At 43.7% G+C, this 57,671-nt stretch carries 54 protein-coding genes, 2 pseudogenes and 1 riboswitch (1 of these 57 only partly in view); of the genes and pseudogenes, 15 read left to right on the plus strand and 41 right to left on the minus strand.

Going from position 1 to position 57,671, the window contains the following annotated elements; translation table 11 throughout:
- Nucleotides 1-701: 701 nt before the first annotated feature.
- The 5 genes from SALPA_RS32510 to SALPA_RS32530 all read right to left on the minus strand — a co-directional run bounded on the left by SALPA_RS32510 (nucleotide 702) and on the right by SALPA_RS32530 (nucleotide 6,237).
- Entirely contained in the window at nucleotides 702-857 is a 156-nt protein-coding gene (locus SALPA_RS32510) for a hypothetical protein (RefSeq protein WP_169535135.1), read from the minus strand.
- A gap of 487 nt (nucleotides 858-1,344) precedes the next feature.
- Complete coding sequence (locus SALPA_RS32515) at nucleotides 1,345-1,677, minus strand: hypothetical protein (protein ID WP_145088280.1); 333 nt, start codon at nucleotides 1,675-1,677, stop codon at nucleotides 1,345-1,347.
- A 241-nt stretch (nucleotides 1,678-1,918) separates the two neighbouring features.
- Nucleotides 1,919-3,448 (minus strand): ATP-binding protein, encoded by a 1,530-nt coding sequence (locus SALPA_RS32520; RefSeq protein ID WP_145088282.1) that lies wholly within the window; start codon nucleotides 3,446-3,448, stop codon nucleotides 1,919-1,921.
- A gap of 88 nt (nucleotides 3,449-3,536) precedes the next feature.
- Nucleotides 3,537-4,490 (minus strand): TIGR01212 family radical SAM protein, encoded by a 954-nt coding sequence (locus SALPA_RS32525; RefSeq protein ID WP_145089722.1) that lies wholly within the window; start codon nucleotides 4,488-4,490, stop codon nucleotides 3,537-3,539.
- Entirely contained in the window at nucleotides 4,474-6,237 is a 1,764-nt protein-coding gene (locus tag SALPA_RS32530; RefSeq protein ID WP_186450826.1) for a B12-binding domain-containing radical SAM protein, read from the minus strand. Before SALPA_RS32530 ends, SALPA_RS32525 begins: the two co-directional genes overlap by 17 nt.
- A 183-nt stretch (nucleotides 6,238-6,420) precedes the next feature.
- Here SALPA_RS32530 and SALPA_RS32535 point away from each other — a divergent pair, with 183 nt between their 5' ends.
- The 6 genes and pseudogenes from SALPA_RS32535 (at nucleotide 6,421) to ligD (SALPA_RS32560) (ending at nucleotide 12,445) form a co-directional block, all read left to right on the plus strand.
- Nucleotides 6,421-7,203 (plus strand): N-acetylmuramoyl-L-alanine amidase, encoded by a 783-nt coding sequence (locus tag SALPA_RS32535; RefSeq protein ID WP_145088286.1) that lies wholly within the window; start codon nucleotides 6,421-6,423, stop codon nucleotides 7,201-7,203.
- A gap of 466 nt (nucleotides 7,204-7,669) precedes the next feature.
- Nucleotides 7,670-9,118: pseudogene (pepF, locus tag SALPA_RS32540) on the plus strand (oligoendopeptidase F).
- 128 nt (nucleotides 9,119-9,246) lie between these two features.
- Nucleotides 9,247-9,543: a zinc-ribbon domain containing protein gene (locus SALPA_RS32545; protein WP_145088288.1), complete on the plus strand. Its 297-nt coding sequence runs from the start codon at nucleotides 9,247-9,249 to the stop codon at nucleotides 9,541-9,543.
- A 119-nt stretch (nucleotides 9,544-9,662) separates the two neighbouring features.
- Nucleotides 9,663-10,649: a non-homologous end-joining DNA ligase gene (gene ligD, locus SALPA_RS32550; protein ID WP_145088290.1), complete on the plus strand. Its 987-nt coding sequence runs from the start codon at nucleotides 9,663-9,665 to the stop codon at nucleotides 10,647-10,649.
- Between the two features lie 19 nt (nucleotides 10,650-10,668).
- Nucleotides 10,669-11,532, plus strand: coding sequence for a Ku protein (locus SALPA_RS32555; RefSeq protein ID WP_145088292.1), 864 nt, complete (start codon nucleotides 10,669-10,671; stop codon nucleotides 11,530-11,532).
- Nucleotides 11,522-12,445: a non-homologous end-joining DNA ligase gene (gene ligD / locus SALPA_RS32560; RefSeq protein WP_145088294.1), complete on the plus strand. Its 924-nt coding sequence runs from the start codon at nucleotides 11,522-11,524 to the stop codon at nucleotides 12,443-12,445. Before SALPA_RS32555 ends, ligD (SALPA_RS32560) begins: the two co-directional genes overlap by 11 nt.
- 52 nt (nucleotides 12,446-12,497) lie before the next feature.
- Here the strand turns inward: ligD (SALPA_RS32560) and pckA are convergent, their stop codons facing one another.
- From pckA to SALPA_RS32585, 5 genes are all read right to left on the minus strand, one after another.
- Entirely contained in the window at nucleotides 12,498-14,033 is a 1,536-nt protein-coding gene (gene pckA / locus SALPA_RS32565; protein ID WP_145088296.1) for a phosphoenolpyruvate carboxykinase (ATP), read from the minus strand.
- Nucleotides 14,034-14,062: 29 nt separating this feature from the next.
- On the minus strand, nucleotides 14,063-15,562 hold the full coding sequence (gene thrC, locus SALPA_RS32570; protein ID WP_145088298.1) for a threonine synthase: 1,500 nt from the start codon (nucleotides 15,560-15,562) through the stop codon (nucleotides 14,063-14,065).
- 35 nt (nucleotides 15,563-15,597) lie between these two features.
- Nucleotides 15,598-16,272 carry a B3/4 domain-containing protein gene (locus tag SALPA_RS32575; protein ID WP_145088300.1) on the minus strand — a complete coding sequence of 225 codons (675 nt, stop codon included), beginning with the start codon at nucleotides 16,270-16,272 and terminating at the stop codon, nucleotides 15,598-15,600.
- A gap of 33 nt (nucleotides 16,273-16,305) precedes the next feature.
- Entirely contained in the window at nucleotides 16,306-16,785 is a 480-nt protein-coding gene (ybaK, locus tag SALPA_RS32580) for a Cys-tRNA(Pro) deacylase (RefSeq protein WP_145088302.1), read from the minus strand.
- 294 nt (nucleotides 16,786-17,079) lie between these two features.
- Nucleotides 17,080-17,337: a hypothetical protein gene (locus tag SALPA_RS32585; protein WP_094605181.1), complete on the minus strand. Its 258-nt coding sequence runs from the start codon at nucleotides 17,335-17,337 to the stop codon at nucleotides 17,080-17,082.
- A gap of 196 nt (nucleotides 17,338-17,533) precedes the next feature.
- Here SALPA_RS32585 and SALPA_RS32590 point away from each other — a divergent pair, with 196 nt between their 5' ends.
- Both SALPA_RS32590 and nadE read left to right on the plus strand, forming a co-directional pair.
- Nucleotides 17,534-18,607 (plus strand): HD-GYP domain-containing protein, encoded by a 1,074-nt coding sequence (locus SALPA_RS32590; protein WP_145088304.1) that lies wholly within the window; start codon nucleotides 17,534-17,536, stop codon nucleotides 18,605-18,607.
- 161 nt (nucleotides 18,608-18,768) lie between these two features.
- The gene (gene nadE, locus SALPA_RS32595; protein ID WP_145088306.1) at nucleotides 18,769-20,661 is read left to right on the plus strand and encodes an NAD(+) synthase; all 1,893 of its coding nucleotides are present in this window, start codon (nucleotides 18,769-18,771) and stop codon (nucleotides 20,659-20,661) included.
- Nucleotides 20,662-20,845: 184 nt separating this feature from the next.
- On the opposite strand, the gene SALPA_RS32600 is transcribed toward nadE, so the two are convergent.
- The 3 genes from SALPA_RS32600 to SALPA_RS32610 form a co-directional block, all read right to left on the minus strand.
- Nucleotides 20,846-21,208: a zinc ribbon domain-containing protein gene (locus SALPA_RS32600; RefSeq protein WP_145088308.1), complete on the minus strand. Its 363-nt coding sequence runs from the start codon at nucleotides 21,206-21,208 to the stop codon at nucleotides 20,846-20,848.
- 19 nt (nucleotides 21,209-21,227) lie between these two features.
- The gene (locus SALPA_RS32605; RefSeq protein ID WP_145088310.1) at nucleotides 21,228-22,775 is read right to left on the minus strand and encodes a hypothetical protein; all 1,548 of its coding nucleotides are present in this window, start codon (nucleotides 22,773-22,775) and stop codon (nucleotides 21,228-21,230) included.
- Nucleotides 22,776-22,855: 80 nt separating this feature from the next.
- Nucleotides 22,856-24,175: an SH3 domain-containing protein gene (locus tag SALPA_RS32610; protein ID WP_145088312.1), complete on the minus strand. Its 1,320-nt coding sequence runs from the start codon at nucleotides 24,173-24,175 to the stop codon at nucleotides 22,856-22,858.
- A 149-nt stretch (nucleotides 24,176-24,324) separates the two neighbouring features.
- Between SALPA_RS32610 and SALPA_RS32615 the strand changes: the two genes are divergently transcribed.
- The 3 genes from SALPA_RS32615 (at nucleotide 24,325) to SALPA_RS32625 (ending at nucleotide 27,280) form a co-directional block, all read left to right on the plus strand.
- Nucleotides 24,325-26,025, plus strand: coding sequence for a sensor histidine kinase (locus tag SALPA_RS32615; protein ID WP_145088314.1), 1,701 nt, complete (start codon nucleotides 24,325-24,327; stop codon nucleotides 26,023-26,025).
- Complete coding sequence (locus SALPA_RS32620; RefSeq protein WP_145088316.1) at nucleotides 26,012-26,788, plus strand: LytTR family DNA-binding domain-containing protein; 777 nt, start codon at nucleotides 26,012-26,014, stop codon at nucleotides 26,786-26,788. Before SALPA_RS32615 ends, SALPA_RS32620 begins: the two co-directional genes overlap by 14 nt.
- 294 nt (nucleotides 26,789-27,082) lie before the next feature.
- Nucleotides 27,083-27,280, plus strand: a complete 198-nt coding sequence (locus SALPA_RS32625; protein WP_145088318.1) for a hypothetical protein — start codon at nucleotides 27,083-27,085, stop codon at nucleotides 27,278-27,280.
- 56 nt (nucleotides 27,281-27,336) lie between these two features.
- Here SALPA_RS32625 and SALPA_RS32630 read toward each other — a convergent pair whose 3' ends face one another.
- From SALPA_RS32630 to mscL, 6 genes are all read right to left on the minus strand, one after another.
- Complete coding sequence (locus SALPA_RS32630) at nucleotides 27,337-28,461, minus strand: ABC transporter permease (RefSeq protein WP_145088320.1); 1,125 nt, start codon at nucleotides 28,459-28,461, stop codon at nucleotides 27,337-27,339.
- Nucleotides 28,458-29,363, minus strand: a complete 906-nt coding sequence (locus SALPA_RS32635) for an ABC transporter ATP-binding protein (protein ID WP_145088322.1) — start codon at nucleotides 29,361-29,363, stop codon at nucleotides 28,458-28,460. Before SALPA_RS32635 ends, SALPA_RS32630 begins: the two co-directional genes overlap by 4 nt.
- A complete protein-coding gene (locus SALPA_RS32640; RefSeq protein WP_145088324.1) occupies nucleotides 29,363-30,265 on the minus strand; it encodes an ABC transporter ATP-binding protein in 903 nt (300 codons plus the stop codon). Before SALPA_RS32640 ends, SALPA_RS32635 begins: the two co-directional genes overlap by 1 nt.
- Nucleotides 30,262-31,236, minus strand: coding sequence for an HlyD family secretion protein (locus SALPA_RS32645; RefSeq protein WP_255450694.1), 975 nt, complete (start codon nucleotides 31,234-31,236; stop codon nucleotides 30,262-30,264). The genes SALPA_RS32640 and SALPA_RS32645 overlap by 4 nt, the downstream gene beginning before the upstream one ends.
- Entirely contained in the window at nucleotides 31,226-31,828 is a 603-nt protein-coding gene (locus SALPA_RS32650; RefSeq protein ID WP_186450828.1) for a TetR/AcrR family transcriptional regulator, read from the minus strand. The genes SALPA_RS32645 and SALPA_RS32650 overlap by 11 nt, the downstream gene beginning before the upstream one ends.
- Nucleotides 31,829-32,007: 179 nt before the next feature.
- Nucleotides 32,008-32,448: a large-conductance mechanosensitive channel protein MscL gene (gene mscL / locus SALPA_RS32655; protein WP_145088328.1), complete on the minus strand. Its 441-nt coding sequence runs from the start codon at nucleotides 32,446-32,448 to the stop codon at nucleotides 32,008-32,010.
- A 155-nt stretch (nucleotides 32,449-32,603) separates the two neighbouring features.
- Here mscL and SALPA_RS32660 point away from each other — a divergent pair, with 155 nt between their 5' ends.
- Nucleotides 32,604-33,752 (plus strand): efflux RND transporter periplasmic adaptor subunit, encoded by a 1,149-nt coding sequence (locus SALPA_RS32660; protein WP_186450829.1) that lies wholly within the window; start codon nucleotides 32,604-32,606, stop codon nucleotides 33,750-33,752.
- Nucleotides 33,753-33,953: 201 nt separating this feature from the next.
- Here the strand turns inward: SALPA_RS32660 and hydG are convergent, their stop codons facing one another.
- The 6 genes from hydG to SALPA_RS32690 all read right to left on the minus strand — a co-directional run bounded on the left by hydG (nucleotide 33,954) and on the right by SALPA_RS32690 (nucleotide 42,096).
- Entirely contained in the window at nucleotides 33,954-35,372 is a 1,419-nt protein-coding gene (hydG, locus tag SALPA_RS32665; protein ID WP_145088332.1) for a [FeFe] hydrogenase H-cluster radical SAM maturase HydG, read from the minus strand.
- A gap of 17 nt (nucleotides 35,373-35,389) precedes the next feature.
- Complete coding sequence (locus tag SALPA_RS32670; protein ID WP_145088334.1) at nucleotides 35,390-35,656, minus strand: TM1266 family iron-only hydrogenase system putative regulator; 267 nt, start codon at nucleotides 35,654-35,656, stop codon at nucleotides 35,390-35,392.
- 409 nt (nucleotides 35,657-36,065) lie between these two features.
- On the minus strand, nucleotides 36,066-37,841 hold the full coding sequence (locus SALPA_RS32675) for a carbon starvation protein A (RefSeq protein ID WP_145088336.1): 1,776 nt from the start codon (nucleotides 37,839-37,841) through the stop codon (nucleotides 36,066-36,068).
- A gap of 137 nt (nucleotides 37,842-37,978) precedes the next feature.
- Nucleotides 37,979-39,982: a molybdopterin-dependent oxidoreductase gene (locus tag SALPA_RS32680; protein ID WP_145088338.1), complete on the minus strand. Its 2,004-nt coding sequence runs from the start codon at nucleotides 39,980-39,982 to the stop codon at nucleotides 37,979-37,981.
- 40 nt (nucleotides 39,983-40,022) lie between these two features.
- Nucleotides 40,023-41,423, minus strand: a complete 1,401-nt coding sequence (locus SALPA_RS32685; RefSeq protein ID WP_145088340.1) for a cell wall metabolism sensor histidine kinase WalK — start codon at nucleotides 41,421-41,423, stop codon at nucleotides 40,023-40,025.
- Nucleotides 41,407-42,096 carry a response regulator transcription factor gene (locus SALPA_RS32690; protein ID WP_145088342.1) on the minus strand — a complete coding sequence of 230 codons (690 nt, stop codon included), beginning with the start codon at nucleotides 42,094-42,096 and terminating at the stop codon, nucleotides 41,407-41,409. Before SALPA_RS32690 ends, SALPA_RS32685 begins: the two co-directional genes overlap by 17 nt.
- A 154-nt stretch (nucleotides 42,097-42,250) precedes the next feature.
- Between SALPA_RS32690 and SALPA_RS32695 the strand changes: the two genes are divergently transcribed.
- Nucleotides 42,251-42,649 (plus strand): hypothetical protein, encoded by a 399-nt coding sequence (locus SALPA_RS32695; RefSeq protein WP_145088344.1) that lies wholly within the window; start codon nucleotides 42,251-42,253, stop codon nucleotides 42,647-42,649.
- A 116-nt stretch (nucleotides 42,650-42,765) separates the two neighbouring features.
- On the opposite strand, the gene SALPA_RS32700 is transcribed toward SALPA_RS32695, so the two are convergent.
- From SALPA_RS32700 to SALPA_RS32720, 5 genes and pseudogenes are all read right to left on the minus strand, one after another.
- On the minus strand, nucleotides 42,766-43,722 hold the full coding sequence (locus SALPA_RS32700; protein WP_255450695.1) for a DUF1848 domain-containing protein: 957 nt from the start codon (nucleotides 43,720-43,722) through the stop codon (nucleotides 42,766-42,768).
- Nucleotides 43,719-44,360, minus strand: a complete 642-nt coding sequence (locus tag SALPA_RS32705; RefSeq protein WP_145088348.1) for a glucosaminidase domain-containing protein — start codon at nucleotides 44,358-44,360, stop codon at nucleotides 43,719-43,721. The genes SALPA_RS32700 and SALPA_RS32705 overlap by 4 nt, the downstream gene beginning before the upstream one ends.
- 344 nt (nucleotides 44,361-44,704) lie before the next feature.
- On the minus strand, nucleotides 44,705-44,956 hold the full coding sequence (locus SALPA_RS32710; RefSeq protein WP_145088350.1) for a hypothetical protein: 252 nt from the start codon (nucleotides 44,954-44,956) through the stop codon (nucleotides 44,705-44,707).
- A 108-nt stretch (nucleotides 44,957-45,064) separates the two neighbouring features.
- Nucleotides 45,065-45,418 carry an arsenate reductase family protein gene (locus SALPA_RS32715; protein WP_145088352.1) on the minus strand — a complete coding sequence of 118 codons (354 nt, stop codon included), beginning with the start codon at nucleotides 45,416-45,418 and terminating at the stop codon, nucleotides 45,065-45,067.
- Between the two features lie 35 nt (nucleotides 45,419-45,453).
- Nucleotides 45,454-45,852 (minus strand): annotated as a pseudogene (locus tag SALPA_RS32720) (M23 family metallopeptidase); the annotation flags it as partial.
- Between the two features lie 744 nt (nucleotides 45,853-46,596).
- Here SALPA_RS32720 and SALPA_RS32725 point away from each other — a divergent pair.
- Nucleotides 46,597-47,013, plus strand: a complete 417-nt coding sequence (locus SALPA_RS32725; RefSeq protein WP_222427783.1) for a MarR family winged helix-turn-helix transcriptional regulator — start codon at nucleotides 46,597-46,599, stop codon at nucleotides 47,011-47,013.
- Nucleotides 47,014-47,281: 268 nt separating this feature from the next.
- On the opposite strand, the gene SALPA_RS32730 is transcribed toward SALPA_RS32725, so the two are convergent.
- The 11 genes from SALPA_RS32730 to SALPA_RS32780 all read right to left on the minus strand — a co-directional run bounded on the left by SALPA_RS32730 (nucleotide 47,282) and on the right by SALPA_RS32780 (nucleotide 55,924).
- Entirely contained in the window at nucleotides 47,282-49,324 is a 2,043-nt protein-coding gene (locus tag SALPA_RS32730) for a (Fe-S)-binding protein (RefSeq protein ID WP_145088358.1), read from the minus strand.
- A 39-nt stretch (nucleotides 49,325-49,363) separates the two neighbouring features.
- Nucleotides 49,364-49,573: a hypothetical protein gene (locus tag SALPA_RS32735; RefSeq protein ID WP_145088360.1), complete on the minus strand. Its 210-nt coding sequence runs from the start codon at nucleotides 49,571-49,573 to the stop codon at nucleotides 49,364-49,366.
- Nucleotides 49,557-50,330 carry a hypothetical protein gene (locus SALPA_RS32740; protein ID WP_145088362.1) on the minus strand — a complete coding sequence of 258 codons (774 nt, stop codon included), beginning with the start codon at nucleotides 50,328-50,330 and terminating at the stop codon, nucleotides 49,557-49,559. Before SALPA_RS32740 ends, SALPA_RS32735 begins: the two co-directional genes overlap by 17 nt.
- 28 nt (nucleotides 50,331-50,358) lie before the next feature.
- Nucleotides 50,359-51,165 carry an Ig-like domain-containing protein gene (locus SALPA_RS32745; protein ID WP_145088364.1) on the minus strand — a complete coding sequence of 269 codons (807 nt, stop codon included), beginning with the start codon at nucleotides 51,163-51,165 and terminating at the stop codon, nucleotides 50,359-50,361.
- 112 nt (nucleotides 51,166-51,277) lie between these two features.
- Entirely contained in the window at nucleotides 51,278-51,838 is a 561-nt protein-coding gene (locus SALPA_RS32750) for an Ig-like domain-containing protein (protein WP_145088366.1), read from the minus strand.
- 34 nt (nucleotides 51,839-51,872) lie between these two features.
- Nucleotides 51,873-52,658, minus strand: a complete 786-nt coding sequence (locus tag SALPA_RS32755; protein ID WP_145088368.1) for an energy-coupling factor transporter transmembrane protein EcfT — start codon at nucleotides 52,656-52,658, stop codon at nucleotides 51,873-51,875.
- A 24-nt stretch (nucleotides 52,659-52,682) separates the two neighbouring features.
- Entirely contained in the window at nucleotides 52,683-53,531 is an 849-nt protein-coding gene (locus SALPA_RS32760) for an energy-coupling factor transporter ATPase (protein ID WP_145088370.1), read from the minus strand.
- Nucleotides 53,513-54,355: an energy-coupling factor transporter ATPase gene (locus SALPA_RS32765; protein ID WP_222427784.1), complete on the minus strand. Its 843-nt coding sequence runs from the start codon at nucleotides 54,353-54,355 to the stop codon at nucleotides 53,513-53,515. Before SALPA_RS32765 ends, SALPA_RS32760 begins: the two co-directional genes overlap by 19 nt.
- 320 nt (nucleotides 54,356-54,675) lie before the next feature.
- Nucleotides 54,676-55,248: an ECF transporter S component gene (locus SALPA_RS32770; RefSeq protein ID WP_145088374.1), complete on the minus strand. Its 573-nt coding sequence runs from the start codon at nucleotides 55,246-55,248 to the stop codon at nucleotides 54,676-54,678.
- Nucleotides 55,249-55,267: 19 nt separating this feature from the next.
- Nucleotides 55,268-55,672 (minus strand): hypothetical protein, encoded by a 405-nt coding sequence (locus tag SALPA_RS32775; protein ID WP_145088376.1) that lies wholly within the window; start codon nucleotides 55,670-55,672, stop codon nucleotides 55,268-55,270.
- 51 nt (nucleotides 55,673-55,723) lie between these two features.
- Nucleotides 55,724-55,924, minus strand: a complete 201-nt coding sequence (locus tag SALPA_RS32780) for a helix-turn-helix domain-containing protein (RefSeq protein ID WP_145088378.1) — start codon at nucleotides 55,922-55,924, stop codon at nucleotides 55,724-55,726.
- A 747-nt stretch (nucleotides 55,925-56,671) separates the two neighbouring features.
- Nucleotides 56,672-56,795: riboswitch (molybdenum cofactor riboswitch) on the plus strand.
- Nucleotides 56,796-57,002: 207 nt separating this feature from the next.
- Here SALPA_RS32780 and SALPA_RS32785 point away from each other — a divergent pair.
- A protein-coding gene (locus SALPA_RS32785; RefSeq protein WP_145088380.1) for a ShlB/FhaC/HecB family hemolysin secretion/activation protein crosses the window boundary here: on the plus strand, nucleotides 57,003-57,671 show its beginning. It continues 1,068 nt past the right edge of the window; only the first 669 of its 1,737 coding nucleotides appear in the window; the start codon lies at nucleotides 57,003-57,005; its stop codon lies off the right edge, out of view.

The following is a 57,671-nucleotide window of genomic DNA, read 5'->3' on the forward strand; positions in this document are numbered from 1 at the left end:
TAACTCCCCGTTCGACTTGCATGTGTTAGGCACGCCGCCAGCGTTCGTCCTGAGCCAGGATCAAACTCTCCAATAAAGTTTGCCGTCTATGAGCTTACAAACTTAAATACCATTGATTGTCTTAATTAAAGTAGACAAACTACATTAATAGACGCACCAGGCACAAGTTCAAAGTCACAGAGTGACTACATTATATGAAGCCATTTGTTGGCTCTATAAATCTAATTAAGAAATTGTTTTTGGTTTAGTATGTCGCAATCGACATACAACCGCACATCTGGCTTTTTTGATGCATTACTTACATTGTTCAGTTTTCAGGGAACGACGCATATGGATGTGCTAGTGTCACGGACGTACCATGGACGGTACGCTTTGTCCGGGACCGTACTGTAGCATCCCCATGTGTGGCAACAGCTTTTATATATTATCACATCATATTTGACATGTCAATATACATTTTTTGTAGTTTTTGTCGTTGCTTGGCGCAATCGACTTTTTATATATTAACACGCACATTACTGAGTGTCAATATTCCATTTTGTCTTTTTGTTGCCCCATTACCTATAAAAAAAAATGACTCACTTATAGTATCATGATGAGTATATTTCTCATAAGATAACGCCGACAGAAGCCTTAGTCGTTCTATCCCGGGAAAAGTTAACCTTTCCCACTGAAAAAGAAAAACATCGTATAAACGATGTTTAGCAATAGCATTCTATATATTCTTCTGACAACATATCCAGTTTCATGCGCATTTCACTGATTGTCCCTGCGGTGAAATTAAATTCCTGCAAGTCGTCACTATGAAGCAAAGATGAAAGTTTATCGATCTGCTCTAATAATTGAAGCTTTTTCATTTATAATACTACACTCTCCCTTAATTTTTAAACTGCAATACCTATACTACCAACTCTAGCTATATTTGTAAATAGTTTTAACTAATCACAGAAGAGTAAGTTTATTTTTCCTACTTTCCATCCTACCCTTCACTACTCATTATTACTGGACTCGCCTTTTGGCATTCTTCTTAAAACTACCCATGTATTACAAAACCATTATAACAGCTACCGCAAATAAGCCATTCCTGCTGGGATAGTATAATGCCCCCAGCACACGCCAGGGGCTAAATTATACATATACGGCGATCTTTGCACAAAAATAACGCTGCATAAACCGTATAAATCCCGCCGTTCCAGTTTTTTTATCTTATTTCGTGAGTCAAGACTCCCGCCTCTACAGGCGACGTTAATTCAGGTGGAATAAACTCTCCACCTGAATCCCCAATGTTTCAGCTTTGCTAAAACGAGTTCACTAACGCAATGAATCTTTATCGTGCTTTACACATCACACAACTTTTACTGGAAGAATCAGGATAATGGATTCTAACCTAATTGCTACATCTCCCGCTGTAAGTTGTGCAATAGTTAATGGGAAATCCTCTGGAAGTATAGCGTTCGAAACATCCATAATAAGAAATTGTTCTCTTTCGCGGACATTAGCATCTACATGAACCTTTCCTGGAATAATTACTGTGTTTGTATCATCTTTTCTTTCTAAATGTTCAAGCGCTATAATTCTTTCTATTGTTCCAATTAAAGCTAATGGTGTTTCGCCAACATTTACTAAAACAGTGGCAGCTCCTAAAATAATATCACCGTTATCGGTTTTGTTGCTCAAGATTTTCACTCCTTTTCAAAATTTTGGTTTTACATTATATATTATTCAGATGTTATTGCAAAGGTGATATGTAAATAAAAGCCCACCCTCAACATGTGAGAGTGGGCTCCGCATATTTACTACCTGTAACATCGTTTATCTTATCCGCGAGTCAAGACTCCCGCCTCTACAGGCGGCGTTAATTCAGGTGGAGTAGACTCTCCACCTGAATCCCCAATGTTTCAGCTATGCTGAAACGAGTTCACTCTCTTGTTGCTGGATTATTAAACTTCACAAAAAAGGTTGTTCCATTTACACCTGTTTTTACTTTTATTTTAGCTTTGTGCCGTTCTGCAATTCTATAGCAGACTGGTAAGCCGAGGCCGGTCCCATTATCCTTAGTTGTTAAAAAGGGAGTTCCTAACTTATCTAAAATATCTTTTGAAATTCCGTGCCCCGAATCTTGAACTGACAAAAATACGTTTCCTTCATCTAACCCTGTTTTGATAACTATTGTACCATTAGATAACAGTGCTTCTTCTGCATTTCGCACCAAATTCATTAAAAGCTGTCGCATTTCCTTCTTGTCCAACTCTAACTCAGGAATATCACCTAGTTCGATTCTAAGTTCATTTCCCCGGTGAAGTGCTTCAGCTTGTAATAGCGGTAATAATGTGTTTATGATTTCGTTCAGATTAGCGCGTTGAAAATCAACAACCTTGTTTTTGGCAAGCGATAAAAACTCGGTGATAATTAAATTGGCTCTGTCTAGTTCCTCAATCATTGTATTAAACTGTTCCTTGTGTTCAGCGTATTTTTCCTTCATTCCAAACATTTGCAAATAACCGCGTACTGTTGTAAGCGGGTTGCGAATTTCATGTCCAATACTGGCAGCCATCTCGCCAACAATGTTAAGTCTATCAAGACGCCCAATTTCATTTTCCAGTATCTTTTTTTCTGTAATGTTACGCCCAGAAAGGGTAATTCTTTCATTATCCAGCTTGATTATCCTGCCTTCATATACTTCGATAGTATTCGGTTCTTTTACATTAGAAATATAAAATGAGTCTAATTCTATAGGCTCTCCTGTTTCGACTACACAACAACACATCTTAAACAAGCCGGATTCTACAGAATTCGGATACAGTTCGTGCATGCTCCTTCCAATATGCTCTTCCTTAGTAATATTACGATCCCGGCAGCCTGATTCATTAATATACTCAGAGCGAAATTCAACGATCTGGCCTTTTTCATCACACTCGACCAGAAAAACTGCAAAACATTCTAGCATATTTTCAAGGTATTTTAGGTAACGATTTTGGGTCGCTTTTAGTTTTTCTTCTTCCAATAATCTACGCGCGGTAATATCTTCGCATACAGCTAAAGCACCAACAATAACTCCATTTTCGTCGCGTATGGGACGGGCACTCCATAAGCCAAATTTGCGAACTCCATCATTCCATACAAATTCCAGCTCTTCGCTCTTAATCTCTTCTCCAAGCCATGTTGCGCGTTGAATAGGCATTTCTTCCGGCAATAGTTCCCGCCCATCACGCAATAATTTTAAATATGTGACATTTAATGCCGAATGCGAAAGAATACTCCAATTATCAATTCGCAGAAAACTGGCTGCCTTGGGATTATGCCTAATCTCTTTGCAGGAGATATCTGTAGTAATTGAAAGTCCAATAGGCATCATATCAAAGAAGCGATAACTAGATTCGTCTCCCGCGAAAGTCTTATTGACGAATATTTTAAATTCTGGAGAATTCAGGATTTCAAAATTTGACATTATTTACCTCTTTAATGAGAAATTTATTATTTATTCGACCTCCTTTATGGAAATCCCTTCAAAAACTACCATCTATTATAAAATTGCATTATACGAACTTTCTTACTGCTGAACCATTTAGATAGTTGCAGTACTTGCCCTGCCAAGTGTCCTGTAACCGTAATTGTTCTTCAATTGCCTCCCGGATCTTCCACCAGCCAGTCTGCCAATTTGTAAACAGCGTATTTGTCTCCGGTGCACGGCCAATAAGACGTTGAATAACAATATTTGGATGAAGATATTCCAGGAACGAAACCACTCTTTCAACATATTCTTCTTTACTAATCAGAGTAATTTCACCCTGCTGATACCATTTTGCCATCACCGTATTTTTTACAATATACAAAGCATGCAGCTTGACCTGTTCAACACCTAATGCCGAAACAATTTTTGCACTTTCTATTGTATCTGTCATGTTGTCCCAGGGGAGATTGAGGATAAGATGTGCGCAAACATCCATCGACCAACGTTTAATGCGCAGTGCAGCATCAATAAACTCAGCAAGGGTATGACCACGGTTTATCTTAATCAAGCTGTGATAGTTAACAGTCTGTAACCCCAGTTCAATACTAATATCAACGCCGCGTTCTTCCCTGATAGTTGCCAGCATCTCCAAATAACTGTCATTAATACAATCAGGCCTTGTTGCTATTGCAATAGCAACAATGTCTTCCTGACAAGCTTCCAGAACATGCCGTTTTAGCTCTTCTACCGGTAAATAAGTATTGCTAAAGTTTTGAAAATAAGGTATGAATTTTTTTGCTTTATACTTAGGAGCAATATGAGCTTTGTTGGCGATCAATTGATCACTGACAGTTAGTGATGCCGGCAGATTTTCGTAACCGGCGCCAATTTCGCCGCAAAACACACACCCCTGCTGTCCGCATTGCCCATCGCGATTGGGACAGGTCACTGGTAGACTCACAGGAAGTTTGTACACTTTTTCGCCATACCTTTGGTGCAGGTAGGCAGAATATGTATTATATCTAGTTCCAGAAATCATCATAATTAATCACCTGATAAGACGGTTTTGTATTCTGATACGAGAAAAGTACGGCCACCTCGCGTTTTTCCAAACCTGCAGCCCCTTGCAAATACGCCGGAATATCCGCATTAAACACTTCTATATGATAAGTCTTCTTAATCTCGCGCCAGGTAGTAAATGTAAAGTTAGGCAAATACCTGCGAACACGGTCACAATCCCGCCAAAAGGCCGTCTTATTCTCGGCCCATTTGTCATTGGCGGCTTGATTAACTTGGTTCCAAGGTAAAAATTCAGGACGTACGGCTCCATGTTCGCTCATAAGGGCGTCAAACTTCAGAAGTTCCTGATGTTCATGCATAACCTGCGGATAAAAGGCAGTGCCAAATTCAGCCATATAGTTATACAAGTTCTTGGTGCTGTGGGCAACAAGCTGATAACCACGCTGCTCCCAATAATCGGCCAATTTGCTATAGAAAGCAAATGCACCACCACCAGCAAGTGCAATAAGCCAGGGCACGCTATATGGAAAGCGTCCGCTATTATACACCTGCTCAAACACCTCTTCCAAAATCTTGAGGTGCCTGATTGTAGCATAGTCCATATAGTTGTTTGCCAATACTTCATAAGGCGCAGTCTCCATGAATACATAACCATGGCTGGCAGCACTCATCCTTATGCCTGAACCTTTAAGCAGTTTGAGGAAGCCGATCTGCAGCATATCAGGCTGGAGGCGATAAACATCATCAAATGACTTGGCAAATAGCGTACCATTTTCATAAGGCAAGCCAACAATTAAATCCAGATGCAAATGAATATTGCCGTAATCCCTGACTTGACTGACATAGTTCACGATTTGTGGCCAATTGTTGTGCCGTTTGCTGGCAGTTAATGTTTGCTCATTGGTGGATTGAATACCTATCTCAAACTGAAACCGCCCTGGTGGTACCTGCCGCAAAAAGTCTACTACTTCCTGATCCCAAATATCAGCGGCAATTTCAAAATGAAAATTGGTCCGGCAAGTTTGCTCCGCTAAAAACTTTAATATAGGAAAGTAATGTTCTTTGCGGGCATTGAAAGTACGATCGACAAATTTAACCTGCTTTACATCATGCTCAATGAAAAATTGCAGATCGTGCATTACTCTCTCCAGACTTAGAAACCGCACACCGGCAGTAGCACTTGACAGGCAGTACTGGCAAGCAAAGGGACAGCCTCGCGAGCTTTCATAATACAATATTTTATCTTTAAGGGCTCCCATATCCTCATGGGTATAAGGAAAAGGAATGTCATCAAGCCGGGCTACCTGCTGGGGCTGACTCATAACTAGTTCTCCCTGGTTCCGATATGCCACCCCCGGAATATTCGTCATAGTCTGCCCGGCAGCCAGCATTGTCAGCAAGACCGCCAAACTTTGCTCGCCTTCCCCTAACACAATATAGTCAACTGCCGCATGCTCTTTCAATATGTCTTCAGGCTGATACGATACCTCCGGACCGCCCAGGACAACGATTGCCTTAGGCTGCACTTTTTTTATAAGTGCAGCAAGCTGCAGAGTTGCTTCTATATTCCAAATATAACAGGCTAGACCAATCACAGTAGCCTGACAGTTATACAGGTCACTCAATATCTCAAGCAAACCATTGTTCACTGTATATTCACGAATAGCTACAGTACGTCCCTGGGCTTTACAAAAAGACGCTAAATAGCGTAGCGCCAGGGATGAATGAATATATTTAGCATTTAATGTTGACAGTACAACTTTCACAAGCATTCTCCCCATCCATAATCTCCCTGCAAGTATAGTAGTTTCGGACTAGCTTGTCAAATACCCTTAGCGTGTCCAGACAGCGATTCACCATTAAAACCTGCTCTGCATAAACTAAAATAAGATAAACAGCTAACCATTACCTTAAAGCCCACCTATACTAGTGTGAGGATGGTGAAAACAATGCGGATTATGATTGATGGGCGTTATCTGCCTGGCAGCGCCCGCGTCAACCGTGATTTATTAATAACGCTCCGCAATATAGCAAAAGCTTTACAATTCGGAATCCGCTATGATGCGCAACGGGAATTAGTTATGATAAACTCTAAAGATCCCTCGATACCGCCGCTGCCATGTGACAATGATACAGATGAACGGACTGAGGATGAAAATGCCCGCCTTGCCGGTAAAGTTATTTGCCTGGACCCCGGTCATGGCGGCAGTGATACAGGGGCGCTTGGTCCAACTGGCACTATGGAAAAAGATAATACCTTAGCTATTGCCTTGCTGCTTAAGGAAAAGCTTGAAAAAAGCGGGGCTACTGTTGTCATGACCAGAGACTCTGATACCGAGGTTGCTTCTGCAGAGGCAACCGACCAAGAAGAACTTAGCGCCCGCGTTGAGGTCGCCAACCAAGCAGAGGCAGATTTATTTATTAGTATCCATAACGATGCCTTTACCAGTAATACGGCAGCAGGCACTACAACCTTCCACTATGGCAACAAAGACTCCTCAAGACTTGCTAGTCTCATACAACAAAGCCTGGTAGAACGTTTAGCTACTAAAAACAGGGGCGCCCGCTTTGCGAGTTTTTATGTGTTACGTTACACCGATATGCCATCAATACTAATCGAAGTCGCCTTCATTTCCAATATAGTAGAAGAAATGCTATTATCCAGCGTAGATGGCCGGGATAATGCGGCCGAAAGCATTTGTACCGGTATATTAAAATACTTCAAAGTATAACACCACGCTTAGAAAAAAACTTTATTGGATTTCATATATACCAGAAAATATCACCATACTATGCTAATATATACTATATATTCTCACAAAAGGAAGTGGTTTTATGTCAGAAGCATCTACAGCTTTACCCACCCGTGATCAAATACAGGCTGAGTATAAATGGCAAGTAGAAGATATTTATGCCAGCGAAGAGTTGTGGCAAACTGATTTCACCAAAATCAAAAAAGATCTACCTAAAATAGTTGAATACAAAGAAACGTTATCCCAGTCAGCCTCCCGCCTTGCAGCCTGTCTAACGCTGCGAGACGAGCTTAGCATTGTGGCTGACAAATTATTCGCCTATGCCCGCCTTCACCGGGATGAAAATACCGCCAATGCAAAATACCAGGCTCTTGTCGGTAAAATCGAAGGACTGCTTGCCGAATTAGGCACAGCCCTCTCTTTTATTGAACCAGAAATCCTTGCTATGCCTGATACTGTGTTAGCCGCTTTCCGCCTGGAACAGGCACTGGCCGACTACAGCTTTTACTTTGACAACCTCACTCGTCAAAAACAACATGTTTTATCACCAAATGAAGAAGAGATCTTATCCCGGTCAACCGAAGCTACTCAGGCAGCAGAAAACATCTTTAACATGTTGGCCCATGCTGATATGACCTTTCCTGACATCACTGACGAAGATGGTAACGTCATCACGTTGAGTGAAGGGCGTTACCGATCCTTAATTATGTCAGCTGATCGCCAGGTTCGTAAAAATGCTTTCACAGGCTTATTTGCCTCTTACAATACTTTACGTAACAGCTTTGCTGCCACCTTAACAGGCAATGTAAAGAAAAATATATTTTATGCCCGCACCCGCAAATATGCTTCAACCATCGAATCCGCTTTATCTGACGGCAACATCCCGCTAAGCGTCTATACCAATCTGCTTACTACTGTCAATAATAATTTAGCGCCGCTACACCGCTATATTGCCCTTAAGAAAAAGGTACTAAAGCTGGATACTATCCATATGTATGACCTATATACCCCGTTAGCACAAGAAGTAAAATTCAACATAACCTACCCCGAAAGCCTGCAATTAGTCCGGGACGGTTTGGCACCACTTGGCCCTGAATATACAACACTCTTGAATAAAGGTCTGACCTCCGGCTGGATTGATGTCTACGAAAACAAAGGCAAGCAAACAGGTGCCTATAGCTGGGGCGTGTATGGTGTTCATCCATTCGTACTTTTAAACTATAATGATCGCCTGGAAGATGTCAGCACCCTGGCGCATGAGATGGGTCACGCCATCCATAGTTATTACAGTCAGGCCACTCAACCATATGCCACCTCCCAATATACCATCTTTACCGCCGAAGTAGCTTCCACTACCAATGAAATCCTACTGAACGACTTTCTTTTAAAAACAACAACCGACAGGCAGAAGAAACTATACTTAATTAACCAATACCTCGAAATGGTGCGAGCCACAGTCTAACCGCAAACCATGTTTGCCGAGTTTGAAAAAGATATCTATGACAAGTCCGAGGAAGGGGAAACTCTCACCGCTGACTTACTTGATGAAATTTGGCATACACTTAATGCCAAATACTATGGCCCCGAAATGGTGGTTGACGCTGAAATCGATGTTGAATGGGCCAGAATCCCTCATTTCTACATGGACTTTTACGTGTACCAATATGTTACCGGTTATGCAGCAGCCACTACCTTGGCCGAAAAAATGTTACAGGAGGGCGCCAGTGCCCAGCAACGCTATATCGGGTTTTTGAAAAGCGGCGGCGCCGATTATCCCCTTACAATACTCAAAAATGCAGGTGTCGATATGTCCACATCACAACCTGTTGAGCTCACCCTTGCTAAGTTTTCAACCATGCTTGACGAGTTGGAATTATTATTATCCAAGTCTTGACAATTGCATATAGGCGGGTTATATTGAATATGACATATAATTGCTCTCGATGGCTAGCAGCTTCGTGTCTTGACCAACCGACTAGCAATTGTTTGTGTCAAACACATATTACGGAGGTTGGTTAAAACATGGAATTTCAAGACAAAGAGCTTTCCTGCAAAGAATGCGGCGCAACTTTTACTTTCACTGCATCTGAACAAGCTTTTTATGCAGAGAAAGGCTTCCAAAATGATCCTTCCCGTTGCCCGGATTGCCGTGCAGCCAGAAAACGTCAAAATGGTGGCCGCATAGGTGCCAATGCTCGTCCCCAACGCGAAATGTTTGATGCTACTTGCAGTGCTTGTGGCGTTTCAACCCAGGTTCCTTTCCGTCCAACTGCCGGAAAACCTGTGTATTGCCGCGATTGCTTCCAAGCCAATAGATAATTTAGTACTGCTTACAAAACAGGCCAGATTAATTCTGGCCTGTTTTTTGTTGTAATATATTTGCCTGCTCTGCAAAAACTACTACTAATAAACTATTTGTTCAACGAGGCAACTATACTATGGCAATCATCAAACCAATGCTAGCCAAAGCTGGTCCGCTGCCTGCCACCCAAACTGAATATAGCTTTGAAATTAAATGGGATGGTATCAGAGTTCTCTTTTACCTGGAAAAAAACAGTTTTACGCTTATGAGCCGCAACCTTAAGGATATTACCCCTCAATACCCGGAACTTGCAGCATTGGCGACGGTAGTAGCCAATGCTCATACTGAATTAATTCTTGATGGAGAAATTGTGGCCTTTGATACTGACGGACGCCCCTCTTTTTCACTGTTACAACACCGGCTGGGGTTAAAAAAGGCGATGGTTATTGCGGAAATGCTAAAAACGATTCCGGTAAACTATATAATCTTTGACATCTTGTCTCTCGATCATGCCCCACTGTTGGAAAAATCGTATACTCAGCGGCGAGCTATATTAGAAAACCTAACTCTGAGCGGCCCTTACTGGCAAACCCCAGCTTACAAAACAGGCGATGGAGAAGCTATTCTGGCAGCCAGCCGTAAGCTAGGCTTAGAAGGCATTATTGCCAAACGCTTAGACAGCCCTTACCAAGCGGGTAAACGTACCGGAGCCTGGATCAAAATCAAAAATCAACGCCGCCAAGAATTGGTCATTGGCGGCTGGATACCCGGTCAGGGTGCACGCCAAGGACAAATCGGCGCACTCCTGCTCGGCTATTATGATCGTACACCTCAGTCAGCTAAAGCCTGCGGCATACCGCAGCACTTGTTATATGCAGGTAAAGTTGGTACCGGTTTTACCAAGGCCACACTTACAGTACTCACCAAATTGCTGGCACCGCTACATAGAGAAACTAATCCCTTTTTTCACCAACCAACCACTAAAGATGCACGATTTGTCGAGCCACTGTTGGTTGGTGAATTCGAATTTACTGAATGGACCCCTAATCATACCCTTCGGCATCCATCCTTTAAAGGATTAAGAGATGACAAAGATCCACGACAAGTTATCCGTGAAGACTAAGCATTAGGAGGTAATGCCTATGCCCCGCCCGATGTGGAGCGGCTCAATCAGTTTTGGTCTTGTCAACATTCCGGTCAAACTATACAACGCTGTCAAGAAGAAATCCATCCACTTTAATCAACTGCGCAAATCAGATGGCTGCCGCATTCGCCTAAAAAAAGTCTGCCCGTCTGACGGCGCAGAAGTACCTGCTGGCAACATTGTTAAAGGCTATGAAATCTCGCCTGAGCAGTATGTAATTGTCACCAGCGAAGAACTTGAGGCCATTCAACCCCAAAATGCCCGCACAATTGCTATTGAAGATTTTGTTAAACTGGAGCAGATTGACCCGCTATACTACAACAGCTGCTATTATCTCACTCCGGACAAAGGAGCAGGTAAAGCCTATTTCTTATTGCTGGCGGCTATGCAAAATACCGGGAAAATCGCTATCGCCAGGGTAGTTATGCGCAATAAAGAATATCTTACCGCCATTCGTCCTACGGGAAAAGCGCTGGCGCTTTCAACTATGCACTTTGCTGACGAAGTTATTGCCGCAGCGGAATTAGAAGAACTGCCAGCAGAAGTGGCAGAACCTAACAAGAAAGAACTGGCCATGGCCGAACAGTTGATCGAATCCCTCGCTACTGGCTTTGAACCCGGCAAATACCATGACCAGTATTATCAGCAGGTTATGGATATGCTCGAGAAAAAGGCGGAAGGGCAAACCGTCATTAGCCAGCCAGAAGTCAAGGAAGGCGGCAAAGTCATTGACTTGATGGCAGCTCTTGAAGCCAGCATCTCGGCCATAAACGGCAAAAACGACAGCAGCAAAGCTAAAAAGCAAGGTATCGCTGAAAAAGTCCCGGTAACCGCAAAGAGGAAAAAAGCCAGTGCCCAGTGACAGCAAGCTCAAAACAACCCTTGAAGTAGCGGGACGTAAACTGAAAGTCAGCAACCTTGCTAAAGTATTTTATTCTGCTACAGGCTTTACTAAAGGAGAAATGCTCGACTACTATATCCGTATTGCGCCGCTCATCCTTCCCCACCTTGCCAACAGGCCACTGACTATGAAACGTTACCCCAACGGTGCACAAGGCAAGTTCTTCTACCAAAAAGAATGTCCAGCCCCGCGACCTGATTGGATCAAGACCATTCCCATCTGGAGCAGAAGTAATAATCGCACGATCAACTTTTGTAACGCCACTGATTTACCAACCTTAGTATGGGCGGCCAACCTGGCAGCACTTGAACTGCATACCGCCCTGTCAGTAGCCCCCAAAGTAAACCAACCTTCCTTATTAGTCTTTGATCTCGACCCAGGTCTGCCGGCTACTATTGTGGACTGCGCCCAAGTTGGCCTGCTGTTAAAAGATTATTTTGATAAACATGGGCTGCAGAGTTTCCCCAAAACCTCAGGCTCCAAAGGTCTACAAATATATATACCTCTCAATACACCAGCAAGCTATGACCTGACCAAAAACTTTGCCCGCATACTTGCCACCCGTTTTCAGGAAAGATACCCTAACCTGATTGTTGCCAATATGAAGAAAGTACTGCGTACAGGCAAAGTCTTTATTGATTGGAGCCAAAATGACGAACACAAAACAACTGTTTGTGTCTATTCACTCCGTGCCAAACAGCGCCCCACTATTTCTACCCCCGTAACCTGGGAAGAAGTCCTCGACGCCCACAAACAAAAAAATCCTAATTTGCTAAGCTTTGAAGCCTCCCAGGTATTAGATCGAACTGACAAACTAGGTGATTTATTTGCCCCAGTGCTTACTCTCAAACAAAAGCTGCCAGTTATCCGGTGAACCATTAGAGAAAAAGGCCGCCGTCCCTGTGTGGTAAACGGCGGTCTTTTAATTAACCTTTAGGCCCGGCAGTAATAATTTTTTCGGAAACGTTTGGGGCAAAGCTGCTGAAGTTTTTAATAAACAACCGGGCAAGTTCCTGAGCTTTTCGTTCGTAGGCGGCTTTATCATTCCAAGTATTATGCGGCATGAGTATTTCAGCCGGTACACCTGGGCAGCTTTCTGGAACATAAACATTGAAAATCGGATCCAGTTGGTAAGATACCTCTGCCAACTGCCCTTCAATGGCCGCTGTCACCATAGCTCTGGTATAGGATAGCTTCATACGGCTGCCAACACCATAAGGACCACCTGACCAACCTGTATTAATTAAGAATACATTGGTTTGATGATGCTTAAGTTTTTCTCCCAAAAGCTCCGCATATTTGTGGGCTGACAACGGCAAAAAAGGTGCGCCAAAACAAGTAGAAAAAGTAGCCTGGGGTTCGGTAATACCGCGTTCGGTACCAGCAAGCTTACTGGTGTAACCTGATAAGAAATGATACATGGCCTGTTCAGTATTGAGTTTTGCAATAGGCGGCAACACCCCAAAGGCATCGGCCGTCAAAAATACAATGGTTTGCGGATGCCCCGCCATACCGGGAATCAAGGCATTCGGGATATAATCCACAGGATAGGCAACTCTAGTGTTTTCCGTGATTGAGCCGTCAGCGAAATCAGGTAGACGGGTTGCCGAATCAATAACCACATTTTCTAATACAGCACCAAACCGGATGGCTTCCCAAATCTGCGGTTCAGTCTCATAGGTAAGACCAATACACTTGGCATAACAGCCACCCTCAATATTGAAAATACCCTTATCATTCCAGCCATGCTCATCATCGCCAATCAATTGACGGGCCGGATCAGCCGATAAGGTGGTTTTTCCTGTGCCGCTTAGTCCGAAGAATAAAGCTGTATCCCCGCTAGCGCCAACATTGGCTGAGCAGTGCATTGATAAAATATTTTGTTCCGGCAAAATATAGTTCATAACGGTAAAGATTGATTTTTTCATTTCACCGGCATAATGAGTACCGCCAATAAGTACCAATCGCTTGGCAAAATTGAGAACGATAAAGGCTTCAGAGGCAGTACCATCAACAGCAGGATCAGCCTTGAAACCTGGAAGACAAATCACTTTATAATCGAAGTCCGCTTCTGATTGTATTATTTCCGGGCAAATAAACAATTGATGCACAAATAGATTCTGCCATGCAAATTCATTGATAAATTGAACACGAATACGATTTTCAGGATCAGCGCCCGCAAAACCGTTAAAAATAAAAATATCATGGTTTTGAATATATGCCTGCATCTTGCTATACAGCTGAGTAAAATTATCCATTGCAAGTGGCTTAGTTTCACCCCACGCAATCTTGTCATGCACGTCTGGCGAGTTAACAATAAACTTGTCATTAGGTGAGCGGCCTGTGTATTTACCAGTAGTAACCTGCAACGCTCCACTAGTGGTCAGTTGCCCCTCGTTCCTCCGAATGGCGGCTTCTACCAACTGCGCGGGACTTAAATCACAATATACATTCCCACTCATGACCTCGCCTCCCCCTATACTATATTAAATTATCTTATATTCAATGCTGTTTTTACCACCATCGGCATATCCTGTTTACCGCATACTCTCGTATGACGAACAGCCTTGTGCTCAAGCTCAGCAAGTGCTGACGGCACCGGTCTATCAATAATTTCGGATAGTTGCTTTAAAACAGCAAACTCAGACTTATCACTAACGCGCTCAGCTCCGACTAATGCATTTAGCACAGTTTGATTAAATTTAAACGGACTAGCAGTAGACACAATAATATTTAACGTAGTATCGCCGGTCTGCCGGCGATAGTTTTCGGCAACCTGCCAAGCCACTGCCGTATGCGGATCAAGCGCATAGCCAAACTCTTTATGTACCCGGCCAATGGTAGTTGCTGTTTGAACATCATCGACCCAACCTGCCGGAAACACCTCTTTGATAGCTGCTAAGTACTCATCACCAATGCGATATTCCCCGGTGACATTGAGTTCTTCCATCCACTGGCTGACTTGCTTGGAATCCTGATTGGTAACTTGGTACAGCAGCCGTTCCAAATTACTTGAAATCAAAATATCCATCGAAGGTGAGTACGTTTTATAGAATTGCCGATTACGACTATATACACCGGTTGTAAGGAAATCAGTCAATACATTATTACTATTTGAGGCACAAATCAGTTTGTTGATGGGCAATCCCATCAGCTTAGCATAATAGCCTGCCAAAATATTACCAAAATTTCCTGTAGGAACAACAAAATTCACTTTATCGCCTTGCGTTATCTGCTGATTTTTCACCAAATCGGCATAAGCGCTGAAATAATACACGATTTGCGGCACTAACCGGCCCCAGTTAATAGAATTAGCTGATGACAACTTAAACCCGTCATTGGCAAGTTCGGCGTTAAAAGCGTTGTCGCTAAAAATACGTTTTACACCTGTCTGGGCATCATCAAAGTTGCCTTTCACAGCAAATACTTTGAGATTCTCCCCTTCCTGCGTAACCATCTGCAGGCGTTGAATCTGACTTACGCCCTCTTCCGGGTAAAAAACCATGACCTGGGTTTGTTCCACATCCTTAAACCCTTCCAGAGCGGCTTTACCCGTATCCCCGGAGGTAGCAACAAGAATAACAATTTGGGCCTGCTCGCCAATTTTCTTGAGCGCACCAGACAGCAGTCTGGGTAATAATTGAAGTGCCATATCTTTAAACGCGCTGGTCGGGCCATGCCATAATTCTAATGCAAACGTCCTGTCGCTAACCTCAACAACAGGTGCCACTGCCGGGCTGCTAAACTTACCGCCGCCGTAAGCGCCAGCTACACAGCTTTTTAATTCGTCCTCTGTATAATCAGTCAAAAATAACTGCAATATGGCAGCTGCCCGCTCTTGATAGCTAAGCGATTGTAATCTTACTATAAACGTCTCATCTACAAGCGGAATAGCTTCCGGTACAAACAAGCCGCCATCAGGGGCTATCCCTTGTGCAATGGCCTGAGCCGCCGTCAAACGATCAACCTGGCCGCGTGTGCTAAGATACATACAAAGTCTCCTCCCAATAAAAGCAATAGTTATAATTATTCTTTAGCATTAACAATATGCTTCCCTGTCACAGTCCCGCCATTATAACAAACAAACATGTCAGCTGCAAAATCAAGTACATTATTCAATTCTGCGGTACTGACACTTTCATCAGCGTAAACAACAGCTAACAGTTTACGCGTTGCCAAAGTAACTGCCGTCCGCCGTGAATCTGCGGTAGGATTACCAAATACGCCAAGGCTGTCTGTTAAAAATGGTTTATCATCAGTGGAAACATTTTTGCCGGCTATGCTGGTATAATGCCCTTCTGTTGCCAGCATGTAACTACAATCGCCTACAATCTGCTCTAAATCATAGAGACCAAATGGCAATAAAAATTTGATGGAGCAATAGTTATTGACATCTACCGCGCTATTAACATAGTACAAATTTTTTTTCTGCAATACACGCCTCACCAACGCTTCTGATGCGGGTCGATAACGTGATGGATCAAAGTGCAGCTTTTTGTACATATTACGGACAGCCAAAATCCGGGGAAGCTTTGGCAGTCCATCCATATTATATGCCTGACCGACTGCTATTTGCAGCCGATCAAATTCCTGGCTTAAGGCTGGCGGCGTACCCTTGACAGCAACATCATTAATAGTCAAATATCCCAAGCAGCAATTAGGTACGACCTGACTAATACTTTCTTGAATCGTAATTTTCATAATAAAAACAAACTCCTCCTGGATAGTTAGCTATTAATTTTTACTACCGCGAGTAATCGAACAAACCTGAGCATTTACAGCCTGCACTAAGTGTTCAGGTGAAAGGATAATCTGACAGCCTCGCATACCAGCACTAACAGCAATTACTTGCCACTTTGCTGCACTTTTATCTAAAAAAACCGGATAACGCTTTTTAGGTCCCAGCGGTGAAACGCCGCCGCGAATATACCCAGTGAGCGGCTGAACCTCTTTTAGCGATACCATTTCTACTTTCTTATTGCCGCTGGCGACTGCCAAAAATTTAAGATCAAGCTCGGCAGCTCCAGGAATACAGGCCATAATAATACCGGTTTTATCGCCTCTCAATACCAAAGTTTTAAAAATCTGTTCATCTGGCATCCCCACTTTTTCGGCCACATTTTTTGCACTCAAATCAGTTTCGTCAACCTCATATTCACACAATTCATAGGCAAAATGAAGACCATCCAATATTCGGGCAGCATTTGTTTTCATAGCACCATACGTTCTCCTCTAATTATCTAACTCTATAATCATACTATACTATTCACAAGCATTCTATATATAATTAATTTCTTTCAATATTAGTTTATTGCTTTTGCATTTTTTTCACAGTATAGTATTGATTCCTCTATTTGTCAATGAAGTGAGATTTGCTTTGGTTGGCGGGTTACCCAACTGAAATTTAGACGAACTTATCCGATGATCAAGGTGTTCTAAGACTCCGTTTGTAGAACACCTTGATCATCAGATAAAGAGAACGAGCGCGGTAAGCCGCGCCCGTATCCGCTAATCAAGGTTCATATATTTTACTTTTACATTAGGTATTTGCTGCAGTTCTTGTTCTAGCTGTTTTACTGGCACCTCCTCACCACATAACTGTAGTAAAATAATGCCACTGTTGGTACAGGAACTTACAGCCGCATCATGAAGCCCTAACCGCACCCGAATATGGCAGCCATAATTTGTAAGTACATCCTGAACCTTTACCGCTGTTTCCACACGATTGTCTTGAATAATAGCCATAATTATCGAGCAATCAGCCATTGTAAACAACACCTCCTATTATATTATTTATATACATTTTGTCATAAATTATAATAAATCCTTCTTATAATTTGCTATAATCAGAAATTTTCCAACATAGCTCCTCCCTATAGTTAAAGGATTTTGCCATATTTTATTGAATAACACTATTGCACTCCTATTATATAGTATGCTAATTCTTATACTGTGAGGATTTATGAACGAAACAGCCGAAAACCGTAAAATAATCCATCAGCCCTTTGAGTATCTTGTCCCTGGAATGCAGTTATCCCGTGATGTCTGCTCCACTGATGGGAAAGTGTTAGTTAGTAAAAACAGTATTCTTACTCAAAGCACGATTCAAAAATTAAGCAATTGGCAAATACCCAGTGTTTTCGTCTATACTGAGGTAACCACCCTTAACCCCCTTCTTGATCCAAAGCTGCAAAAATTTCTTAATACATATAATCAATCGGTTTCCGTTGTCCAACAGGCTTTTGACGATATCAGAACGACCCAGAATATTCCTTTAGACGCCTTTACTGTCACTGCTGATGAACTTGCTGCCGGCGTCGCCGAAGCTGGCAACGTAATTGACCGCTTATACAATTTACCTCCTTGTGATGACTATACTATATACCATAGCGTCAATGTTAGTGCCATCTCTGCTCTTATTGCCACTTGGCTCAACTATCCGCCGGATTCCGTTAATGCCATCTCTTTGGCCGGATTATTGCACGATGTTGGCAAATCACGCTTGCCGGTAGAGCTGTTAAATAGGCCTAACCGGCTTCCGCCAGACTTGTATGAACAATATATGCAGCATGTTGCCCATGGGTATGATCTGGTAAGTAAAATTCCTAATATCTCGCAAAGCATTACTGCAGCTGTTTTCCAGCATCATGAACGGCGGGATGGCAGCGGTTACCCTGGCGGTATTACTGACTACTACATCCATCCCTATGCCAAGATTGTGGCTGTGGCGGATTTATATGATGAAGGAATGACAATCAACTGCGAGAATCCACAGTTAAAGCTAAGTCCCTATCTTAGCCTGCAGAAACTGCGCGATGAGGCTTATCGGCTAGACCCCAAAATTTGCATAACCTTTATTGATAATATGACGAATTTTTTGTCAGGCAACCGGGTAATACTCACAGACGGACGCCAGGGCCGCGTGGTCTATATCAACAAATATCAGCCTGCACGCTCAATGGTTCAATTAGATAATGGGATAGTCCTTGATCTATCCGAACAGAATGAACTTACTATTCATTATATAGTGCGTTAGACCAACCGCCCCCCTTAGGCGGTTTATTCTAATAATTATTAATCTATCTGTTTAACATAGTTACAAATAATATAGTCGAAGTAGTAACTGTTAGAAGGACAAGTGCAGTCAGGCAGCGAAAAAATACTATATGTCATATGTACGATAGAGGTGAATAGTTTTTGCTCAAAATTGCTTTAGGCCAGATGGAGGTTATTCCTGGTAGACCAGATTTAAATACCGATAAAATGCTGATCATGATTCAGGATGCCTGTAACCAGCATGCTGACATGATTATTTTTCCCGAAATGGCCATCCCGGGTTATTTATTAGGTGATACCTGGGAACAAATGTCTTTTCTGCAGGATTGTGAAGATTTTGGCCGTCAGATAATTGCTGCGTCCCAAACTATTTGCATCATTTTCGGTAATGTTGCTGTGCAATGGGACAAACACGGCGATGATGGCCGGGTACGCAAACATAATGCCTGCTTTGTGGCTCACCATGGCCAACTTCTCGCCACCCGCATCAAGACGCTGCACCCCAATTACCGTGAATTTGATGACACCAGGCACTTTTTTAGTCTGCGCAAACTGGCCCTTGAATGCAAGCAGGATATTGAAACCCTGCTGATACCTGCGAAAGTTACTATCAGAAATAAAGAATATAGTCTGGGCTGTATTATTTGTGAGGACGGCTGGAATGATGATTACAATGTTGATCCTATTGCCGCCCTTCAGGCTAATGGTCCCCTTGATTTGATAATTAATCTCTCTAGTTCCCCATTTACTCTGGGTAAAAACAATAAACGTAACCGGGTATTTTCCAGGCAAGCCCGGGAAATTGGCATACCACTTATCTATGTAAACACTGTTGGCCTCCAAAACAATGGTAAAACAATATACACCTTTGACGGTTTCAGTACAGTATATAACCGCATGGGGGAAATTATCGCCTACTGTCAGCCTTTTACAGAAACTCTGGATTACCTTGACCTTGCTATTAACGCAAATGATCAAGACCTGCCATCAATCAGCGTACCTAATGATTTTACCATTGACAGCTTATATCAGGCTGTCAATTATGGGATCAGAAAATTCTTACAGTCAATTGGTATGACCAAAGTTGTCATCGGCCTATCAGGCGGCATAGATTCAGCAGTAAATGCCTCACTATTTGCCCGTATTTTAAACCCGGAAAACATCCTGCTGGTCAATATGCCTAGTAAATTCAACTCCAAAACCACCAGGGATTTAGCCGCCCAACTGGCAAAAAATCTTGGCTGCCTATACACAGTAATGCCTATTGAAGAATCAGTCGAATATACTGCCTCCCAAATCAGTGGTACACCAGTCACCAATCTGGCCGATGGTCGGCAATTTAACTTTCTGGTATCTTCCTTTGTCCTGGAAAACATTCAGGCCAGGGATCGTTCTGCCCGATTATTGGCAGGCATCGCGGCTGCTTTTGGCGGCGGTTTCACCTGCAATGCCAACAAAACTGAGCTTTCAGTCGGCTACTCTACCCTCTATGGCGATCAGGCCGGATTCTTAGCCGCATTGGCTGACCTATGGAAACATCAGGTCTATCAATTGGCTGACTATTTAAATACCCATGTCTATGAGCGGGAAGTGATTCCCCAGGCAATCATTGATTTAGTGCCAAGTGCAGAGCTTTCTTTTGAGCAATCGGTTGACCAAGGCAAAGGGGATCCCATTATCTATCCCTATCATGACTATTTATTCCGCTCTTTTATGGAATATTGGAACCGCGCTACGCCGGAAGATATTTTAGTTTGGTATAGCCAAGGCCCTGCTGTGCTAGAACAAAAACTAGGCTGCCAGGCTGGTCTTGTTAAGCGATTATTTCCCAGCCCGCGTGAATTTATTGAAGACCTGGAACGCTGGTGGCGTCTCTATACCGGTATGGCAATAGCCAAACGCATTCAAGCCCCGCCAGTATTGGCTGTCAGTCGCCGGGTCTACGGTTTTGATCACCGCGAAGCGCAAAACAGTGTGTATTTTACTCAAAAATACCTAAAAATAAAACATACCCTACTATCCGGAGATCAGTGAGGGGTACGGGGCACGGGGTACGGAGCACGGGGCACGGAGCACGGGGCCGCCTGTGCCGGGTTTTGGACTTGACACCCCTTGTTTTATAATGCCTCCGCGACTCCCAAAACCTATACTTTCTTATTCTATAAAAACACGACAAAGGCAAAGGGATAATCCCTTTGCCTTTGTCGTGTTTTTACTACTATTTTATTAACATCCGTAATAGCCAGATGCCAATGAACACGGCACTAATTACCGATAGGATAAGCAGAAGTACAGGCAGAAAAAAGAATAACAATACGGCTAAAATAGCGGCTACCATCAGATTTCCAGCCCAGCCGTAAGAACCAAAGGAAAGATTGATTCGTTTAACCCGTGGCGCAGCGCCTGATTCATAACTGCTCTCCTGCCCGTGGCGGGCATGAACATTATCGCCTTCAATAGTAATACCGTTAAAACCATCCCGTTCCTGACGGCTTAATACAGTAACTCCCAATGTATGGCCGCAATGCGGACAGGTATCTGCTCCGTTTTGTATTAACTCATTACAGTAAGGACATTGCATGGTTTACCCCTCCTGACACTTATTGTAGATCATACAGCAAGGAAATCATGCCTTCTTCACTTAAATATCTGGGATCATATTTTTCCAGCTTTAATACATCGAAAAGTCTATTGCTGCTGGTACTAATACTTGATTTACCTACCTTCATTTCTTCGACTAACACGTTTATCGGCATATCGGCCTCACCATTATTAATCCTGGAGTAGACCTGAATGACAGCAGCAGCCCATACAGCTGGTTTGCGGACATTTACGGTAGTAATCCGGGAAAAATCCTGCCACATCTTCTGTGCCAAAACAGTATCATGCAGCGAATAGCCAAATTGGGGCATATAAGTTGCAATGGATTTTGTTACTGCCATATTAACGTTTTTTTCATCAGTTACCGGCTGCGGAAAGTTGCGTTCCATCTGTGCGTAAGAAGTAACATTAACCCTGGCCCAGGTAGCTAGAAGGTCAATTGTGTGTCTTACAGCATTAGCATGCCGCTCAATAAAGTCACCCCAGGTAACACCCGGTTGTTGCAACTCTAACATAGCTTTCTGGCGATTAATTTCTTCCTTGATCCGTCGGCGCAAATTACTACTAATTTCAACACTGGTAATGAAATTAATCATAACCAATTCGTGTTCCTCTTGCTGCAGAAAGACATGTCCATAAAATAACAATTTCTTTACAAGTTTATAATTATAATTTGGATTAGGCAAACGAATTTTTTCGTCAGTCAGCAGATTAATACAATCAACCCACTCCTGATTAACTACGCTCTCAACGTAAAATACTGTAAACTTGGCTCCCATAAGCTCTTTCAGTATCTTTTGTTCCTCGTCATTCAACTGCTTACTACAATCCGATTCAAACTGCGTTATCGGCGTGCGGTCATTTGCCAGTAAATGATAATCAAATAAAAAATAATCCCAAAACCCCAGCCAGAATTCATCGTCATTTTCATTGTCCGGCATTTGCCCAAGCGGTCCTAAGTATAGTGAAAGCGCCCGGTCAAAATCATCAATGAAATTTTCTCGCTGGAAATAAGAACTAAACTTATGCATCAACCGTTCTACCGCTTCACCAACTATGCTGCCGATATCTTTCGGTATCGTAGTAAGTGATGCTTCTTTGGGCAGCAGGCTTTCCTCGTCCCCTGGTTCAATAAACTTAAGCTGCTTACCTCCAGTCATAAATGCCGCTGCCTGTTCAAGTTCCGTAGTATCAAGATGTATTTTTTTGGTGGCCAAATAATCATAAAACTCTCGCAATACATCAAATAAATGATTTACCATCTTAATATTGGGTTTAAACTCTTCTGTTTGTACAATCATCCATTCAACAGCCAAACTATACTCGACAGCTGTCAGCTCATTAAGGGTTATATCACCTGAATAAGACAAATAAGATACAAACATTTGCAGGTTGTGCCACCTATCACTCAATACCTGGTCATCGGCGCCCTGCCAAGCCTTCTGACGCAAAAAACCTTCAATCCATTCTCGCTTTATTGCTGAATTCCATTCAAGCTCTTCAAAAAAGACCTGGACTTCATCATAGACATTTTTTATGTTGGTCATGGTAACTATTTAACTCCTTTAAGCACGTTAACGAACCTTATTATAACACGTTTACCCCCTCTAAACCAGTAGTATTCCACTTATTGGAATTGTTTTCCATTAGTTAGTGCATTTAGGAATGTTTTCCCACTCCTTGTCTTAATTGACAGATCACTAACAATCACACGCATAACTGATATACGGCCCGCTTCTGTACTATATCCACCCAGCGAGTGAATGGCATATTGGCGGCCATCCTGTTCTTGACCCAGATACATCATAACATGGCCTGGCATATAGATAGCATCCCCTGGCTCCAACTTATTGATTTGCGCGACTCGGTCACTTCCTGAAAATGCAATAGTCCGGCCAGCGGTCAGCTCCTGTTCATCGGCATTGCGCGGCAGTTTTAAGCCAAAACTCCGGTATACATCAAGCACCAGCGAAGAGCAGTCCCAACTATCATGCATTCCGCCCCAGCCATAACGCTGACCCTGTAATTTAAACACCTGACTGATAATATTAGCTCTGGTATAGGGCAGATACCCGCGAACCACCTGATTATCCACCGGCACTGCAGCCAGCTCGAAAACTAACTCTCCCTGAGGACCACGTACCGGCAGCTTAACAGCATAGTTTCCTGTCTTACCTTGTTTTTCGCGCAGCAAAGAATCCTTGCTGTCAGCCAGCGGCAGTTTGGCTCCCATGGCAAACACAGTATCCCCGATGGTAATTTTACGGGCTGTCACTGTTAAAAATTCCGCTGTATCAAGATACTTCAGCCACTCCTGCCGATTGACAGCAATAGCTAACGCCTTGGCTGGCAGCCACCCCCGATAGTTATAGGTTTGGACATAGTACCAATCTTTGTTCAAGCTTTCATGCAATATAACAACAGGTTCAGCCGGATCAATCGCCGTTTCCTGCCACAAGTCAAATTCATGATCATCACTCTTGTCGGCCACAAAGTCATTTGAAGGATAACTCCTGATATTAGCACGAGTCACAGTGAACGCAAACCGCACAAGGGTACTGGGTGCAATCGCATCTATATTACACTTAGCCGCAAGTGTGCTGTAATAATCAGCTGTAACCGTTTGACCATTTACATATTCCCTATCCTCTGGCTGCTTAGGTACAGTGATCAGGCTTACCAGTTTTTCCTTTGACAATTTACTTGGGTACTGGCGCAAATCAAAAACTGTATCAGGTGACTTATCGATTACCGCCTGATTAAAGGCAGCAATCTCCTTTTGTTCCAAAATTACTCGATTAGGTTCTTGCAATTTACTAATCCAATAGGTTTCATTAAGCATCGCCGGGACAACATTAGGCATCACCCTATATGCATCTGCCGCCGCTACCGGCCATACAATGGCTGCCAGGGTAATCATGGTAACAAACAACATCAATCTTTTCATTCTTGACTTCCTCCTTCATTCGGCTAATCAGCCACTCATTTCCATTAAGCATAATTCACCAATTTACCCGCACTATCCTGCAAGCATTGACAGAAATGATTGTCAGCTACCGTGAAAAATGCTATTCTGAAGAAATGAGGGGGATAAGTATGTCTGAACAGTTACTATTAGAAATGATTCAACGACTAAGCGTAGCCGCCACGCTTGCTTTTGTATTATCTCAAACCAGCATATTTCGACGTCTGATTAACCGCCGCAATACTTGCCAGGATGCCCTGCTGCTTACTATTTTTTTTGGTCTTGTCGGCATCTCTGGAACCTATGCCGGTATACCCATCAATGATGCTATTGCCAATTCCCGGGTTGTCGGAGTTATGGCGGCCGGCTTTATCGGTGGACGTTTTATGGGAATATCAGCTGGCATCATTGCCGGCGGCCATCGTTACCTCTTAGGCGGCTTCACTTCCTTTTCCTGCGCGTTAGCCAATATTTGCGAAGGCCTGCTGGCCGGCATGATTCACAAACACTACCCAGGGCGGCCAATTCCCTGGTGGCTCGCACTTGTTGCCGGTGTTTTTGGGGAAATCATGCAAATGGGTATTATTTTATTAACAGCACGTCCCTATTATCTTGCTGTAGAACTTGTCAGCGAAATTGCTTTACCCATGATTGTTGCCAACTCACTGGGCTTGATGGTATTTATGCTGATTATAAAAACAGCCACTGAGGCGCAAGAAAAAATCAGTGCCGAACAATCCCATAAGGCACTTCATATTGCAAACAAGACATTACCTTATTTAAGGCGCGGCCTTACTGCAGAATCGGCGCAGGCAACAGCCCATATCATTTTGGCTACCGCCGGTTATGATGCCATAGCTATTACAGATACCGAGAAAGTAATAGCGTTTACAGGCGCGGAAAGTTCTCATCATGCCCCTTCTGTAAATACCAGTCTGACAACAGCCACCCGCCAAGCGCTTGCCACCGGTCAAGTGCAGCTTGCCCGGGACAAGTCCGAGATCGGTTGCGCCCACGCTGGTTGTCAGCTTGCAAGTGCTATTGTTGTGCCACTAAAAAGCGCCGACAGAGTGATTGGTGCTTTAAAGCTATATTATACCCATAAGAGCAACCTCGGTCAGGCAGACATCGTTTTCGCGACCGGCCTGGCCCACTTATTTTCTACCCAGCTTGAACTTACTGAGATTGACCACCAGGCTAAAAGGGCTGACAAAGCCAGAATGAAAGCCTTGCACGCCCAGATTAATCCCCACTTTTTATTTAATACCCTTAATACCATTACTTCGCTTATTCGCACCAAGCCTGATTTAGCGCGAGAGTTGCTAATCAAATTAAGTATGATCTTCCGCTATACACTGCATAAGACCGGGCAAAATATTACCATCAATGAGGAACTGGCACAAGTCCGCGCTTATCTTGCTATTGAACAAGCCCGCCATGGTGAAAAGCTGGTGGTAATAGAAGCAATCGAGCCCGAGCTTGGTCATTACCTGATTCCATCACTTACCATCCAGCCGCTGGTAGAAAACGCCATAAAACACGGCTTGCAGCCCAAACCTACCGGTGGCTCGCTTACGATTAAAGCTATTGATTGCGGGGACGATATCGAAATGAATATTATTGACAACGGTGTTGGTATGGATTTAGCAGCCCACAATCCACTTGAGCATCCAAGTGGTGAAAGTATTGGCTTAATCAACGTGCATGAGCGCCTCTACGGGCAATATGGCAGTAGTTATGGCTTAACACTTACCAGCCAACCTGGCCAGGGGACTACAATTACATTGCGTTTTCCCAAATGCCTTACTGACGAGGTGGATGATTGTGCTTAAAGCCATTATTGTTGATGACGAACTACCGGCTCGCGACGAACTAAAATTTTTGCTGTCCCAGCTGCCGGCTATCACCGTGATTGGTGAGGCGGACAACGGCCCGGCAGCAGTCGGCCTTGCAGCCCAGTGCGACCCTGATGTTGTATTCCTGGATATTCAAATGCGGGGCATGAGCGGCCTTGATACCGCACTAGCCCTGCGAACAGCCGCGCCACAAGCCCTTATTGTTTTTGCCACCGCCTATGATGAATATGCACTTAAAGCATTTGAAATAGGCGCTGTTGATTATCTGCTAAAGCCGTTTGAAAGTGAGCGAGTAACCTCTACCGTGCTGCGTTTAGAAAAGTATCATCCTGAAGAATGGCAAGTAGCCACCACGCGCCTTGATCAAACGTTGAATTCCGCAGTTCAACAGCCAGTACACAAACTGGCTGTTGAAAAAAATGGCAAAATCATGTTAATTGATTATGATGATATTATCTACATTCATACCCTTACAGGGTTAGTCAAAATTATAACCATAGCCGGGGAATACAGCTACTCTGGCACGTTGACAGAACTACAGGAACGTCTGCGGGACACGCCTATTTTACGCGTACACAGAAGCTACCTTGTCCATATGGAAAAAGTTAAGGAAGTCATCCCCTGGTTCAAAGGTACTTACTGGCTAAAATTGCCTACACCTGGTAATAGCAGCTATATCGAGGTACCTGTCGGCAAAGGCCAAATAAAGAAATTAAAGGAAATTCTGGGACTTAAGTGAACTCGTTCAGCAAAGCTGGACATCGAATCTTTAGGTGGGGGCTCTACCCCACCTAAAGTAACGCCGCCTATAGAGGCGGGATTCTTAACTCATCGGCCAAAATAAATTAGCCAAAAATATATCTTGACTTTACTAACATATCATGATATATTAGTAAAGATTATTGTCCATGTGGTTGTAAGCCCCTATTTAGAAAAAGTAGCTTTCCGAATTCTCTTTGTTCTAATTAGTAATTGGTAGTAGTCGAAGGTAATTGCGGCTGATTACCCATTTAGAATTAAGGAGGAACTAGATATGAAACGTATTATATCATTAATTAAACGCTTAAATTTTTTAGGCTATTGCACCTTTGAAATTGAAAGTATAATTAAAGAAGCGATTGGTATTGGCATCATCAGCAACTTAAGCAGTAACCAAGAACTTGCTGTTATTGAGCATCTCGAGCTGTACGAGCAATTAGGGCTAAATTATCTGAACACTTATAGTAAATAAGTAAGTATTAAAAAAATCCGCGTTCACTAAGCGAACGCGGATTTTTTTATGTGGGTCTAGGCAATCTTTTTTTGAAACTTCACGATACTGATAGACAAAGCTACCAGAATATATACAATCAGGGCAAAGACCTGCGACCACAGGAAATTGATGCCAATCCCTTTAAGAACAATTCCTCGCAGTATTTCCAGATAGAAAGTCAGTGGCAGCAAATGCCCCAACTGGTAGAAAAGCTGCGGCATAGCTTCCCGGGGAAACATGAACCCAGATAACAGCACGCTAGGCAGAAATACAAAAAAAGACATTTGCATAGCCTGCATCTGAGTCCTGGTTACCGTTGAAATGAGCACTCCCAAAGACAAAGAAGCAATAATAAATAGTGTGGTCAAACTGTAAAGCAAGACAATACTGCCCTTCATCGGCACAGCAAACACCAATGCGCCTACTACCAGCGCTAAGGTAGCCTGAACATAACCAACAAAAATATAGGGAATGATTTTCCCCAGAATCAATTCATGGGATTTCATCGGCGTTACAATCAATTGTTCGAGTGTACCCCGCTCCCGTTCACGAACAATAGCCATTGAGGTAATCATGACCATAGTCATGGTCAATATAATCCCTAATATACCTGGCACCATGTAAAATGCAGAAATAAAGTCAGGATTATACCAGGGGCGAATGCGAATATCAATTGGCGAAGTTACCTGCTTTCCCTGCGAGATTTGCATCTGTTTTAGCAGTATTTCCTGGGAACGCAGCTGCCCGATTAATTGCGCCGACGAAATGGCCGAAGAGGCTGCCATTGAATCAGAGGCATCGACAATGACCTGAACAGCTGCACTGCGCCCATGCTTAATACTGTCCGTATAATCCGGGGGAATAATAATGCCTACCTTGGCCTTACCGCTCTCAACAGCCTCGTTTACTTCCTGATAATTTTTTGCCACATACTTCGTATCAAAATATTGACTGGCTTGAAAGGCAGACAGCAAATCACGCCCCTCTTGCTGCAGCGATTGATCAAAGACAATCGTAGATAAATGCTTGACATCGGTATTAATTGCAAAACCAAACAACAACAATTGCAAAATAGGCATGACTACCATCATAGCAAAAGTCAACCGGTCACGCCGCATTTGGATAAACTCTTTAATTAGCAAGGCTCTCAGACGAATCATACGCTCAGCTCCTTACGTTTGGCCTTTACATAGTAAACAAAAACATCCTCAAGCGACGGAATAATTACCCGATAGTCATAATTCTGATAATCTGTTAATCGCGCTTCATCGACGAGAACATGGACACTGGTTCCATAAGGATACACATCCAGAACCTCGCGCTGCTCGGCCACCAGTTCACTAAACAACCCCATGGGGTCCTGTGTTGGAATTTCAAGCAGCGTTCCTGGCAAATCGCGTTTGAGATTGGCGGGTTTGTCGTCTGCGATTAAACTACCTTCATAAATAAATCCGATAGCATCACAATGTTCGACTTCATCCATGAAATGAGTAGTAACCATCACTGTCGTGCCTTGGTTTGCCAGCTCATAAATAATATCCCAAAACATGCGGCGGGACTTAGGATCAACGCCACCTGTTGGTTCATCCAAAAATAAAATCGACGGCTCATGCAAAATAGAACAGCCTAATGCCAGTCGCTGCTTCCAACCACCGGCAAGGTTTGCCGTCATTTCCTGCCGACGGTCTTTCAGTCTGGCCATGTCCAGCATATGCTCTATCCGCTCCTGCCGCTGAGGCCCTTGCAAACTATACAAACCAGCATAAAACTCAAGGTTTTCAATCACTGTCAGGTCGTCATACAAACTAAACTTTTGTGACATATAGCCGATTTTTTCTTTAATCGCTTCGGCTTGTGCTGCCAAATCCAGCCCCAGGATCTGCCCACTCCCACTCGTGGGGGCTAAAATTCCGCATAACATGCGAATGGTCGTCGATTTTCCCGAACCATTAGGCCCCAAAAAACCATAAATACTGCCTTGTGGAATTTTAAGGCTAACCTGATTAACAGCCACAAAATCGCCGAAAACCCGGGTAAGGTTTTCTGTTTCTACAGCATACATTACGGTTCCCCTCCCCCTGCCAGGTGAACAAATATATCCTCTAACGTCGGTGAAATCTCACGGAGAGCATATCCTGTCACTCCGTCTGCCTGTAGCGCGGCTTCAACTGACAGATTAACTTCGGCATTAGGTGCAGTTACCAAATGATAATGATCGCCAAATGCATTAATGTCCAGAATCGGACACTTTGCCAGCAGTTTTTTTATCTGTTTACCCTCCGCTTTAAGCTCCAGCAGACGGAAAGGATATGCCGCCTTCAAGCGGGCGGGCGTATCGCAGGCCACAAGCTGGCCCTGATTCATAAATGCCACCTGTGTACACAGCTCAGCTTCATCCATATAAGGGGTAGAAACAAAGATTGTCATGCCTTCTTTGTTCAGCCGGTACAGCATTTGCCAAAACTCTCGCCGGGAAACAGGGTCAACACCTGTGGTAGGCTCATCCAGAAAAAAGACTTTCGGCCGATGCATGAGCCCGGCAGCCAAGGCCAGCTTTTGTTTCATACCACCTGACAAATTGTCAGCCAAACGGTCCTTGAAGGGCAACAGGTTAGTAAAAGCCAAAATTTCCGTTCCCAACTCATTTATCCGCTGCTTATCTGCTCCGTATAAAGCTCCGATAACGCGAATGTTTTCCATAACAGTGAGATCACCGTACAGACTGAATTTTTGCGGCACATAGCCGATTTGAGCTTTTACACTCTCGGCATTTTCACTGCCAAGCAGACTTATACTGCCTGATGTTACTGCCATAATACCGGTAATCATACGAATTGTCGTAGTCTTGCCTGCACCATCAGGCCCCACCAAGCCAAAGATTGTCCCGGCCGCAACCTTCATACTAAGATTATCTACAGCCGTCAAAGCCCCAAACCTTCTGGTAACATTGGTAAGGGTAATCATTTAAGCACCACATCAGCTGGCATACCAGGCTTTAAAATCCCTTCGGCATTATCAAGCTGTACCTTGACCGCAAACACCAGATTGGCCCGCTCGCTTTGTGTAATACTCTGACGGGGAGTAAACTCGGCGTTTTGGCTAATTTCTTTGATTTCTCCGCGGAATACTCTGCCCAGAAAAGAATCTACTTTCACTTTAGCCTCCTGCCCAATAGCAATCAATCCTAATTGGGTTGAAGACACATATATCTTTACCCAACAATCAGTCATATCCCCCACTGTCAAAATGGCGGCTCCCGGATTAACATACTCACCGTTTTCAAAATTTTTAGAGAGAATTAATCCGTTGATCGGACTGATGACCACCGTATCTTCTAATAATACCTTGCTAGCTGCCAGCACCGCCTTACTGCGCTCCAGTTCCAGGCGCTGCGCTTCAATAGCTTCCGGCCGGTTGCCTTCATTTCCCAGACTTAGCCGTTGATTAGCTGCAATCATACTACCATAAGCCACTTCCATGTTGGAACGGGCGGTATCCAGCTGCTGCAGCGAAATTGCGCCAGATTGATACAGGCTTTGATAGCGTTCATAATCCTGTCTGGTTTTTTCATACGTCGAGCGGGCCGAATCCAGCAGAGCACTTAGCTCTTGCCGCTCCTGGCTTCGCGGCCCGGCTTCCAAATCCCGCAGTTGCGCAGCCGCCTTGGCAAGTGCGGCTTCATCCCTGACAACCTGGGCTTCCAAATCTGCTCTGGTTATCTTGGCAACCTTTTGCTGAGCCTCAACCGCATCGCCGGCCTTTAGCTCTAGTCCTGACAAATAACCGTTCACCTTTGGCATAACATCGGCCCGCGTTACTTCGATTGTGCCTGTAGCCGTAATACCGGTTTCCGCTGGTCTTAGATACTTATACGCCGCCCCCCCTGCTACCAGCAGGGCAAGCAGAACACCAACCAGTATTTTTTTATTTATCACCACACTCTTTCACCCCACTCAAAAAAATTTCTACTGCTTGCACAACAAAATTTTCCCCCTGTACAGTACCATCAGGCACAAAGCGCCGCGAAATAGGACGGGAAATAAAATAAAAGTTCAACATACCTGCCAAGGCCAAGGCTGCGGCATTAACATCCATATCCTTACGAAATTCACCGCAATCAATTCCCTCGCGTATTGTATTTGTCAAAAACCCGTAGACGCGGTGAATATACTTTTGAATAAGCGGTTCGAAAAAGCGGGAGGGACTAATAATCTCGCCCATAAGAAATTTAGTAAAAAAGGGCATTTTACCATGTACCATGGTTACACCTTGTGCATACTTGATGATTTTTTCGGTCGGTGAAGCCTTTATCCCCGAAACAGAGTCCAACAATATTCCAATAGGCGAAAACTGCTTTTCAAGAATTGCCGAATACAAACTCTCTTTCCCGCCAAAATGATAGGATATCAAAGCACTATTTGCGCCAGCTTCTTGTGACAGCTCCCGTATCGATACCCCGGCCAACCCTCTTGCGGAAAATAATTTCTCCCCAGCCTCAATCAATTTATCTCTTGTATCTTTTTCCACAAATCCACTCCCCTCACTCAATTAATTAATCGATTGATTAAATTGTAGCCAGCAGCATTATCCTTGTCAAGAAAAACCTCACCCTCTTTTTTTGAAAAACCAAAAAGGAAGAGCACCTGCGGTACCCTTCCTTTATTTAATACTATCGGAGAAAATAGGAATTTGCTTAAGCCTGTTATCTATTTATCGAACACAGAGGTGCAATTGGGGCAACGCGTAGCCTTGCTATTAATACTAGAGAAGCAATGCGGACATTCCTTGGTTGCCGGCGCTGCCGGTGCTTCTTTCGGCTTGGCACATATCCGGTTTATCTGGGTTATCAAAAGAAAAATTGCAAAAGCTACAATTGTAAAATCAACAATGCTATTAATAAATAAACCATAATTTAAAGTAGCCGCACCAGCTGCCTTCGCCGCTGCAAGGGTAGGATAATTGGTGCCTGATAAGTTGATAAATAAATTAGAAAAATCCACCTTTCCTAACAGTAACCCCACCACCGGCATTAAAATGTCATTAACAAAAGAAGACACTATTTTCCCAAAAGCAGCCCCAATGATAATACCTACAGCTAAATCAAGAACATTTCCCCGCATTGCAAATTTGACAAACTCTTTAACCATATTCTTAACCTCCCAAAATGTATTTTAACTAGAATATATCGTAAATTGTACCACTTGTCGATGAAAAACACTGTCACAGAATTTATCCCAAGCTTGACGTACAAAGAAAAAAGTAGGACTATAGTAGTATACTTTTGCATTTGGAGATGAAGTCTATGAATAAAATTTCTGTACCAGCCAAGTATATCCCACCCCTCGTGATAACCGTCCTCCTCATAGCAGGGCTATTGGGAGTCCGCTACTTCGGTCTTTTTTCATTTGGACATGTTGTACCGCAACAGCAAGGACCAGTCACTGTTACAACTGCACCTGTCAGTATCATAAATAAAGAAGCAGCAATCATACTGCCCGGTTCTGTTCAAAGCCGCCAGGCAGTCATAATTAGTGCCGAAATTTCCGGGCACCTCAGTGAGGTAACTGTAGCCGAAGGCCAGCAGGTACAAGCCGGACAATTGCTTGCTCATATTGAAGGCTCCGCAGCATCTGCCGGCATAGAAACAGCAGCTAATCCTATTCCGTCCAGTCAAAATGAGGGTTCACGGCAGCAGGCCCAAGCCAATTATGACAATATTGCCAAAGAATATGACCGTTATCAGAAATTGTATCAAGTAGGCGGCATTGCACGCCGGCAATTTGAAGATGTGTCCGCCCGCTTACAAGCTGCGCGCGAAGCCTTATCCAGCACCCAGGATACCCAAGATACAGCGTCTTCCAGCAGCTCCACACGACTGCCTGGCTCGGTTAACCTTACTGCTCCAATTAGCGGCAAAGTCACCGGACTTGCCGCCGCTAACGGGAAAACAGTCCAGACAGGCCAGCAGCTAATGGTATTAGACACTGGTGGCGATGTTCGCGTCGTTGTTCACCTTGAACAAAAGGATTTATATCTTGTCTCCTCAGGCACCCTGGCTGAAATTGTAGTCAATGATTCAGTACCTCAATCGCTCACCGGTCAAGTCGAAGCCATTTATCCGGTAGTTGGGACTGACACGCCATCATTCCTTGCCCATATCAGGGTCGATAATACCAATGGCCTTCTCAAAGCAGAACTCCCGGTACAAGTTCATCTGAAAACCGGCAATTCAGTACCTGTTCGTGCCGTACCGCTATCAGCCGTTTTTCAAGACCAGGAACTCAACTATTTGTACCTGGCCATTGATGGCAAAGCCGTCCGGCAGCAGGTAGATGTAGGCGCCACTATCAATGACTTCGTAGAAATCACTTCCAGTTTACCGGAGCAGGCCCGCATTATAACCAGTGGTATAAACAATCTAAAAGATGGCGATGCAGTAGCACTCCCTTAAAAAAATAAAAAAATCGCCTCACCCAAAGGTAAGACGTAAGAGGTCATGTCATAGGGATGCGTTTCCTAATGACTTTTATAGCATACATGAATATTGTTAGAAAAGAATTATAAAAGCGCAAAAAATACAAAAAAATTTCAACAAGAAACCGCCAGACCTTACACAGGCCGGCGGTTTCTATGCAGTAGCACGTAAACAGCCTTAGAAGCGGAAGTCGCGTTTTCCATCGTTAAGTTCTGTCAAATGCTCAATGGCAATCTTACGAACTTTTTCATTGGTAATACGGGGAATTTCGTTGGCAATTACGGCCTCACCCTTTGCTTTGGTATCTGCCGAAGCATAGTCCTCTAAGTATTCCTTAAGCGTCATAAGGGCATTCGGCTGACAACAGTTGGCAATTTGTCCTGTCTTTACCAGACTCATAAACCTGTCACCTGTACGTCCTTCACGGTAGCAAGCCGTACAGAAGCTGGGAATATACCCCAAAGTCAACAGCCAATTTACAACTTCATCCAGAGTACGGCTGTCATTTACATCAAACTGAGCCGAATTATCGTCTTCTGCTTCTTTTTCATAATATCCACCAACACTAGTACTGGAAGCGCCGCTGACTTGGGATATGCCTAATTCCAGCACCCGCTCACGGGTTTTTTGGGATTCACGGGTAGAAACAATCATACCGGTGTACGGAACAGCAATCCGGAGCACAGTTACTATTTTGGCGAATATATCATCAGAAATAGCATTGCTAAAGTTTTCGGGGTCAATATCATCCGCAGGGCGAATCCGCGGAACACTGATGGTATGCGGGCCAACTCCCATAGCCGCCTCTAAATGTTCAGCATGCATAAGCAGACCAACAAAATCATAGCGGTACATATTTAAGCCAAACAAGACGCCTATGCCAACATCGTCAATCCCGCCTTCCATGGCACGATCCATAGCTTCAGTATGGTAGGCATAGTCTTTCTTTGGCCCGGTTGGGTGCAGCTCTTCATAGGCTTTTTTATTATAGGTTTCCTGGAAAAGAATATAGGTCCCAATGCCTGCTTCCTTGAGTTTACGGTAGTTTTCCACAGTTGTTGCGGCAATATTGACATTAACACGGCGAATAGCACCATTTTTATGTTTAATACTGTAAATAGTTTTGATGCTTTCCAAAACATATTCAATCGGATTATTAACAGGGTCTTCGCCTGTTTCCAACGCCAGCCGCTTATGCCCCATGTCCTGTAAAGCAGTTACCTCACGTACAATATCCTCTTGTGAAAGCTTTTTGCGGGAAATATTTTTATTTTTAAAATGATAAGGGCAGTATACACAGCCATTTATACAGTAGTTAGAAAGATATAACGGAGCAAACATTACAATACGGTTTCCATAAAGCTTTTGCTTGATTTCTTTTGCCAATGACATCATTTTTTCATTCTCATCTTCTAAGTCACACTCCAGCAGCACAGCCGCTTCACGGTGAGTCAGACCTTTGCAATCCCTGGCACGTTCTATAAGGCTGTCAATAAGTTCACGATTGCTTTTGTTTTGTTGAGCAAAAGCCAGCGTATCCAACACTTCCTGGTCGTCAATAAATTCAGTAGCAATTTTTGATTTACAATTATACATTAGAAACACTCCTTTTATTATTGTTTATCTGCGATTGGAGATAGCTTAGAATACACGGTTTTACTATTGACGTGGGGAATCATTCCTAACTTGCCGGAGAGAGCACTGATAATATCATTGGGAGCATCCATGACAATACTAATTACTGAAACATTACGTTTGGAATAAGGAATTCCCATTCTCCCTACAATGTACTCGCCATATTCGTGAAGAATATCATTTATCTTTTTGACGGAATCCTTGTTTTCAACCACAATTCCAATAAGCGCAATCCTTGTTTCCATAAGGCTTTTTAGCTCCTTAAAAATATAATATAAAAAATCCTTGTGACTCAAAAGGCCACAAGGATAGACGTCAATGATTAAGGGAAGCAATATCCAAGGCTATGCTTCTCCCTAAATTACACCTATTCTCTCGCCTTCTCATTTGGGACGAACCCTCATGCAATCAGCACGATACTTTGTTTTAACAATTTACCTATGGTTTGCCGCAAGAAAAAATGAAACTCATTTCATCTTAAACAGCTTACCTAAATATTGACTAAATCGTAACATATTTTCAGATAAAAAACAATACTCACATTTCTTTTACCTGTATTACTTCCTCATATACAAAGACAAACTCCTGCCAAACAATTTGGCAGGAGTTTGTCTACTACTGTCTGGCAGCCGCCGTGAGCCTGTCAGACATTAACTACATCACTTCTTCTACATCTTTAGCAGGTTTTATCGAAAACCATACTTTTACGGCATCAACGATAACAAAGACGATGAGAATCATCATTACTACACTGGCACCAGCCAATAACCATTGCGCTTTTGGTACGTAGAATTCAAATATATTGTAGAAACCTGCGGTCATTGCTGTTACAAGCATAAAGCAAAGGGGAATAAGTGTAACCCACAGATATTTTGCTTTCCCCATCCGCAGCAACATGGTAGTGCCAATAGTTAACGCCATGCTGGCAAGCAATTGGTTAGAAAGGCCGAATAATGGCCAAATGGATGCAATCGAACCGCCAAATAGCAGATAACCCCAGGCGAAAGAAATTAAAGCACTAGTGAAGATGATACCTGGAATCCAATGTGCGTCAGCAAGTGGCTTGTACACCATGCCACCAACTTCTTGTAATAAGTAGCGGCCAACCCGAGTACCAGCATCAATAATCGTTAAAATGAACAAAGCTTCAAACATGATCGCGAAATGATACAGGAAGGACATAAAGCTTTCCAAGCCAGGGATTTGGGCAAAAATATGCGCCATACCCACTGCAAGTGATACTGCGCCACCTGGACGACCGGCAATATCTTCACCAACCAGTTGTGCTAAGATTGGAAGTTCCTGAACATTCATCCCCAGTTTTGCAAATACTGCCGGAGCACTGTTAATGGCAAAGTAATCGGCAGGAATCAAGCTGGTTGCTGCAATCAGCGCCATAATACTTATAAAGGCTTCAGCAAGCATGGCCCCAAAACCGATTGGTAAAATTTCGCTTTCGTTAGTTATCATTTTTGGTGTTGTACCGGTGGCAATAATGGAGTGAAATCCGGAAATTGCCCCACAGGCAACAGTGATACAAACAAACGGCCAGACAGGACCGGGAACAACCGGGCCGCCCCCACTGACAAACTGAGTAATTGCCGGCATATGGATTTGCGGATTAACAATGATAATCCCGATAGCCAAAGCACCGATGGTGCCGATTTTCATATAGGTGCTCAAATAATCACGCGGTGCTAATAAGAGCCATACAGGAAGTGCAGCAGCAATAAAACCATATACAGGAAGAATAATATCTAATTGTGTACGGCTAAGTGTGAACAAAGGTGCCCATGAAGAGCCCTGAACCCAAGCTCCGCCAAATACAGCAGCAATAACCATAACCACACCAACAAAAGATGCTTCACCAATATGACCAGGACGCAGATAGCGCATGTAGACGCCGATAAAGAGTGCAATTGGAATAGTTGCACCAACCGTAAATGCACCCCACGGACTGTTAAACAAGGCATTGGCAACGGCAATGCCCATACCTGCCATGGTAATAACCAGAATGAAAATGACGGCAATTGCAGCAGCTAAACCAGCGGAATTGCCGATCTCAGCTTTGGCAATTTCGGCGATAGAACGACCGTCATGGCGAACAGATGCAAATAGGATAATCATATCATGGACTGCACCGCCCATGCAGGCACCAATAAGTATCCAGAGAGTGCTCGGCAAATAACCGAACTGTGCTGCAAGTACCGGCCCAACAAGTGGACCAGCACCAGCAATAGCGGCAAAATGATGTCCGAAAGTTACCCATTTATTTGTGGGTACATAGTCATGACCGTCTTCGTGGACAACAGCCGGAGTCGGGCGCTTAGTATCAAGTGCCAAAACTTTCGCTGCAATGAAGGCGCCATAATAACGATAGCAAAGAGTTAGCACCAAAGCCGAAATAATAACAAGATAAAGACCATTCATAAAGCTTGCCTCCTTAAATTTATTAAATTATTTACTAAAATAAATATAAGGTAAAAATTCGCATTAATAAATACAATTTATATGAATGATCTAAAATGATATATGAATAGAAATATCACCGGGTGAATAGAAATGAGCTACTGTGATGCTCTCACATTCACTTTGACATCATAAAATGTGCTTCCATTTCCCTTATCTGTTAAGCGCTGTGAGGTCAGAGTATTGACTGAACGATTGCCTGGAGCATGTTCAAGCCACCATACTCCTTCAGTGACAACAATCCCAGGCGGAATGTTAGCTGAAATTCGTAATGTAAAAGCTACCTCGCCACGTTCGTTGCTGGCAATAACAAATTGATCCTCTTTCAGCCCCATTTTTCCGGCATCCTCCGGATTCATTTGCAAAAGCATTTTATTGTTCTTGGTCAGGTCTGCTCTTTCATTAAACGATGAGTTTAACAAGCGCATATCAGGCGCATTAACCAGCCAAAATTCGGCATCATCCCCGTGCGGCTTTGTATAGTTAGGCAAAATATCGTCTTCCCGGGGATTGAGAATTTCTATTTTTCCTGATGGAGTCCTAAACTGAGTCTTGTAACCTTCAGGCAGCAGTAATTCCAGTGGTCGTCCTTCCCGCAATGTTTCGAGCTGAGCGCTTACCAGCCAGGAAGATGGTTTAGCCAAAATAGCATCAATTAAATCATCAGCTGACTGTTTAAAGAAAGGTTTATTAATCCCCATTGCGTCTGCCAGCAAAGAAAATACCTCCCAGTTGGATTTTGCTTGTCCTACTGGCAAAATTGCAGGATAGGCGCGCTGCATTACGTAGTTTCCGTAGGAGCGGTACATATCGCTGTGTTCGAGTGAGGTAGTTGCCGGTAAAACGATATCAGCATATTTCGCCGTATCAGTTATGAAACGTTCATGAACAACAGTAAACAAGTCCTCCCGCGCCAATCCCTGTAATACCTGGTTCTGATCAGGAGCAATGGCTGCAGGGTTGGAATGATATACATACAGACTCTTAATTGGGGGAACAACCACTTCATTTAGAGCCTGACCCAGTTTATTCATATTGACCATTCGCGTTGGCTGTTCCTGAAACTCCTCATGAGTTACCATGGTACTCGCAAAAGCCGCATCGGTAGATGTACCAGTCAACAGTCCTCCCCCCGGTTTTCCCCAGGCACCGACCACTCCAGGCAAACAAGTAATTGTTCTAACATTCATTGCGCCATTGCTATAACGGGATAAACCGCTGCCCATCCGAATAAAAGGAGCCCCTGCTGTCGCATACTGCCTGGCTATCTCTTCAATTGTGCCAACAGCAATACCGGTTATCTCACTAACTAGCTCAGGTGAATACTTCGGCAAAACAGTTGTTACTAATTCCTCATATCCTTGTACATATTGACCTATAAAATCCTTATCCGCCAGGTTCTCCCGTGCTATTACATGCATCATACCGAGTGCCAAAGCACCATCAGTACCTGGACGAACAATAATCATTCGATCAGCGATTTTTGCTGTAGGTGTCTCATAAGTATCAATTAGCCACACCTTGGCTCCTTGTTTTTTGGCAATATTTATATCATGCATACTATGAATATTGGTTGCCAGCGCATGAATACCCCAAAGAATAATCAAATCGCTGCTATGAATCTCATTGGTATGAGGCGCCATTGTCTGCCCCATAACAGCATTCCAGCCATATCCTTTGGCTGGGGAACAAATCGTTCGCTCCAGGCGTGAAGCACCTAGGCTATAGAAGAACGGATGTCCGGCGCTGCGCTGCACAACCCCCATGGTCCCAGCATAGGAATAGGGCAGTATGGCCTCGGCTCCATACTGAGCAATAATTCCCTTCCAGTTTGCTGTAATTCGCTCAAAGGCTTCCTCCCAGGAAATCGGCGCAAATTTGCCACTCCCCTTACTGCCAATCCGCCGCAAGGGCGTGGCGATTCGCCGCTCTGAATGGACTGTTCGTTCATAATGAACCATCTTCGGACACAGTGTTCCTCTTGTAAATGGGTGATCCGGATCGCCCTCCACCTTGACAACCCTGCCATCAGCTACATGGACAAGCAGACCACATGTATCCGGGCAATCATAGGGGCAGACTGAGCGTACTATTTTCTTCATATGCGACTCTCCTTTACTATTTTTCTGGCAATGAAATAATTTATTTTCCTTGTTCTAGCGGCAACAGTACAGTAATGGCCGTTCCTTGTCCAACCTTGCTTTCCACCCGAATACTGCTATTATGCTGCTCGGCAATCCAACTGGCAATGGATAACCCCAGCCCAGTTCCACCGGTGGCCTTAGTACGGGATTTATCCACACGGTAAAACCGGTCAAATATCCGGGTTTGCTCCTCGACTGGTATGCCGATACCGTCGTCCTGTACAGTAATAGCAAGCTGAGTACCCTGGTGCTCAGACGTAATACGGATCGTTCCCCCAACCGGAGTATACTTTACACTGTTTTCCAAAAAAATCCGGAGCATTTGTTTAATCAAGGCTCCATCGGCCTGAATAATGGCTGGGGCATTACCGGCTAATTCTACCTGATGCTCAGGGGCAATTATCCTAGTCTCACGCACAACTTCGTCGATAAGCCGTTCGATTGCGAGCGGCGTTTTATTTACTACCTGCTTACCCTGGTCGGCACGGGCCAAAAACAGCAATTTTTCCAGTAATACATGCATATTGCTCGCTTCTGATTGTATCGCACTGATACCTTCTGTCAATATGGCCTCATCCTGTTTGCCCCAGCGGTCAAGCATATCAGCATACCCACTGATAACAGTTATCGGCGTACGCAGCTCATGGGAAGCATCGCTGACAAACCGGCGCTGCTGCTCAAAACCGGCTTGAATCCGGTTTAACATATGGTTAAACGTTGTGGCTAGTTTGGACAGCTCATCTCCTGCTTCGCTGACCCTGAGCCGCTTTTCCAGGTTGTCGATTTCAATCAACTTGGCAGCTTCGGTCATATCGCGTACAGGCCGCAGGATCCTGCGGCTGATATAAAGGCCGGCAGCAATAGCGATTACTAACCCAAGCAAGCTTGTTCCAGCCAAACTGGCTGCCAAAATACGGAGAAAGTGGAACTCAGCAGAAAGTGGTCTGATAAACTGCAAAGTGTATTGGCGGCCGCCAGACCACACAAGCTGTTGTCCATAAAGGTCATCGTCAGCAGGGAAATTATGAAAACCTTTTTTCTTATCTGACAACAGTTCCCGATGCCGGGGCGGTCTATGTTCAAAATTCCGCAGGTAGGGAGCATTGTCTAACAGTAAGCGGTTTTGTTCATCAAAGATCCGCAACAATACGCCTGTTGCTAACAAATCCTGCTCTAACAACTGCTGATCGATTAGATTGCCTGCTGCTAGATAGCGAATAACATTCTCCCGGCTGCTATCCAAGTCTTTTTGCGCTTGGGTGACGAGAAAAAGCTTTACCCCACCCATAGTTAACAAACTAGTCAGGAGTAAAATACAAAACAAAATTACAGCATAGATAAGCGTTAATTTTATGGATACCGGCAATTTTGTCAACCTATGCTTACTCTTTGACCACATAACCTACTCCCCGGACGGTGTAAATATATTTTTGTCCATATTTTTCATCTAACTTACCGCGTAAATAACGGATATAGACATCAACCACATTGGTATCGCCAGTATAATCATAGCCCCACACCTCGTGGAGGATGCGATCACGGCTCATTACAATGTGCTTATTGCGAATAAGATATTCCAGCAAGTCATACTCCTTTTTTGTTAAGGACACTGGTTGACCGCTGACCTCAGCTTCATATCGCGAGGGATATAAGGTCAGATCGCCAATTGTGAGCGTGTCAGCCGTCAATTCATTGTGCGTTTCCTTGTTTTTACGGAGTGCGACCCGAATACGGGCAAATAACTCTTGAACAGCAAAGGGTTTGGTCAAATAATCATCCGCACCCGTATCTAACCCCAGGACTTTATCTTCAATCGCATCTTTGGCAGTGACCATAATTATCGGCATATCAGACAACTCCCGGACACGCCGGCAGATTTCCAGCCCATCAAGTTCGGGCAGCATAACATCAAGCACCACCAAATCAAAAGTTTCCTGAACTATCCGGTCCAAAGCACGGCGACCATTGGTTTCAATCAGTGTCTGATATCCCTCATGCTCTAATTCCAGTTGAAGGAACCGGGCAATTTTATACTCGTCTTCGACAATTAGAATTCGTTTATCAGTCGTCATATATACCCCCCCTTACTATATGAAACCATGTCTTCAACTAAAAGAAAAGCGCAGCAAGCTATTTCTAATCATATTTTAATCATATTTTAATGGCAGTATAAGGATTATTCGTTATTCTATATCCAAAGTACAACACGAAAGGGGATTACATTTAATGATTAAAGAATATTTTACCGCCACAAAAGAAACGTTACAGCGCCACAAAAAGAAGCTGGGAGGCCTGGTGGTTGCTGCGCTGCTGGTAACAGCGCTGTCAGCAGGAGCGCATGCCATGTTCCATATCCGGGGTGTGGTCACCGGTGTTGACGCTAATAGAGTTACTGTAGCCAATTTTTTCTGGAGCCAAACAGTTGACTTAACCGGCGCTCCGATAAATATCGCCGCTATTAAGCCTGGTGACCGAATTCTTATTCAGAAAAATCTGCAAGGCAATGTCCTCTACTCTGCCAGCTTTGCTCCTGGCCCCAAAGCACGGTTTGGGCCCGATCATATGCGTGGACATGGGAATGCTCATCATGAGCCAGGTGGTTACCATGAAGATGGCCGTCGCTAAGCCGCAGCCAACCCAGGTATTACTAAGTCGCATTTGACATTAAAAAGAAACAAAGCAGGCAGCTTCATAAGAAGTCGCCTGCTTTGTTTCTTTAGCTTAGAACTCTTGCAGAAAAATTAAAATAGTACCATTTGCGAATTCTTCAAGTTTTTTACGATCCGTTCTGTAATTTTATCGGTTGCACAAGGTCTGCCAATAAGCAGCGGTGAATTAACATCATGCCGCTTCCTATTTTCAAGCACAGCCTTTTCGCTGGCGGTGGCATAGCAATAAACACAACCATGCGGGCAGCAATCATAGGCGCCGATATCTACGCTATCAATGCACTGACAATATTCACGCTGTCCCTTTGCCTTTTTCCTATCAATAGCATAGCCAATAATCGTCTCAATAGTGTGCTTATTAATGCAGGCGGCATGCCTTATGCCAAATTGACTAAGCTCAATTTGCTCAGAGCAAGTTTCGAGGGAGATGTTATTCAGCCTGGCAATCTCAGCAAACTCTTCCGCTATTTTTAACATGCTCAGTATATCAACCTCGCTGTCAATAATGCCTTTTGCATTCTTGCAGGTTTTGGCATACAAATCAACATAGCTAAAAATACACTTGTTAGTATACCCTTTTAGCAAGTGGCACATCTTGGCAAAGGTATGGACATGATATTCTATCGTAAACTGTTGACTGACAATGATAGGATCATAACGCCATATGGTACGATGACTGCCTATTTTATTACTGAGTACTTTAAAGCTGTCAATAACCTTTGCTTTTTCAGGCAGATTATATTCGATATCTTTACCATATAGAGTCATCGTCCATTGAAAATAATACTGATAGCCGAGCGCGTCTATCCTATCTAACTTATCGAACATTGGTGCTGCGTTTTTTGTCCAAAACACAATACAATCAATATCCTCGGTGTTAAGCGGTATTTTGCTGATTTGTTTAGGATTCATCGGATTTCTTACATATACATAACCAGCCTTCAAGCGATTTACAAACCATTCCGAATAGAAAGCCGGTATATCGGTCCTTCTGCTTGCACTGATTATCATGTTTTCACCATTTGTCAATCAGTTTTTTCGCGCATAATTTTCGCATGGATTTTCAAAATCTTTTGCCCGTAGGTCGTACCTGGAACAGCCCATTTACCATTAAGTTCAGTCCAGGTTTTCGCTCCGCCAAAGTTCTTGCTGCATTTTAAAAGATTGTACCGGGGATCAACAATTTCTTTCTTCGGCGGTTCTGTGGACGCATAACCTAACAGATGCTGTATCTGAGCTCTGACACCGATTTGCGCTGAAATAAACCATGCTCCCCGTCCCCCATCGCCAACTGTCCCTAAACCACAATAATTGTTTTGTAGCGGTATCACATCACCGCCATACTTAAAATTACCAGTTTCATTCAACGCCTGGGCAAATGCAACGTCAGGCCGGATGCCTTCGTCTGTTGCCTCAGTATAAAAATCGTCGACTAATTCTTCCGCTGAAACAGTAAGCGCTGGAAATGGATTCTTGCTAAACAGGTACTGCAGACATTGCTCCTTGGTCGCCAGCGGCGGCCCCATAATTGATAAATCAAACACCGTGTTGCTGTTAAGTTCATCCCCCATTAGCGGTGACCCAGCAAGCGCCACCGGCATAAAAACAAATAAAACGCTAGCAACTAACACCAGAATACGCATTTCATTTCCCCCATAGATTTTCATCAGACTATCTGCTTCACATCAATCTGCATTCTCCACAGAAAGTCTGCATTCCTCTAGCCTGTTCTGCTATTTCAAATTAAAAAAGTCGCCTAAACCAAAAGTCCAGGCGACTTTAAAGAGAAATCACCGCTGCTTTATCTTAGTGCATACTGAGAACTTAGAGGCGAGGAGTTATTGAACGAAGAATTGTGAAGGGTTATATCCAGCATGCCACTCACATCCCTTTTTACAACTTGTACGGTCAAATGAATTTCTGCACTGTTGCTATATGTAGTATCGTACATTTTTCTTGGGTACATAAGAAGAACTTTTAGGGTACTTAGACTACGACCATTACCCTTTTCTTACGGATCAATTTTTACGCTATTATTCAAACTTGCAATACTATTCGCTACCACGATAATGCTGGCCAAATTAGTAATCGGGTCTAAAGCAAGTTGTTCAAGAATCTCTTCTAATATTAACATTGTAAAAATCACAATAGAGTTGCCAGCAGCTACGGTCGTTTTAGTCGAATTGGCTAATCTTCTCGCTTTTTTTTCTAATTCCTCCAGGCACAAAACAGTACAACAATCTGGAACGTTGTGGGATTGCATAAAAGTATCCCTCCTTGATTTAGTATATTCACTAAATTTTCAAGTGTCCCATCACCTTAGCCTGTCTAGATTAACGAGAAAAACGGTTTTGTAATTTTTGTAGTGGTTTTAACAGGTAAGCAGTTCCCACTCAGCGTGCTTAAATCCCACCAAAACCTTGTTGCCAGTAATCAAAATAGGACGTTTGACGAGCATACCATCAGTTGCAAGCAGCGCAAGTTGTTCCGAATCAGACATGGTTGACAGTTTATCCTTAAGACCCAGGGACTTGTACAAAATCCCGCTTGTATTAAAAAATTTTCTAAGCGGCAGCCCGCTGCGTGCTTGCCATTCTTCTAGCTCAGCTACTGTCGGGTTTTGTTCCTTAATATCCCGCTGTTCGTATGGTATTTGATTATCCTCCAGCCACTTCTTCGCCTTTTGGCAAGTAGTACATTTCGGGTAACATACAAAAGTGATCATACCCACGCCTCCTTCTACTTCACTGATCGCAATTACTATAGAACCATAAAACGAATAGGATCAACAGCATTGCCATTTACTCTGACTTCATAATGAACATGTGGTCCTGTGCTTCTCCCAGTACTGCCCATATAGGAAATAATTTGACCCTTTTTCACGCTTTGACCAGCATTAACTAGTACGCTGGAATTATGACCATATATTGTTTCAATACCATTGCCATGATCAATTTGCACGATATTGCCATAGCCTCCAGACCAGCCACTTTGTACAACAACCCCATCAGCAGTAGCAAAAATAGGTGTACCGATACTATTGGCAATATCCATCCCCGGATGTAATTCACTACCCCCACCCCAAGGTGAACTACGCCAGCCAAAACCAGAAGTAACATCTCCGCTTGTCGGCCAAATAGAAGGCGTAATTGCTAGCTTTGCAACCTTCTTCGCAATACTTTCAAGGTCTTGAGCCTGTCCACTCCCACTAGGCTGGATTGGTCCCTGTTTACTAAGTTCCTGCGTAATAGGTTCCTGCTCAGTTGTTGGAATACTGCTCGCACTAGTTATCTGGTGATGATTTGTGAAAATCCCTACCCCAAATATAATAAGTACGCACATTAGCGGAATCAGCCATTTGACAGAAATAGCTCTCATCCACCTACTGCCTACTTTCTGCTCATTATGCGTTTCATCCGAACTATGCATTACTGTATCTCCTCCCGAAAAAATATAGTAGCCACAACATTTTGACAGAGCTAGGCAGCTAACTGCTATGCCCAACCATCAAAGTCATAGCATGATTAATTTACATTATAACGGAAACTCGTCCATTTTACCATTTGATGATTTAATCTGAATATTGTCGCAATTACCGTTTAACACTTATTCGCTATACATAATGCAAGAAATATGGCGTCGGTTCAGGCGGAGTTGACTCTCCACCTGAATTCCCGCTGTTTCAGCCTTGCTGAAATGAGTTCACCAAATTACAAAAATTTTCAATAAATAGTTAAAATTTGCAGGATTTTTATTTTACATGTAGAAGAACGAATAGTTCATTACAATATAAATTAGTTTTATCGTTTTACATTCATTTAGTTTCACTTTTTTGTTCAGCTAACTATATTTTACTGAGGTGATTCCTTGGTTCCATATGATAAAACCGAGCATCTATACACCTTGATTCATAAAATTAACCGCAAATTACGGAGCCCAAAGTTTGACTTAACAGACCAGCGTCTATTACCACCTATTACCAAGGTTCAGTGGTGGATCTTGAAATCAGTGTGGGACCGCAAGCAATGTTGTGCCGGTGATCTTGCGAAAACGATAGGTGTTCGTCCCGCCACCATGTCACAAATGCTTGACCGCTTAGAGAACGCCGGACTCATTACCCGATTTACCGATGCCGCCGACGCCAGAATGCGGATAATCCGCTTAACTGATCAAGGACAGAACATGTTTCACAAGTCAGAATCCAAATTTGTCCAAAAGCTAGCCGGTCCGCTCGGGTACTTGACCCCGGAAGAACAGCAGTTCTTAATAATGTTACTGGAAAAACTGGTCAAACAGTTTCCGCAGCAAAATAATGACTGACGCCATCCGGGCTGCAGATAGACCCCGGAGCAATCAAGCTGCCATCCAGGGCAGCTTGATATATCGGCAAATACAAAAGTAAATTTTCCGATTTTTAACCGCCAAGAACGCCAAGAAAAACACAGTTTATGCCGTGGGATATGTATAACCACAGAGAACACAGAGTACGCAGAGGGAAATGCATGTCAAGCCGTTCCCTCTGCGTACTCTGCGTCTCTGTGGTTCAATAAACTTTAACTTTCGTGCTGTTCGCCCTAATAGCCATAAATCATAAGCTCGCCGCTAAAATTTCGGCAATATCCAAAACCTCAATATTATGAGAACCTTCCAATTTCACTGCTTCAGAGAAAACCATTTTACAAAACGGACAGGCAGTCCCAATTACTTCAGCCCCGGTTGCAACAGCTTCTTTGACGCGATTACCGGTGATCAAATTGTCGGCGGTAGGCGTTGTCCAAATCCTACCGCCACCAGCCCCGCAGCAAAAAGCTCGCTGCTTTGAACGCGGCATTTCTGCTAGCTGCATCTCAGGAACCGCTTTGATAACCTCCCGCGGCGGACTGAATACATCATTATACCGTCCTAAATAACAAGGATCGTGAAATACAACCACCTTAGCAAACGATTTATTAGCCAACAACTTCCCCTCCCGGAGTAAGTTCGCCAAAAAATCAGCGTAGTGTAGTACTTCAAACCCGCCGCCATATTGAGGATATTCATTTTTCAAGGTGTTAAAACAATGCGGGCAAGTAGTGATGATCTTTTTAATCTTCAGCTTATTCCAAGTAGCAATATTATCATTTACTGCTTTTTCAAAGAGAAATTCATTGCCCATGCGCCGGGCAGTATCCCCGCAGCACCATTCCAAACTACCAAGAACAGCAAAGTTGACGTTAGCCGCCTGTAAAAGTTTTATAAAGGCTGCTGCCGTTTTTTGCGCTTTGGCATCAAAAGCAGCTGCACAACCGGCGTAATAGAGATATTCCGCCTGGGGATTTTCCTGAATAGTAGGTACAGACAACTCCTTGGCCCATGGAAGACCCTCTTTGCGACTATAACCCCAAGGACTGCCCTGGCCGGTGATCCCGGCAAAGACTTGCTGCATGCCTTCACTGATATTACCTGCGGTCAATACCAGGTAACGTCGCATATCAATTAATTTGGAAATATGTTCAATGGATACCGGGCAGGCCTCCAGGCAGGCCCCACAGGTTGTGCAGCTCCAAATAAATTCCTGATCAAACAACCCCCCGGCCAGATTTTTTTTGAATTTATCTCCATTGGCCTTTTTATCTGTTTTATTTGCTTTATCTGTTTTTGTACCTATTTCTTGTTTTGTGATAGCCCCAGAAGTTTTTCCCTTCAGCAACCGGGGAGCTCTTGCTTCGATGTGTTTACGCAGACGACCGTTTATGGCCCGTGGTTTAAGCGGTTCACCACTTAATTGCCCCGGACATTGGCCATTACACCGGCCACATTTAACACAGGAATACACATCAAACAGTTGCTTCCAGGTAAAATCCTCCATGTAGTTGGCCCCAATAACAGCTTTGCACTTACCGTCCTGTTGGATTTTACTTAAAGCTCCCTTAGGAGCAAGGGTATGCCAATAAGCGTTAAAAGGAGCAAAAACCAGGTGTAAATGCGAAGAATTAGGAATAATAAAACACAATGAAAATACAGCCAGGAAATGAGTCCACCAGAAAATAGGCATAACCTTATATAAAGTAACTTCATTACTATTTACAAAAAACTGTGAACTGGCAAAAGCCAGCGGGGCAGCCGTAATCAAATTCAGGTCTTGCCCTAAGGCAAACCGGACAGCGTGAAAACCAACCTCAGTCAATACAATGGCTAAAATCAAGCCAAGTTTAACAAAGTCGGCGACACCGTTCTTCAGCCATTCCGGCTTCCTGACCGTTCTGCGGGTTGCAGCTCCTACTACGCCAACTATGATCAAAGCATTACAGATATCTTTTATAAACAAAAAATAATAATTATCCCCTATATAGTGAATATTGGTATTAAACAGTCCTTCTGCGGCCATATTCGGCATACCAACCAATAAAATCAGAAAGCCGAACACTATGAACAGGTGAAACAAACCAAACACGGGGTATTCCCGGACCTTCCTTTGCGCAACTACGTTAGTAAAAAAATATTTCCACCGTTCAACAGGACGATTGTGACGGTTTTCGCTTCGGCCTAATTGCGTAAAACGATAACGGCGAAAAACTCCGTAGATAAAATAGCCCACTGCGGTTACAGTCATCAGGGAAAAGACAAATACAGCCATCAATGTCATCTTCATAAAATCACCCAACTTGTAATTAGATTTAAAGAAATGGGCCTATCTTCTCTTAGAACTGCAACATTCAAATGAACGCATTGTCCAGCGCCGAAAGCGACAATTATAACAGGAAATTGTATCATCTGCTATCATTTCTTCTTCCACATCAACCCGAAAGTTCAGACATTTTTTCGCTATCCTGGCAGCACCTGTCCAATCTTGCTTGCCACCGCTAAATTCTTTTGCACCCTTTTCATTTATCAGCCACAAGAGTCCTCATCTCCTCATAGGCGCTAAGTTGGTTTTTGGAACATGTTTTCCACCCAACCCGTTCATTAGTGTCATTTAACTGTTGAACCAAAATCACTGCCTTGCCTTCAATAAAAATCGGCTTAACCATATTCTCCAACAAGACAAATTCACCAGCCTCCAAACAGGCGCCCTCCAAGCTTCTTACTTCATCAACAGCTGGATGAGCGCAAAAATCCTGCACTGTAATAATGTTATCCGGAGCATCAAATTTTAGCGTTCCCTTAAACCGGCCATCGTTGTAACTTAACCGCAAGCCAACCCCGGCTAAGGCTCCGATGATTCCTTGCCCATTGCCCCCATGTTCGGAAAGATGAATGTTCAACTTTCTGGCTAAACTATAGGCATCGGCTTTGGTTAACACTTCCCGCTTGGCTTTGTAGCCAAAATCTATCAAACTCTGCTTATCAAGCGAATCATCAATTACCGCTACACATAAGCCAGGGTCGGCCTCGACTTGACTTTCCCTCACGAGAAATTCAGCTGCATAGTCAATAATCTGCTGAAGACAGCCGTTTTCGATATCAGCGACAAAACACATTGAACTATTATGTGAGGTATAGGGAATAGCCGGATCGAGCAATAATTGGTGGCGGGTAATCCAGGAGCATTTACCCCAGTTGTGTTCTTCAATAGCACCTGCGATCATTTCAGCCAGTGTTCCCGTTCCTCTACTGTCAATACTATCGGTGTCATCAATACATACAAGAAGTTTCATAAAACTCACCCCTCTTATCCATTCATCTCTATTGTTTCCTGTTCCTTTTTATCAGTATTTCAAAGGCAATCCACCCGGCAACTAAGACAATTCCAATAGGAGTTATCCAATTAGTAAGGTTTGCTGTTATTTCCTTGGGTTTATTATCCAAATCCTGAATACTTGTTTCTGTAGCTGCGGCCGTATTGGCAGCAGCTTGCTGTTGCTCTGGTTTTTCCGCCGGCAATTGCTTGTCCTTACCACTCAGGTCATTAGGCGCAACGACGTTAGCCGGGGTGGCCGGGGTAGCGGCGGCAGGCTGTATGTCATCCGGCTCAGTAGCAGACTGGGGCGGTTGTACTACCGCCTCGCCTTTGGTCTTAAAGGCAATCGTTATTCCTGTTCCGCCAAGCGTTGCGCCGTTCTTAGCTTTTAATTCCGGGGAAATCTTTAAGTAATAAGCAGTACCGGGACGTAAGGGATTCACCGGTTGCACAAAGATGTTTTGCCTTTGGCTAAAATCAATAGTATCATCCAGCTTAGTTACACTAACCGGTATATTTTCATCATCCTGAGAAACAAGGCTAACACATTTACTGTTAACTCCCCAGATAAGACTATTTACTACATTTTTATCAAATTGCAAATTTAATTTGGCGTCTATAGGGACATCTACGGCATTTTCCACATTACCGCCGCCTACCAGAGTAACAGTTGCTAAATTGAATGATTTTTGACCTGGCACCCCTGGTGAAGCTGCCTGATTTCCCCCTTCAGCATAGGCAAAAGCAGCTACTTGCATAAACAAAATAATCAATATCGCACTTATCGGCTTCCATTTTACTTTGCCAAGCATGTTCTCACCCCGCGCAAAATTTAGTACCCCTTATATTGTCTACCCGCCAAAAGCGCCAACTTTTTCCCTGGCGTTTTCGGCGGTTTATTCACTATCCTTACTGTTCAGAGTCTTATAGCGTACCAGAATTAGCCGGAGGGGCAGCGGTATCAGACTGTATATCACCAGACTTAGCAGACTGGGGCGGTTGCACAGTCGCCTCCCCCTTGGTCTTAAAGGTAATAACTATCTCGTCCCCGTTGGTTCCACCAAGCGTGGCACCGTTCTTAGCTTTTATTTTTGGGGAAATCTTTAAGTAATAAGCAGTACCTGGCCTGAGGGAATTCACCGGTTGCACATATATATTTTGCCTTTGGCTAAGATCAACACTATCATCTAGCTTGGTTGCACTGATCGGTATATTTTCATTGTCCTGAGAAATAAGGCTAACACATTTACTATTATGTTCCCAGTTAAAAACTGCATTTTTATTAAAATGTAATTTGAATGTCGGTTCCACCGATATATCAGTGGCAGCTTGCAGATCTCCACCATCTACCATAGTAACAGAGATTAAGTTGAACGACTTACCCTGTCCGCCTCCGTCCCCTTGCGCATAAGCAAAAGCAGCTACTTGCAGCAATAAGATGGTAAATAACGCACTTATCAATTTGACTTTTAATTTGCTAATCATTTACTTCACACCTTCCAAAACATTATTCTAATTTTTAAAGAAAAAATGGCACGACAAATAATACACCAGCCACCAACAGAGAAATTTTATCCCTCCTTGCCAAAGACAAATTACGCATCCGGAAATGATTGGGACTTCCCGCATAACACCGGCTGGCCATGGCCATGGCCAAGTCATCAGCCCGTTGTAAGGAAGCGGCTAATAATGGAATTAATACCGCTGTCATACTTTTTAACCGGATTATAAGATTGGGTGAATTAAACGGTGCCCCCCGGGCTCGCTGCGCCCTGGTAATGGTCTCTGCTTCCTCCAGGATTGTGGGAATAAACCGGAAAGCTGTACCGATGATCATCGCAAACTGGTGGACCGGTATCTTTACGTACCGAAGTGGTGCCAGCAACGCTTCGATACCTGTGGCCAGACTAACTGGTGATGTCGTCATGGTTAGTAAGGAGGAACACAAATACAGTATTAATAACCGGAACAGAGTTGTGATACCTAGTTCAATACCTTCTTGGGTAATACTTACAAACCCCACATGCAACAGCGGATTACCCTTGGTAAGCAGCAACTGAACAGCAAAGGTCATTACTAACATCAGACTCAGTTTACGCAAACCACGCATAATTGGTTTAAGTTTTAGCCGGGATAAAATAATTGCCGCCATAATCAACAGAATACTATATAGCAACACGAACCATTTCGCGTCAAACAATACCGAAAAGGTGATGAACAGGCAGCTAATTATTTTGGTTCTGGGATCTAACCGGTGCAAAAAAGAATCACCTAGTACAAATTGACCCAGCTTTATGTTTTTCATAGACGAGTCTCCTTAGGAAACAGATTAACCGCCAAGGATTTTTACTATTTCCGCTTCCGCCTCTTCAAGGGTAGTAATACCGGTATTAACTGCTTTCCCACGTGCGGCCAGGGAAAAAATCACTTGTAGAAAATCAGGCAAAATAATCCCGGCTACCTTACGCAAGCCGCTTTGCGCTAAAACTTCCCGGGGATGCCCATGCATAATCAATTTGCCTTGTTCCATAACAGCGATATTATCAGCCAGAGTGATAACATCTTGCAGACTGTGGGAGATCATCACTACAGTGGTGTGATCTTCCTGCTGCAATTTTTTTATTAGCTGTAAAACAATCTCCCGACCACCAGGGTCCAAACCGGCAGTTGGCTCATCCAGTACCAGTATCTCCGGTTGCATGGCCAGCACGCTGGCGATGGCTACCCGCCGTCGCAAACCACCACTGAGACAAACCGGCGGCAACTCAGCAACCGCTGAATCTAAACCAACCCTGGCCAAAGCCCGGCTGGTTCGGTATGCAACCTCCCCGGCATCAAGCCCGAGGTTCCGCGGACCATAGGCTACATCGGCAAACACCGTATCTTCAAACAGTTGTTGTTCCGGGTACTGAAATACCAACCCTACTTTGCGCCATAATTCATTCCGGGACTGTTTATGTGCGGTATCCTGGCCGCAAATGCTTACCTGACCTGAGGTGGCGGCCAGCAGCCCGTTAAAATGCTGCACCAGCGTCGATTTTCCTGACCCATTGGTCCCCACGATACCCAAAAACTCACCCTGGTTAACAGACAAAGTAACATTGTCCACAGCCTTTTTTTCGTAAGGAGTACCCGGACAATAGACATAGCTTACATTTTCTACCTCGATAATTGGCATATAGTTTCCACCAGTTCCTGTACAGTATTAATGCCTTGGTCTATTTCATACCCCCTTGTTCTCAGATTATTAACTAACCGGACAATTCCTGGCGGGGCAAAACCAACCTGTGCCAATTCCAGCGGTGCCGCAAACAACTGCCTGGGCACTCCGTCAAGCAGGACTGTGCCGTGCTCCAGCACAAGTAAGCGGTTAGCCCGGACCATATCCTCCATATAATGGGATATCAACACAACAGTAATGTTATATTGCTTATTAAGTATTGTTAAGGTTTCCAGTAGTTCCTGACGGCCAGCAGGATCAAGCATTGAGGTGGGTTCGTCTAAAATCAAATGGTCTGGACGCATTGCCAAGGCTGAGGCAATGGCCACTTTCTGTTTTTGTCCGCCGGATAACAGGTGCGGAGCATGCCGGCGCAATTCTGCCAACCCCACAGCTTGCAGGGCCCAATCCACCCGTGCTTGTACCTCTTTGGCAGGCAGCCTGAGATTTTCCGGCCCAAAGGCCACATCTTCCTCAACAATGGCGCTAATCAGTTGATTATCGGGATTCTGAAAGACCATACCTACGTGGCTTCTTATTGCTTGTAACAAATTATTGTCCGCGGTATCCAACCCGTTAACAATCACCCGGCCGCCGGTAGGCCGGATTAAACCATTGATCAGCCGGGCCAGAGTAGACTTGCCTGACCCATTCATCCCGACCAAACCGACAAATTCGCCCTGCCGAATAGTTAGGCTTACGTTGTTAACCGCCGTTTTCCTGGTGCCACAAACCTGATACACCTTAGTTACATTAACCAATTCGATACTGCCATCCGGCACTGTCAGCCCCTCCTTTCCTAGGAAATTATTACTGCCAAGAGTGCCAAATAGGGAACGATGTTTGAACCGCAGAGTCACAGAGGACGCAGAGGATTTGATATTTTCTATCCCGGCGCGATAATATCGCACCATTTTTCCTGCATCTTCTCAGCGTCCTCTGCGTCCTCTGCGGTTAAAAACAATTACCGCTAAAGTTCTTTCTCCCATTCTCCTCTCTACGTCTCTGCGGTTAAAAACAGTTACCGCTAAGGCTCTTTCTCCCATCCCCCTCTCTGCGTCCTCTGCGTCTCTGCGGTTAAAAAAACCTTCCTTTTCATTTCCTATTCCCAGTTAGTCAGCCTAGGTTTCAGCCGCTTGATTAACAAAGCGGCAATTATCCCACCGGCCGCGCCGAACAGTACATGGGAAAGCGAGGAAATCCCCAGCCCCAGGGCCAGCAGTGCCAGCGGCAATTTAAGTAATAGCCCTACGGCAAAGTTCACCGCCAATTTTACTAAACTGGCAACTGCACCGCAGATGGCCCCGACAGCCAGTGACTCCAACTTATAGTTAAACAATGGCGCCAGACAATCAAGTATCAAGCCAGGAATAAAGTACCGAAAAAAAACCAGCACACCTTCTTTCCCTTCCCCCAATAACACCGCCAAAACACCAGAGACCATCCCCATGACAATCCCTGCGCCGAATTTCGGAATTAACCCCTTACCCAGCACCAGTATCCCCATCCAATAAATACTGGTATGTCCCGGCAGATGCAAAGGCAGCCTGGTTATATCCCTGGCTACCGAAATCAGCGTCCCGAACATAGTTAAGCGCAGCACATCAGCCAAACCCAGTTTAAACATAAACTTCTCCAGCACCATAACTTGACTATCTCCTCCTCGTATTCCCATTGGCAAGATGTTAATGAAATTAATTTACCGCATTAATTTCATTAACATCTTCAACCAAAATAGCTTTATTGGCTTTGTTATTACATAAATTGACCGTTCCCCGGTCAGTGAACTGTAAATTCAGGTCTTTGTTTATTTCATTATTTATCGGGTATACGATATTGTTCTTTAGCCCTTTAACCTCGACTTTACTGAACCTGTCAATACCGGCTGCAGCCAGCACAGCAAGCAGTCCCGGGCCGCCGGCATCTAATTGTCGCAGCACATCAACCCCAAACAAGGCCGCAGTTTTATTATTACTTTGAATAGTAATCAGGGTGGCCGTATGTAAGCCCCGGTTTTTGGCTAAATACTCGGTACCGTAGGCAGCCAGGACAATCAGCACAATTAACAGGACGCTAAGCGTTATCCTTCTATTTAACATTTTTAAATCACCACATCTTCCAAAATTTAAAGTAACAAAACATTACTAACTTTACAAGCTGAGGTTTTGGCGCAATTGTTCTTTGGATTTTCGAATAAAAGCATCCAGATCCGCAGCTTCAATACGAAATTCCCGGCCAATACGATATCCTGGCAACTCTCCCCGGTTAATCATTTTATATACGGTAAATCTTGTGATCTTCAGCAATGCAGCGACTTCTTCGGCGGTATAATACACTATAGGATTGCTCATGATAGTACATTCACCTCACTTCGTTGCTTTCGGCTATAGATAGGTGCTAAAACCAGAGTCCCAATTATAAATATCACAATTATTACTTAACACCATGGGAAATGTAAGCAGCAGCCTAATGGCGAAATTTGCATGCCATTTTTACCAAATAGCTAAAGATAAATTTATCTTTTAGCGTGGCTTGATGAGCTGTGTTTGTTTTGGTTGGCTCCATTTTGATGACCCCTTTCAAATTAATATAGTTTAGTGTAGTTTAATAGCGTATGGTAAGTTTTGTCAAGATAATTTGAATAAATTTCCTTAGTTTTACTAATCAAAAACGAACAAAACAAAGAATTAATCCAGCAATTTTGGTGGTACAGATTTCCTAATCGTAAAATAAATGGATTTATTAGCATAACTTAGCAGGAAATTCATGAATAATGTAGAATGATGCAAAAACAACTACTATGTACAACAAGAATTAACATAAAGGAATCCGATTTAAAATTATCTATGATATAGTTCATTTATATTTGCAGATAGTTATAACTAGATTGGCGTTCCGTTATTGATTAAATCAGAGTAATCGCTCGAATCTTAGTTGAACTACCATTATTTTCTGCTATATATCTTTTGGCTATATATTTTTTGTAAGGGACTGTTGTCGTCATTTTTGTTAGTTAAACTAACTATTTGGAGGGATGTTTTTGTCGATATGACGAAACCGAGCATTTGTACACTTTGATTCATAAAAGTAACCGCAAACTGAATAGCGAGCTCCTTAGCTGACCTACCTAACCCCCCCTGCAGGCACGGTATTCAGCCGATCGGTACAGTTGGAAACGGCTGTGCTTCCCCTTCTTTGGAAAGGAGTGCAATGTAGCAACGGCATAGCCATGCCTGTATTGGCGTGTCGGAATATGTTGTTCGTCTTTTTCCAAAAGAGGAACAACTTTTTCTATTTCAAGCTATGGTCATGTGGCCTTTACGATAAATAACTCAAGACAAAAGTTTATGGGTGAGATAAAAGCAAAAAGGAGGTGCTAGTTGTAAAAGCTTCGTTCCCTCCACTTTATTAAAGAGAAAGGATGAGATTATGCTACGAAAAAACAGATTATCACGCAGCAGTAAGCGCTGCCTGACTCTGGCCTTGGCGGTTATCTCCTGTACGAGCCTGCCGGCCTTTGCCGCCCCACCTGATGCTGGTACGATCGCCGGTCAAATCGCCGGCCAAGTGGCCGATAGCGTGAAAGAACAAAAGATCGTCGTCCCTCCCAAAGCCGATATCAAAATCGAAGTCAGCGAAGATCAACCAACCGCGCCGCCAGTCAACGAGGGCGACAAGTTTAAAATCAGCGGCCTGCATATCACCGGGCAAACCATCTACAGCGAAGCTACGTTGCAAGACTTGGTAAAAGACGCAACCAACCAGGAACTTACCTTGCCTGAATTGCAAACCATCGCCCGCCGTATTTCCCAATACTTTCGCGATCATGGCTATATGGTTGCCAACGCCTTTATTCCCGCCCAGGACATCACCGACGGGATAGCGGAAATCACGGTTGTCCCTGGTCAATACGGCAACATCGACATCCGCAACCATTCCAGACTTGCCGATAACACCGCCGCCCGCCTGCTCAGCAGCCTCAAAAGCGGCGACTATGTAAAAAAAGACACCCTGGAGCGTACCCTGCTGCTAATAAGTGATACCAGTGGCATTAGTATCAAAGCCACTCTGGTGCCAGGCAAAACAAGCGGTACCTCT

The organism is Sporomusa sp. KB1 (genome assembly GCF_007830295.1).
Lineage (GTDB): Bacteria > Bacillota > Negativicutes > Sporomusales > Sporomusaceae > Sporomusa.

Coding starts and splice junctions, on each gene's coding strand:
- SALPA_RS32510 (WP_169535135.1), bottom strand. CDS start 857: ATGAAAAAGCTTCAATTATTAGAGCAGATCGATAAACTTTCATCTTTG.
- SALPA_RS32520 (WP_145088282.1), bottom strand. CDS start 3,448: ATGTCAAATTTTGAAATCCTGAATTCTCCAGAATTTAAAATATTCGTC.
- SALPA_RS32525 (WP_145089722.1), bottom strand. CDS start 4,490: ATGATTTCTGGAACTAGATATAATACATATTCTGCCTACCTGCACCAA.
- SALPA_RS32535 (WP_145088286.1), top strand. CDS start 6,421: ATGCGGATTATGATTGATGGGCGTTATCTGCCTGGCAGCGCCCGCGTC.
- SALPA_RS32545 (WP_145088288.1), top strand. CDS start 9,247: ATGGAATTTCAAGACAAAGAGCTTTCCTGCAAAGAATGCGGCGCAACT.
- ligD (WP_145088290.1), top strand. CDS start 9,663: ATGGCAATCATCAAACCAATGCTAGCCAAAGCTGGTCCGCTGCCTGCC.
- SALPA_RS32555 (WP_145088292.1), top strand. CDS start 10,669: ATGCCCCGCCCGATGTGGAGCGGCTCAATCAGTTTTGGTCTTGTCAAC.
- pckA (WP_145088296.1), bottom strand. CDS start 14,033: ATGAGTGGGAATGTATATTGTGATTTAAGTCCCGCGCAGTTGGTAGAA.
- thrC (WP_145088298.1), bottom strand. CDS start 15,562: ATGTATCTTAGCACACGCGGCCAGGTTGATCGTTTGACGGCGGCTCAG.
- SALPA_RS32575 (WP_145088300.1), bottom strand. CDS start 16,272: ATGAAAATTACGATTCAAGAAAGTATTAGTCAGGTCGTACCTAATTGC.
- ybaK (WP_145088302.1), bottom strand. CDS start 16,785: ATGAAAACAAATGCTGCCCGAATATTGGATGGTCTTCATTTTGCCTAT.
- SALPA_RS32585 (WP_094605181.1), bottom strand. CDS start 17,337: ATGGCTGATTGCTCGATAATTATGGCTATTATTCAAGACAATCGTGTG.
- SALPA_RS32590 (WP_145088304.1), top strand. CDS start 17,534: ATGAACGAAACAGCCGAAAACCGTAAAATAATCCATCAGCCCTTTGAG.
- SALPA_RS32600 (WP_145088308.1), bottom strand. CDS start 21,208: ATGCAATGTCCTTACTGTAATGAGTTAATACAAAACGGAGCAGATACC.
- SALPA_RS32605 (WP_145088310.1), bottom strand. CDS start 22,775: ATGACCAACATAAAAAATGTCTATGATGAAGTCCAGGTCTTTTTTGAA.
- SALPA_RS32610 (WP_145088312.1), bottom strand. CDS start 24,175: ATGAAAAGATTGATGTTGTTTGTTACCATGATTACCCTGGCAGCCATT.
- SALPA_RS32615 (WP_145088314.1), top strand. CDS start 24,325: ATGTCTGAACAGTTACTATTAGAAATGATTCAACGACTAAGCGTAGCC.
- SALPA_RS32620 (WP_145088316.1), top strand. CDS start 26,012: ATGATTGTGCTTAAAGCCATTATTGTTGATGACGAACTACCGGCTCGC.
- SALPA_RS32625 (WP_145088318.1), top strand. CDS start 27,083: ATGAAACGTATTATATCATTAATTAAACGCTTAAATTTTTTAGGCTAT.
- SALPA_RS32630 (WP_145088320.1), bottom strand. CDS start 28,461: ATGATTCGTCTGAGAGCCTTGCTAATTAAAGAGTTTATCCAAATGCGG.
- SALPA_RS32635 (WP_145088322.1), bottom strand. CDS start 29,363: ATGTATGCTGTAGAAACAGAAAACCTTACCCGGGTTTTCGGCGATTTT.
- SALPA_RS32640 (WP_145088324.1), bottom strand. CDS start 30,265: ATGATTACCCTTACCAATGTTACCAGAAGGTTTGGGGCTTTGACGGCT.
- mscL (WP_145088328.1), bottom strand. CDS start 32,448: ATGGTTAAAGAGTTTGTCAAATTTGCAATGCGGGGAAATGTTCTTGAT.
- SALPA_RS32660 (WP_186450829.1), top strand. CDS start 32,604: ATGAATAAAATTTCTGTACCAGCCAAGTATATCCCACCCCTCGTGATA.
- hydG (WP_145088332.1), bottom strand. CDS start 35,372: ATGTATAATTGTAAATCAAAAATTGCTACTGAATTTATTGACGACCAG.
- SALPA_RS32670 (WP_145088334.1), bottom strand. CDS start 35,656: ATGGAAACAAGGATTGCGCTTATTGGAATTGTGGTTGAAAACAAGGAT.
- SALPA_RS32675 (WP_145088336.1), bottom strand. CDS start 37,841: ATGAATGGTCTTTATCTTGTTATTATTTCGGCTTTGGTGCTAACTCTT.
- SALPA_RS32680 (WP_145088338.1), bottom strand. CDS start 39,982: ATGAAGAAAATAGTACGCTCAGTCTGCCCCTATGATTGCCCGGATACA.
- SALPA_RS32685 (WP_145088340.1), bottom strand. CDS start 41,423: ATGTGGTCAAAGAGTAAGCATAGGTTGACAAAATTGCCGGTATCCATA.
- SALPA_RS32690 (WP_145088342.1), bottom strand. CDS start 42,096: ATGACGACTGATAAACGAATTCTAATTGTCGAAGACGAGTATAAAATT.
- SALPA_RS32695 (WP_145088344.1), top strand. CDS start 42,251: ATGATTAAAGAATATTTTACCGCCACAAAAGAAACGTTACAGCGCCAC.
- SALPA_RS32705 (WP_145088348.1), bottom strand. CDS start 44,360: ATGAAAATCTATGGGGGAAATGAAATGCGTATTCTGGTGTTAGTTGCT.
- SALPA_RS32710 (WP_145088350.1), bottom strand. CDS start 44,956: ATGCAATCCCACAACGTTCCAGATTGTTGTACTGTTTTGTGCCTGGAG.
- SALPA_RS32715 (WP_145088352.1), bottom strand. CDS start 45,418: ATGATCACTTTTGTATGTTACCCGAAATGTACTACTTGCCAAAAGGCG.
- SALPA_RS32730 (WP_145088358.1), bottom strand. CDS start 49,324: ATGAAGATGACATTGATGGCTGTATTTGTCTTTTCCCTGATGACTGTA.
- SALPA_RS32740 (WP_145088362.1), bottom strand. CDS start 50,330: ATGAAACTTCTTGTATGTATTGATGACACCGATAGTATTGACAGTAGA.
- SALPA_RS32745 (WP_145088364.1), bottom strand. CDS start 51,165: ATGCTTGGCAAAGTAAAATGGAAGCCGATAAGTGCGATATTGATTATT.
- SALPA_RS32750 (WP_145088366.1), bottom strand. CDS start 51,838: ATGATTAGCAAATTAAAAGTCAAATTGATAAGTGCGTTATTTACCATC.
- SALPA_RS32755 (WP_145088368.1), bottom strand. CDS start 52,658: ATGAAAAACATAAAGCTGGGTCAATTTGTACTAGGTGATTCTTTTTTG.
- SALPA_RS32760 (WP_145088370.1), bottom strand. CDS start 53,531: ATGCCAATTATCGAGGTAGAAAATGTAAGCTATGTCTATTGTCCGGGT.
- SALPA_RS32770 (WP_145088374.1), bottom strand. CDS start 55,248: ATGGGAATACGAGGAGGAGATAGTCAAGTTATGGTGCTGGAGAAGTTT.
- SALPA_RS32775 (WP_145088376.1), bottom strand. CDS start 55,672: ATGTTAAATAGAAGGATAACGCTTAGCGTCCTGTTAATTGTGCTGATT.
- SALPA_RS32780 (WP_145088378.1), bottom strand. CDS start 55,924: ATGAGCAATCCTATAGTGTATTATACCGCCGAAGAAGTCGCTGCATTG.